Source organism: Corynebacterium sp. HMSC065H09, assembly GCF_001812845.1.
GTDB lineage: Bacteria > Actinomycetota > Actinomycetes > Mycobacteriales > Mycobacteriaceae > Corynebacterium > Corynebacterium jeikeium_D.
In genome coordinates this window covers 1-57671 of sequence record NZ_KV810589.1, presented here as the reverse complement: position 1 = coordinate 57671, position 57671 = coordinate 1, and the positions used below count along the sequence as shown (strand labels likewise).

The window sequence follows — 57671 nt, the reverse complement described above, 5'->3', positions numbered from 1 at the left end:
GGACGTGCATTCTTCCTGTAGCGCTTTCAACCCATATCGGGTCGCCGTAACCAGTATCGTCGCCGAAATGTGGATTGCAACCGAGCTGACTCTGCAAGGAAAATCGCTGGTTGATGGGGATTCCGCGATCGCGAACTGGGTGGAGGTGTATTCCGACCCCGAGTATGTTGACAGTGTTCAGCAGGCTCTCGAGGTCCTTGAAAAGAATATGTCCACGGCCAGCGATGCGGAGCTCAAATCCATCCGCAACATCTTCCGTCGAGCCGCCATTCTTGAGCGCGAGGCCTATGCGCAACCGGGTCGCGGTTGGTAAATGTCATGGGACGGTAGTTTTCAAGCTCACCGGACGTGCCTATTGCATGGCTGTCCGGGGATAGCGGTATTCTAACAAGCATGCCCCCTCCTGCTGAGTCCAGTGATTTCAGACAGTTGGGCACGCCGGAAGCGATTGTGAGCATTCTGCGTGCCCAGCACATAACTTCGCCTACCGCCGTGCAGGTGGCGACTTTGCCAGATGCTTTCGCTGGCAAGGACGTTCTCGCACAGGCCCCCACAGGCTCGGGCAAAACGCTCGCATTCGGCATTCCGCTGGTCGCGTTACTCAATAACGCCTCTCCAGCGCTTCCCGGTTACCCGCGCGCGCTCATTATTTCGCCAACGCGCGAACTCGCAGATCAGATTGCTGATGTCCTCGCTGACATCGGTGCCGCTGCAGGTCTGCGTGTCTTGAGCTTGGTCGGCGGTGACTCCGTGGCCAAGCAGCAGACTCTGCTCGCGGCACCAGTCGATATCGCTGTGGTCACACCGGGTCGCGCACACGATTTGCGCCGCCGCGGTCTCCTCAGCCTTGAGCACGTCCTCGCTGTTGTCGTTGACGAAGCGGACATGCTCGCTGACATGGGCTTTCTGCCCGATGTTCTGGGCCTGGTCCGTGCGTGCCCGAAGTCGGCACAGCGCATGGTTTTTTCCGCCACGATTAACGACGACGCCGCGGGGCTTATTCGCGATCGTCGCGCAAGTAGCACTGAAGTTGCGAAGCACAAGGTCACTGCCTCCCGGTTGACCATGCGCAATATGCGGCATCTGTTACTTCGGGTGGAGGACAACAACGAAGCCGACGAAGTGGTCGCCTGGATTGCCTCCCGCAAGGATCAGTGCGTCATCTTCGCCAACTCTAAGGCGCGTGTCGTGCAGCTGGCTAAGTTTCTACAGTTCTATGACATCAAGTTAGGTTTCCTCCACGGCGATCGCGGCCAGGCAACTCGCCGCGCGGTCCTCAAGGCCTTTGCCGACGGTGAAATCAATGTCCTCGTCACCACGGATGTGGCCGCTCGTGGCATTGATATCGATGCTCTTGACTTGGTTGTGCACGCGGATCCGCCAAGGGATTCCGCGACGTATATTCACCGCTCTGGTCGGACGGCTCGTGCAGGTGCTTCCGGCACGGTAGCGATGATTGTGCGTGACCGCCAGGTTGATCAGGCCCGCGAGCTGCTGGCAGGGGCCGGCGTTGAAGCTGAAGAGCTGCGCGCCGCTCCGGGACTGCCGCGATTTGTCAAGGAACTGGGCGCACGGCGTCCGCGCCGGGCTCGTCAAGATCAGAGCCAATCGGCAGGCGGTGCTGGTGGTGCCGGTTACCGCGGGCGCGGCGGTTCGTCGGCAAGCGGAAAGAATCGTGCTGGCGGTCGCGTACACCGCCCCAAGCGAGGGAAAAAGAAGAAGAGATAATCAGTGGATATTGTTCTCAATATTGTCGCGGTTGTCGGCTTTATCGCGCTAACCGCTGGCACCGGCCTCTTTGTGGCGTTTGAATTCGCGCTGACGGGACTGGAGCGGTCTACGATTGACGCCGACCGCGCCCGTTCAGCGGATGCACCTGCTGAGGCCGTTCACAAGGCGCATAATCGACTGTCCTTCCACCTCTCCGGTGCACAGCTGGGCATTACGTTGACGACACTGGCAACTGGTTTCCTCGCGGAACCGGTGCTGGCGCAGTACTTCACGCCGATGTTGCATTGGATGGGGCTCAGCGAGTCTGCAGCGGGACCGACCGCGCTGATTCTTGCGCTCATTGTGGCCACGATGTTGTCAATGGTCTATGGCGAGTTGGTGCCAAAGAATGTCGCGATTACAGAGCCGTTGGCAGTAGCGCGAGTTACGGCTCGTCCGGTGATGGCGTTTAACTGGGTGTTCCATTACTTCATCCATTCGCTGAATGCCACGGCGAACTGGCTGGTGCGCAAGCTCGGTATTGAACCGGCGGATGAGTTGGCTTCGGCGCGTTCCCCGCAGGAGCTGGAAGCACTGGTACGTAATTCTGCGGAGCAGGGTGCATTGGATGAGTCGAAGGCCGCTGTACTCGAGTCGTCGTTACGCTTTGGCGAAACGACGGCGGAGGACCTAATGACGCCGCGGTCGACGATTACTTCCCTCGATGTCGATGACACGGCGCTGGATCTGCTGGCTGTCGCTATCGAATCGGGGCATTCCCGCTTCCCCATTACTGACGGGGACCTCGATGCCACTGTCGGTGTTGTCCACGTCAAGGACGCATTTGCGGTGCCTGCGGCGAAGCGCTCAACCACCACTATGCGGGAGATTGCACGGCCTGTGCCGACGCTGCCGCAGTCGCTGGACGGCGATGCCGTGCTGGAGGCCGTGCGTTCGGCCGGCTCGCAGATTGCGCTGGTCGCCGATGAGTACGGCGGCATCGCCGGCATTGTCACCATCGAGGATGTCGTCGAGGAAATTCTTGGCGAGGTCTGGGATGAGTACGACGACAAGGAGTCCGAGCAGGAAGTCAAACGCGCGATCGAAGGCTGGAACTGCTCTGGCCTTGTGCGTACCGACGAGCTGCCGACCAAGGTCGGATACTTCGCCCCAGAAGGTAGCTTCGAAACGCTCGGTGGATTGATTATGTTTGCGCTCGGTCGCATCCCGGAGGTCGGTGACGTCGTCCTGCTGCCAGAGACCGAACGCGATTTCATGGACGAGTTCGAATCGGGTATCGCCGGACGCTGGTACGCCCGCATTCTGGCGATGGATGACCGCCGCGTGGATCGTGCCATTTTGATTCCTGTGACCAACGAGCGCGCTAAGGAGATGTTCAACCTATGAGTGACTGGTTTGGAATCCTCCTGACCTTCTTCTTGTTGTTGGTCAACGCATTTTTCGTGGGCGCGGAGTTCTCGCTTATTGCTGCTCGCCGTGACCGTTTGGAGGCGCTGCTGGCTCAGGGAAAGAAGCGCGCTCGCACAGTTATCAATGCTTCTGAACACCTGTCGATGATGCTCGCCGCCGCACAGCTGGGCATCACTATTGCTTCGCTACTGCTGGGTAAGGTCTCTGAGCCGGCGCTGGCACATCTGCTGGAAGCTCCCTTCCAGCAGATGGGTATTCCGGAGTCGCTGCTGCATCCGCTGAGCTTTGCCATCGCATTGATGCTGGTGTCAGTGCTGCACATCATGCTCGGCGAGATGGTCCCGAAGAACATCGCGCTGGCAGGCCCGGAAACGATGGCTATGCTGCTTATTCCGGTTCATATGGTCTTCTACCGCCTGACCAAGCCACTGTTGCTGCTGTTTAACTGGATGGCTCGCCATACGCTGAGGCTGTTCGGCATTGAGCAGCGCGATGAGCTCGACACCACTGTCGATTCGACTGAGTTGGCATCGATGATTGCGGAGTCTCGTCAAGAGGGGCTCCTTGACAGCGAGGAGCACGTCCGCCTTCGTCGCACGCTGGCTTCGGCCACGCGCACCATTGAGGAGGTGCTCATTCCGCACGAGCAGATTCGGCGCCTCCCCACCGCACCGACTGTGGGCGACCTAGAGACGGCGGTCACCGAAACTGGCTTCTCCCGGTTCCCCGTCGCTGCGGCCAACAATGAACCCAACGAGTACCGTGGCTATGTTCACGTCAAGGATGTCCTCGACCGCGTCATGGACCCTGCCTCCGGACCGGAGACAGCCATCCCCGATGACGAGATTCGGCCGATGATCGAGATTCCGATCGATGCCACGCTGGATGAGGGATTGCGCATCATGCGCCGCTACAGCGCCCACATGGCAGTGGCTGTACGCGCTCGCATGCCAAAGCCGCACCTGCGCGCAAGCGCCCCGGCAAGTATCGCCCCGAAGACCGGTGCTTTCTCCGGCGCGGAGCAGATCGGCATCGTGGCTCTGGAGGACCTCATCGAGGAGCAGGTCGGTGTCGTGCGTGACTGGACCCACGAGGTCTCCCCGCGCCGCAGCGGTGCACCAAAGCAGTACCCAATCGTGAACCAGCCCCGCATCCGGCCGGGCACTACGCAGGGACGCCAGCAGTGACATCTACGCCCGATTCGTCTTTCGACTGGCGTGAAGCCAAAGCAAGGCATATCGCCCGCGTCGATGCTCTGACCTGCGATCACCTGTCCCGTCGCAGTCGTGGCCAGCGCCACCCGGTCTGGGACTTCATCTTCGAGTACTACCCCGTCAAGCCCGGTCAACTCCGCCGATGGTCACCGGGCATCGGCGTAGATCTTCCCGGTGCGACAGCCAAGGACATCAGTCACCTGAAGTTTTTTACCCTCGACAGGGATGACGCTACCGACAGTCCTGCTAGCAAGGAGCCCACCGATACCGCCTCGGGGACGGCACGCATGGATGTTTCGGCGTACGTCGATAAGCGCGGTAAGACAGTGGCGTACATCGGCAATTTGTTGCGTTCGACGCGCGCGAACCCAGCACACTTCGACTGCTTTGGCCTGCATGAATGGGCGATGGTGTATCGCCAGCCAGAGCATCGTCACCCGGAGCCCCTGCGGCTTGGTCAGGCGGGTACGGACGAGGTCGTCGAGGCCCACACGGTTCGGTGTACGCATTTCGACGCCTACCGCTTCTTCACGCCCGACGCCGTGCCGCTCAACGAGTTTGCGCCGACGCGCGAGACACAGCCGCACTGTGAGCAGATGGGCTGTCTGCACGCCAACATGGACTTGTATAAATGGGCGACCAAGCTCGGCGAGGCGGTCCCCGGCGACCTGTGGCTGGATACTTTCGAGCTCGCGTGCAGTGCCCGTGAGTTGGATATGCGCGCCGCTCCCTACGATCTGCGGGATTGGGGTTTTGCGCCCATTCGCATCGAAACGCCCGAAGGCAAGGCCGAGTACGTCCGCCGCCAGCGTGAGCTCAGTGCGCGTGCCGATGTTCTGCGCGGCCGTCTTCTCGAAGTGGTAGATGTCGCATTGTCCACGCAGTAAAGTTGGCAGGAGTTACGTGCGCGTTTGTGCTTTACGACGAGGTCTGCTGCGAGTCGACAGTGCCGAGCACACTCAGCATAGAAAGGGCTAGAACGACATGGGACGACACGCCTCGGGTGAGAACAACTATCGAGTGGCTAAGGGGCCTTTTATTGCCGTCTTGGTCGTAATTGTTTTGGTCGCTGCGGTTTTTGCCTGGGTTAATCTGCGCAAGAGCAACGATTCGTCGATTGATGCTGACCGTGCACGGTGTACGAAGGGTGACCTGACGCTGGTGGTGACCGCTGATCCTGCTGCGGTGGGCTCGGCACAGAAACTTGTGCAGGACTATGGCGAGTCGAATCCCGTGGTGAGGGACTTCTGTGTGCGGCCACAGATTACGGTGGCGGGCTCGCAGGAGGTTGTGAACGCCCTGTCTGAGGCTGGCGGTGCTGAAGCTGGTGAGGGAGCTCCGGAGGACCCCGCTGCGGGTGAAGCCGGTACTGGAATTATGACTCCGGGAGTCTGGATTCCCGCCGATATCTCTTTTGTGGACCAGGCGAAGAACTCAGACAAGGTCAAGGTCAACAACCCCAAGACGTGGTTGCCGCCGATTGCCAGCGGCGTGGCCTTCACAACCAATCGTGCTGACCAGCTGAACAACGCCACCTGGGAAGAGCTTGCAGGATTGCGCGTGGCCGCCCCAGGTGGCTCCGATGCGGCACTGTCGGCCGTGATTAGTGCTCGACTTGGCGGTGGCCCGGACGTCGCTCGCGAACGCGCGGGCTTGGGTGAGGTCTACACCTCCAATACTCTGCTGACCATGCTCAGCCAGAACGTCGCTGATTTCGACGGCGTGGCCGCAACCCAGCCCATGCTGCAGATGGCCGGCGAGGGGCTGAAGCTGGTCTCCCCTGCGGACGCACCCCAGTTGCACGCGCCAGTTGTCACCTTTGGCTCCGGCGGCAAAATCGACGAGAACACGGCTCGCGCGGCCGAGGACTTCCGGAACTTCGCAGCAGATCACGGCGCCGACGGCGAAGCTGCTGAGAGCACTTTCAGCCCTGAAGTAGCGGAGAACTTTGGAGTGCTCTCGCAGATTCAGACGGATTCTTTTGCGCTGCCGCCAGCACTGGAGCAGCCGGACGCGCAACAGCCCGCAACTGCGGTGGGTTCGGCGCTCCTGCTCGCTGACACCTCCGAGGGCGTCGATGTTGGGGCGCTGTCTGCGGCACTTTCCGGCGCTATCGATGCGGCACCTGGTGGCCGCTACGGCCTGTGGACATTCGCACCTGAGGTGAACCGTCTCGCGGAACTTCCCGCGCCCGATGACGAGGCCAACAACGGCGCGGACGCCGTAAAGGGGTCGCTGGCCGAACTTCCGGCTGGTGGTGAGGCACAGTTCTGGCCAGCGCTTATCGATGCCTACCAGGCCGCCCGCGACACCTACTCCCCTGACAAGCCGAACCGTCTCGTCGTGCTCACCTCTGGTCGCGATGCCTCGGGCGCCGATGCCGCCGAGTCTGTCGAGAGGATCAAGGAACTCATTAGCCCAGACCGCCCGGTAACGATTGAGGTCATCGTGCTTCCCGACGGCGACAGCTCCAGCCCCGAGCTGCAGGAAGTGGCAAATATGACCACTGGCTCTCTGCGCATTGCGGCCGACTACGGCGATGGCCTGGCCTCTCAGTTGGCTGCGGCTATCGGTACGGAGTAAGTAGCAAAAAACCGCCTCCATCTGGTCCAACCTCGGGAGAGGAAAAACGGAACCAGTTGTGGAAGGCGGTTTTTGTTTAGCTTGTTTCGGCTATTTGAGCGGCGTCCATAGCAGCGACGCCGCTATTCAGCCATACAGTTGGCTGTTAGGAGATGCGACGGCGACGACGCTCAGCCAGCTCGTCGATGCCAGTACCTGGGTTCTCCTGAGTACCGTCGATACGCTCGGACGGGAAGGAGGCGATGGTGCCAGTCAGTTCCTTCATAATGCCCGGGACAGCAATGCCGAACACTCCCTGGCCACCGTTGAGCAGGTCGATGACCTCTTCATTGGAGCGGCACTGGTAGACGGTGCGACCGTCGGAAACCAGCGTGATGGTAGCCAGGTCATCGACGCCGAGGTCGCGCAGGCGATCGACAGCCAGACGGATATTCTGCAGGGAAATACCGGTGTCCAGCAGACCGCGAACAATCTTCAAAACGAGGATGTCGCGGAAGGAGTACAGACGCTGGGTACCCGAGCCCTTAGCGGTACGGATAGAAGGCTCCACCAGCTTGGTGCGTGCCCAGTAGTCCAGCTGGCGGTAAGAAATGCCCGCTACCTGACATGCGATAGGAACGCGGTAGCCAACCTGCTCGTCCGGTCCCATGTCGAACAGGGATTCCTGAACCGCGCGCGGCTCTTGCGAGTCCGACGCACGGAGCTCATTGTCGCCAAAGAGCGAACCGCTGTTGTCGTCGACCATATAAATTCTCCCGAGGTAGTTTCACTGCCGTTATTTATCTTTCGCCAAGGTTAATCGGCTGTCAATACATCACAGGACGACACGCCGAATCTCTAAACCTAAAGTTAAGGTTTAGAGTTTGGAGTCACAGTTTCCCCAGCTCAAGCACGACCCGGGAGCAAAACCGCAGGACGGGATGAAACTATAACTTACGAAAAGTTACCCCTTTTATGGGGTCATTCAGCGACACGCCGGAGGAAATAAGCGTCACAACTACCTCAAAAGTAACCGGTTATTCACTCCAGTCACACGTTTAACGGTCGCCATCGGAAGCTGAATCGGCGCCACCGTCGGCTTCACCATCAGACTTCTTGTCCTCCGCATCACCATGCGGCTCGGCGAAGTAGTCAGCATCAATGCTGTCGAGGAATTCCGCAAACTCCGACACCGATGCCTCGACGGAGTCGGTCTCCGACTCGTCGGCAAGCGAACCGCCATTGGTTGCGACGAGACTCGCCGCTACCGACGTGGCGTCGAGCACATCGCGCGCAACATACAGCGGGACCTCAAGTTCCCTAGCGATAAGGATGAGGTCGGACGGGCGCATATCAATCTCTGCGCCACCTTCGAGCACGAGACTGGCGATGAAAACGCCCTCATGCACGCCCGCAATCTGGCCACGCAGGGCGCTCTGCCCCACCATGTCCAGCGTATCGACGAAGACCTCATGCATGCCCGGGCGACGCTGCGTAGCGCCGGTCTCACGGGCGGAGTACTCCGTCGCCGTCGCCAAATCAATCCAAATCGGGATAATCCGATTGGTCTCCTCGGCATGCAGGAGTAGCACTGGATCGTCCTCAGGAGGATGCGCCATCCAGTCTAGAAACTTGACTTCTACGAGTTTTTCGTCCATAACAGCGATAATTGTAGCGAGCCGCTATTTACGCGGGACTACCGACTACTTCCCCAGGTCCTTGTTGACCTGGCGCTTGACCAAAGTGCCGTGCAGCGTGACCATCAGCGCAGTCATCTCACGGCCCATCTCCACAGCCTTCTGCTTGCCGCTAGTCGCACGCGACTTACTCAGCGGACTAGCAGCGAGCGACACCAAATCTGCCTCACGGGCCGCAGCGGTACGCACAGTTTTGAGGTGGCGGGCATCCAGGCCAAACTCAGCCAGCTTGACCGCCGTCTCAGTGATGAGCAGGTCATCGCCATCGAACATGTTCAGCGTGTCCGGAGTAATCAGGCCGACTCGAACCAGTTCAGTGATGAACTTCTCGCTAGCGCCGGTGCGCTCTGCCAGCTCCGCCTGCGTCAGCGACACCACTGCGGCTTCGCGGAACTGATCCGCCGTCACCAGCGGAGTGACCGATGCCAGCCCGTCGCCGCCAGCGTTGCCCGCATCAATTTCGTCGAGCTGCTCTTTAATAACCTTCAGCGGCAAGTAGTTATCACGCTGAACAGTGAGAATGTAGCGCAGGCGGTCAATGTCCGCCTGGCTGTAGCGACGATAACCCGAGGAGCTACGCGACGGGCACAGCAGCCCCTCCGACTCGAGAAAACGAATCTTGGACAGCGTTACATCAGGGAACTCAACCTTGACTTCCTTCAGCACAGCACCGATGGTCTTCTTCTTGCCCACCGAGCGTGCTTGCTTCGCAGTGCTTTCCGACGACGCCGGCTGCGCAACTGCTGATTTGCGTACTGCTGCCACTGGTCTTTTCCGAGCCTTTACAAAAATAAGGGGTTAATGCCGACAGGCGTCGACATTAACCGATGTCGAATTAGTTACCGATCAGGAAGACGAGGCGGAACTTACCGACCTGAACCTCGTCACCATTAGCCAGAACCGCGGAGTTCTTCGGCTCGCGGTTAACGTAGGTACCGTTCAGCGATCCCACGTCGACGACCTCGTAGGAGTCACCGTTCTTGCGGAACTCTGCGTGACGACGGGAAACAGTCACATCATCGAGGAAGATGTCGCTGTCCGGGTGACGACCAGCGGTGGTGACTGCCTGATCGAGCAGGAAACGCGAACCTGCGTTTGGCCCCCGCTTGACAACCAAGAGTGCCGAGCCCGCCGGAAGTCCTTCAACACCGGAGACCGTGGAGTCCGTGTTAGAGCCGGACTCCATTTCCTTCAGCAAATCTGCACGGAAGACCGAGGTGGTCTCGACCGATGCCTCTGGCTGGCCGCTATTGCTAGTCATATCTTTCCCTCCGGGATAACCTTGGGCGATTTACTCGTTACTTTTTAGATAATAGCGCCCCAACCGCTTTCGTGTTGTTATCTAATCCCAACCATGTTGTGACGCAGCTCACCAGCAGGGTATGTACAACATGATTGATATGCGTAAATACCGACATCTGAGAGCTTTCTCTGTGGGTGTACCTAGGCCGGTCACCTGAGAAATATTTTCAAATTGTTACCAAACCTGTGGTTACGGCTTACCTAAACATCGCTGCAATTGAGCCGACGACCGAGCCGCCACCATTGCTCAATGGGTTGTCGTTGACCATGTACGTCCACGTCGAGCTCGGGCGAGCAAGACCCGTGTCCTCTAGATGTGCGCCTTCGCTGTCGATTTCGACCTCTTGGAAGGTCTGCACCGACTCGGTAACGGCATTGTTCACCAGGCTCTTAAAGGCGCCGATGGCGGCGCGGTGGAACTCATCAATGGGGCTTTCCTTAGCCAGCGCGCGCAGGTGAATCGACTCCCGCAGGTCATCCAGATCCGCCAGGTGGTCTGACCATCCGCGATCCAGGTGGCTCAGCATGATTTCCCGGGCAGCATCCTCGGCGACATCGCGCCCGACTACGGATTCGACTTCCTTGGCCCGCGCCGATGCCAACTTGGACAGTTCTTCCCAGGCTGCATTAGTAGTCAGCAGTTTCTCCCGGCGCTCATCCAGAATCTCGCGCTGGTCACCGATGAGCTTGTTGTACTTCCACGTCGTCGCATGAATCGACAGCATGGTCGCCTCTGTCACTCGCTGTGCGCGGTCGATGAACTGGTATGCCCTCTTATCCCGGACACGGCCATCATCCTCGGGCAGCACGCTCAGCGTCTCGCCAGCAGCGCCCTCGGAAATCACCGGATCATCCAGGGAGACAAAGAACACCGACGAGCCCGGATCGCCTTGGCGCCCGGCGCGGCCACGCAGCTGATTGTCCAGTCGGTCAGTGCGGTGCTTGCCCAGGCCAATAACGCATAGTCCACCGCGTTCGACCACCGCATCTCGGTTGGATTCATCTGCCCCACCGAGGCGGATGTCGGTTCCTCGTCCGGCCATCTGGGTGGACACCGTCACGCGGCCAATATCGCCAGCATTGGCGATGACCTGGGCCTCCAGCTCGTCATTTTTCGCGTTCAGCACCGAGGATTCGATACCACGCAGAACCAGTGCATCGGCCAGGCGTTCCGATTCCGCCACGTCACGGGTGCCTACGAGTATTGGTCGACCAGTGCCGTTGAGTTCCACGACCTCGTCGACAAGCGCGGCGAACGCGTCGTCGGTGGTGGCGTAGATGCGGTCGGGCTCGTCGTCACGAATGCATGGGACGTTGGGTTCGATGACGGAGACGTGAAGTCCGTAGAACTCGCGGAACTGGTCTCCTGCGGAGGTGGCGGTGCCGGTCATGCCGCAGGTGATGTCGTAGCGGCCGACGAGTTGCTGGATGGTCATGGAGTCGAGGATGCGGCCGCCCTCAGAGACTTGCAGGCCCTCCTTGGCCTCTACCGCTGCTTGCAGACCGTCCGGCCAGCGCTGCAGTTCCGCCACGCGTCCCTTCGAGGCGTCGATGAGCTGTACCTTGCCATCGCGCACGATGTAGTCGACATCGCGCTGCAGCAACTCGTGGGCGTGCAGTGCAACGTTGACCTGAACCAGAGTGGTGCCGACATGTTCGGCGTCGTACAGCGAGCCGATGCCAAGCAGCCGTTCGACGCGTGCGGCGCCGGTATCGGTGAGGAAGACGTTGCGACGACCTTCGTCGACGGTGTAGTCGTCGCCGAGCTGCAGGCGGCGCACCACGTCGGTGATCTGACCGGTCGGTGCGGTGCCCGGCTCACTGCCGGCAAGCACAAGCGGGACCAGCGCTTCATCCACCAACACGGAGTCGGCCTCGTCGATGATCGCGACATCAGCGGGCGACTGCACGCGGTCTTCGATGGCCGGCGCGCAGCGGTCGCGCAGAACGTCGAAGCCGAGTTCGTTGACGGCGGCGTAGACGATGTCTGCCGCATATGCTTTACGACGCTCCCCCGGTCCCTCCTGCGGCGAAATAGCCGCCACCGAGAGGCCTAGGAACCCGAACAGAGGTTGCATCCACTGCGCGTCGCGGCCTGCGAGGTAATCGTTGACGGTCACGGAATGCACGCGGTGGCCACGCAGCGCGAACCCTGCTGCAGCCAGGGCGCCGGAGAGGGTCTTGCCCTCACCAGTGGCCATCTGGATAACGTCTCCCTCCATGAGCGCCAGTGCGCCTTGCAGCTGCACATCGAAGGGGCGCATGGACAGGGTGCGCTGGGAGACTTCGCGGAGTGCGGCTAAAAGCTCCGGTGCGTCGGTGGCGTGTTGGCGGGCGAAGTCGGCGAGGTCGGCGTCGGAAAGCGCCTGTACCTGTGGCTCGAGCTCAGCGGCGCGCGCCACCAGCCCTACGCTGCGTTTTTGGTTGCGCCCTTGCTTGCCGCTAAGAGCCTTCCAAAACCAATTAAACCCAGCCATCTTCTACCCTTCCTGCGCGCGTGTGGTTGTCGGCGCGTTCTGACTCACCAGAGTAATCAATCTGGGCCGGCCTTCGGAGTGTCAATCGCCGCCAGCGAATTTGCACCATATGTCTTTAGTCACATCTTGAGTTTGAAACAATGGGTTTAACACTTGATGCGAGAATTTTCGGAAGGACTTGAATCCCCTATGGCAATCGAATTCATCCCCACCGCTGACCTGGTTGACGAGATCGGCCCGGACGTGCGTTCCTGCGATACCCAGATGCGTAACCTCGGCGGTCGCGTGGAGTTCTGCGGCAAGATCTCCACGGTCAAGTGTTTCCAGGACAACGCGCTGCTGAAGAAGGTCCTCTCCGAACCGTCGGAGGGTGGCGTGCTTGTCATCGACGGTGACGCTTCTGTGCACACGGCGCTGGTCGGTGACGTTATTGCGGGGCTCGGCAAGGACAATGGCTGGGCTGGTGTGGTCGTCAACGGCGCGATTCGCGACTCCAAGCTGATTGGCGAGATGGACTTCGGCTGCAAGGCGCTTGGCACCAACCCGCGCAAGTCCACCAAGACCGGCGAGGGCGAGCGCGACGTCGTTGTCTCCTTCGGCGGCATCGACTTCGTTCCGGGCGAGACGCTCTACGCTGACTCCGACGGTATTGTCGTGCGCTAGTAGCATCGCGCGCTAGACGGCAAACAAAAGCCGTAAGCAATAGCCGTAAACAAAACCGCCGCCTCCCGGAATCTTCCAGAAGACGGCGGTTATTTTGTCGGGCTGACCGGATTTGAACCGACGACCCCCTCACCCCCAGTGAGGTGCGCTACCAAACTGCGCTACAGCCCGCGTGCACGAAAGTGCAACGAGCTATAGGTTACATCATTGGAGTTTGAAGGCGAAAATCGCCCCAGATCCCTGCCTTTCCTGCGGCATTACTGCAGGTAGATGGTCACAGGCGTGGATGTCTCCGCCATCTGTCCCTCCGGCGGATCAATCGAGGCGACCTTGCCCATAATCGCGGCCACAGAATTGGTCGGATTGCCCTCGGCGTCGACGACAGTCACGTTCTGGTAGCCGTTGGTACGCAATTCAACCTCAACCGATGCCGGGCTTTTGCCCACCACGCCCTGCGGGATGGTGCCCCAACCGCTGCTGCGCTCACCGGGGCCAGGGATAGCTGGCGGCGACTCGCGAAGTTGGTCGAGCTCCTGCTCAAGGCGCTCACGGGTGTCGTTAATCGTGCCCGACGGGTCCAAGCGATCGGTTGGGCTTGTCGTGGTTTCTTCCGGCGAGGTTGTCGTCGGCGTCGGGCTTGACGACGTCTCCTGAGTCGGCTCCGCCGTATTGTCGTTTTTGTCCTCGGTTCCGGAAGTAAAGGACAAAACCAGGGCTACCAGCGCGACTACGGCCACCATGGCGGCGATGGCCACGATGGCGACAGGCTTGCCCCAGCCCTTCTTGGAGTCATCATTGCCACTGTTGCCACGGTTCTTACCGCGGTTGTTGCCGTTGTTCATGTCACCGTAACCGCCTGCGCCACCTGCGGCGTACTGCTGGGTTGCACCTGCCTGCTGACCCGCCTGGCCATAGCCGCGTTCTTCTTCAGAAAGCGGAGCCCAGTACTGGCCGCTCCCTTGTGCGCCACCGCCTTGCGCCCCGGCACCTGCACCAGCACCGGCGCCGGCACCTCGCGAGTTCTCAAAACGTGTTTCATCGCCACGCTGCAGGAATTGTGTCTCAGAGGAGTCGCCACCGAAGTATTCGGTCGGCTGCTCGCCCGCGAAGTCGGCATCTGGGTTGTATCCACGGTATCCCTCGTCCCGCGGAATGTAGCGAGTCGCGGAGTCATCGCCGTATGCGCTTGAGGAATCGCGTCCGTAGCTGTTGTCTCGGCCATCGTGCTGAGAGCCGTCACGGTTATTGCCGCGCCTGACCATTGTCAGTTCTCCTTATCGCTAATTTCCTAAAACTCCAAAATGCCAACGAAAAGCCCAAAATGCAATTGCCTAAATCACATTTTGGGCTTTTCTCAGCTCGCCACGCGCAACTGGCGGAGCTTCCTAGCGGCGCTTCTTCTTCTCGCGGACACGCACCGCGATGCGCACCGGCGACCCCTCGAAACCGAACTCTTCACGCAGCTTGCGCTCCAGGAAGCGACGGTAGCCATGCTCCAGGAACCCAGTTGTGAACAGCACAATTACCGGCGGGCGCGAGGATGCCTGGGTGGCAAACAGCACGCGCGGCTGGCGGCCACCACGCAGCGGTGGCGGGTTCTGCTGCATGATCGCACGCAACCAAGTGTTCAGGCGACCAGTAGAGATGCGCTTATCCCACGACTCCACGGCCTCCAACATTGCCGGTTCCAGCTTCTGCACAGCGCGACCAGTCTTGGCGGAGATGTTCACCCGACGAGCCCACGGCACGTGTGCTAGCTGCTCTTCAATTTCGCGCTCGAGCAGATCGCGACGGTCCTCATCCATGAGGTCCCACTTGTTGTAGGCGACCACAAGTGCCCGACCGGAGTCGAGGATCATCCGCAGCACGCGCTGATCCTGTTCGGTAATCTGCTCGGAGGCATCGACCAGAAAGATCACGACCTCGGCGTTGTCAATCGTCGAACGGGTACGCAGCGAAGCGTAGAACTCGTGGCCCTTGGCGGTCTTGGTCTTCTTGCGAATACCAGCGGTATCCACGAAACGCCACAGCACCTCGTCCATCTGCACCAGGGAGTCCACCGGGTCAACCGTGGTACCGGCCACGTCGCTGACCACTGCGCGATCTTCACCGGAGAGCTTGTTCAGCAGCGAAGACTTGCCCACATTCGGCTTGCCCACCAGCGCCACACGGCGCGGCCCGGTCGGCAGCGACTTCGCACGCGGCACCTCCGGGAAGGAGGACACCACTTCGTCCATCACGTCGGCATTGCCACGACCGTGGAGGGCCGAGGTTGGGTGCGGCTCGCCGAGCCCGAGGGCCCAGAACTCCGCGACGTCGCCAAGCTGCGAATCCGACTCAAACTTGTTGGCAGCGAGAATAACTGGCTGCTCCGCGCGTTGCAGGCGACGGGCCATGACCTCTTCCGTAGCCGTGATGCCAACGGTGGTGTCGACAACCATGACAATCACATCGGCGGTCTCCATGGCGGTCTCCGCCTGACGAGCAATCGCCGCATGCATACCCTTGGCATCCGGGTCCCAGCCGCCGGTGTCCTGCACCCAGAAGCGACGTCCGCCCCATTCACCCAGGTAGGAGATGCGGTCGCGGGTCACGCCCGGGAAGTCTTCGACAACTGCTTCACGACGGCCAATGAACCTGTTAACCATGGTGGACTTACCAACATTCGGTCGTCCCACAATGGCCACGGTCGGAAGAGCTTCTTCCTCCTCGTCGCTCACGCCAAGCGCTGCGAAGGCGTTTTCCAGTTCTTCCCAGTCGGCATCGTCATCGATCTGGCCGGTTTCGGCGCGCTCGATGGCTTCGGAGATGATCGTCTCGTGGTCAGCGATTGTGCGGTCGATGAACTCGTCTGCGCTGGTGTGGCTGCCTGCGGTGCCCGGCGCGTTTTCGCTCTCCACGTTTGCGACCAGGTGTCCGGCGGTGTCGTCCTCGGAGTCGTCGTAAGAGCCCTCGTAAGATTCCTCGAACTCCTCGTTGTCGACATCGTCCCAGTCCATGGTGGACCCCGGGTAGCCGGCCTCAACGACATCGAGGACGTTTTCCACGACCTCTTCAATATCCATCTCAGAGGTGTCCAGAATGAATGCGTCCTCGGCTGGCTTCAGCGGAGAGGTCGCACGGTTGCTGTCGAGTTCATCGCGGCGGATGACGTCGGCAAGCACGGTGTCGAAGTCAACCTCACGACCAGCAGCGATGTCCTGGTCGTAGCGGCGGCGAGCGCGGACCTCTGCGGAGGCGGTCATGAAGATCTTCGCCGGGACGTCCGGGAGAACGACCGTGCCGATGTCGCGGCCTTCCACCACACAGCGCACAGCCGATGCGGCCAACGAGCGCTGGAGTGCGACCAGGTTGGTGCGCACAGCCGGAATCGCGGAGACCGCCGACACGTTGCGGGTGACCTCCGGGCCGCGAATCTCGCCGGAAACATCCTCGCCGTCGAGAAGGACGGCAGTGGAGTTCGGGTCATCGGAGACTTCCAGTGGCAGGGCGGCCGTCGCCTTGGCCACGGCTTCCTCGTCGGTCGGGTCGATGCCCTGGCGCAGCACCCACAGGGTGGCCACGCGGTACATTGCGCCGGTGTCCAAGTACTTTGCGCCCAGCTCGGTTGCGACCATCCGGGAGACAGTCGACTTGCCAGTGCCGGAAGGGCCGTCGATGGCAACCAACAGCATGTCGTCAGTGTTCTGCTCGCTCATGTGGGCTCCTTCAGCTCCTTGGTTCTCTTCGTTCTTTTTCACTAGTGCCATTTACAGCCCCACCGCGTTGTAGAGGGAGGTCAGCTCAGCGCGGTTGAGTGCGCGGAGAGCGCCCGGGGTCTGCTCGCCCAGCTGGACAGTGTGAATCTTAGTGCGCACCAGGCGCTCGACCGGGAAGCCCGCAGTCTTGAGCATCCGGCGGACGATGTGCTTGCGACCCTCGTGCAGCTCGATGCGGACGATAGAGCGGCCCTGCCAGACGTCGATGATCTGCGCCATGTCCGCCTTAGCGATGCCGTCATCGAGCTCAATGCCCTTTTCCAGCTCGCGCATGACCTTGGCATCGACCTCGCCGACAACGGTGGCCATGTAGGTCTTGGTGACCTCGTAGCTCGGGTGCATCAGACGGTTGGCCAGCTCACCATCGTTGGTGAGCAGCAGCAGACCCTCGGTGGGCGCATCCAGTCGTCCCACGTGGAAGAGTCGCTGACCAGCGCTGATCTTCTCACCGATGATGTCGCCCACACACGGGCGGCCCATGTCATCGTGCATGGTGGACTGCACGCCACGCGGCTTGTTCAGGACGAAGTACTGCATGTCCTCATTGACGATGACGCGGGAACCATCAACGCGGATCACAGACGTGTTCGGGTCCACCCGCACGCCCTGTCGCGTCACAATCTTGCCATCGACCTCGACGCGGCCTTCGTCGATAAGCTTTTCCGCCATACGACGCGACGCCACGCCTGCCTGTGCCAATACCTTCTGCAGGCGCACGCCCTCGCCTGCTTCGCTGTGCACGCGCTTGCCCGAGCCGCGGCGGTTGTCGTCCACATGCTGGTGGCGCGCCGGGCGAGCGTTGGATACGTAGATGTCCTTCGCGTGGACGTTGGAGGTCTCCATCTTCGCGCCGCTGTCGCGACGGCTGCGGTTGCGCTGGGCGTTAGTGGAGCCGCGGTTGGATTGATTCTTACGGTTCTTGTGTGCCGGTGTGCCTTCTCGGCGAGCGGGTTTAGCCACTTGACCTACATCCTTTTCAAGCGTTGGAGAATGTTCTGTTTGTTAGAACGTCAGCGCCAGGCGACGCTGTTCTCTCCCCCGTGGGCCCAAAATTGGCCGGTGGAAGCAGGTTAATAAAGAGAATTACAGAGAAAGCCTCGCGCCTTGTCGTCTAGCCACCTTAGCACGTTTTTCGCAAAACGCCAGCTTAACGACGTCCTGCGCGGCCTCCCCCTACAGCGCACTTAAAGCGCTGCGGCCCACTCTCGCACGCCCGGCAGCCACTGCGTAGCTTTCGACACAAACTCCTGCTGACCCAGCGTGCCCGCTCCCGCCTGCACCGACCCCAGCAGCGGCACCTCGGTGATGCGTGGCAGTTCTTCCAGGTTCGTCTCGATAATCGGGTCGGTCTCCGCCGGCAGCGAACCGCCCACCAGCGCCGTGACATTGACCCCACGGCCCCGCGCCACCTCGACGGTGAGCTCCGCCTCGTTCAGGCAGCCCAGGCCCAACCGCGTCACGACCACCATCTGGCTCCCCGGCAGCAACGCCGCCAGCTCCGGCAGCGCCCAGTCCTCGCCGAGCCTCACTAGCAGCCCGCCCGCGCCCTCCACGAGGACAACGCGGTTCGGCCCGTCGATAAGCTTGATCTTCTCCGCGATCTCCGTGGCGTTCGGCAGGCGCATTCCCGCGCGCTGCGCCGCCGCCAACGGCGCCATCGGCTCGGGGTAACGCTCGAAACCATGCAGGTTATCGATCCCCGTCAGCTCTGCGACAGTGTCCAAATCGCCGCCATTTGGGCCCGGGAAACCGGTCTGAATCGGCTTGACGACGTGCACCTGCCTGCCCTCTTCGCGTAGTGCCGCCGCCAGGGCTGCCGTGCCGATGGTCTTTCCAATATCGGTACCGGTGCCGGTGACAAGGACGATGCTCATGGTGGTTGGTGCTCCTTTTGGTTGCGCTACTTGCGTTCTTCCTCGGCGGCGACGATGGCGGCGATGGCCTCGCAGATACGGTCGACCTCGTCATTGGTGCTGATGTACGGCGGCATGGTGTACACCAATTTGCCGAATGGCCGCAGCCACACCCCGGCATCGACGGCCGCTGCGGTGGCCAGGCCCATGTCCACTGGACGCTGCATCTCCACGACACCGATTGCGCCAAGGACACGCACGTCGGCCACAGCATCGCTGCTGGCTAGGGGCTGGAGCTGGTTGCGAAGTCGGGACTCGATGCGCGGGACATCCTCACGCCACTGCCCCTCTGCAATCAGGTCGAGCTGCGCGCAGGCCACCGCACAGGCCAAGGGGTTTCCCATGAAGGTGGGGCCGTGCATGATACCTCCGCCTGCACCACTGGAAATGGTGCGAGCCACGTCGGCGGTGGTGAGGGTGGCTGCGAAGCTCATAAAGCCGCCGGTCAGCGCCTTGCCGACACACATAATATCCGGCACAATCCCGGCCGCCTGCGTCGTGAACAGGTCACCGGCCCGGCCGAAGCCGGTGGCGATCTCATCCGCGATGAGCAGAATCCCGTGCTTGTCACACAGCTTCCGGAGCCCCACAAGCAGCTCGTGGTCATGGAACCGCATGCCACCAGCGCCTTGGACTACCGGTTCAATGATGATGCCGGCGACGGAGTCGTCGATAAGCGAATCGAAGTGCGCGAGATAGCGTGCGCGTTCCTCCTCGGTTGCGCCGCGGGCGGGTGGTTTGTCGGCGAAGACCTGCGGAGTCCACTGCCCCGTCCACAGCGAATGCATGCCGCCCTCGGGGTCGCAGACGGTCATGGGCGCGCGAGTGTCGCCGTGATAGCCGCCGCGCCAAGTGGCCAGGCGGGTGCGCTCGGGATGGCCTTTGGCCTGCTGGTACTGCAGCGCCATTTTAATCGCCACTTCGACGGAGACCGAACCCGAGTCGGAGTAGAAAATGGCATCGAAGCCGGGGCCTGCGAGCTTTAGGAGCTTCTCCGCCAGTTCGATGGCCGGACGGTGTGTGAGTCCGCCGAACATGACATGCGACATCGTGGTGGCCTGCTTCTTCGCGGCTGCGATCAGCTTCGGGTGCGAGTGGCCGTGGCAAGCGGCCCACCAGCTGCTCATGCCGTCGATGAGGGTGCGGCCGTCGGCGAGGTGGAGGTTGACGCCCTCGGCGGACTCGACCAGCTTGGGCGCGACCGGCGACGGGATGGGGCCGTATGGATGCCAGATGTGGTCGGCGTCGAATTGGGCGAGGTCGGCGATGGCTGGCCGGGTGTGTGGTTGGGTGTGTGGTTGGGCGGGCGGCGGGGTGTGCGGCTGGGCGGTTTCCGAGGCTGTCATGATACTCAGCATAATACCTGTACAGCGCCAGACTTGAACGCCGTTCGGGGTTGGTGGTGGAGCTTCTCGCAAGGATTACAGACAGTCTCAGTGACTTTACGACACCCATGTCACCTCGTGGCAGCTGTGGAGGTGGCATGAGGTGACACTCGTGTCGTGAAGTGGACTTAGGGCCTGTGGAAGCGGGCCGAGAGCGGCAGTGCCGACGCCGCCTAGTACAGCCGCCCCGCCTGGCTCCACACTCGTCGGCGACGCATGGCCAACTCGGCCGCCTTACCTGTGATCGTGATGGGCTGCCGCGCGAAGGCGTAGTTACCGCGATAGCAACTACCACCATTTGCTAGGTGACGCCGGATTTCCGCGGCTGCTTGCCGCAAGGTGGCTACGGCGGAGCCGTCGAAAAGCTGTGACCAGACGATCCGGATGACATTCAACCCGAGGTTCTTCAGGCGCTTTTCGCGCTCCAGCTCCTTTGCGATTGCCACCTGCGTGTCCGCGACTCCACCGTCGGTGTATTTCATACGGCCATCGAACTCGACGATCAGCCCAAGCTCGGGCAGGTAGAAGTCCACGCGTGCGATGAAGCCACGATCATCCCGAAAGGACACCTGCTGAAGCAACGGAGTACGAGAATCGTCGACAGAAGCTAGCCCCGCCTGGACGATTGCTTCTTTAGTGAGCGATTCCCCAATGCTTTCCGACGACGCTGTCGCTTGCCCCAACAATCTCCTGGCCTGTGCATTTCCCGGAGCACGCGGATATGCAGCCAACGTGGCCAACAGCTCCTCGGTGTCGGTGTGGCGCTGGAGGGCGGCGTCGGCAAGCACTAGTGCATTGTGCGGAGTGCGGGAACGGCAGACGTCGATGACGGACTTTGGGACATCGGTGACGAGGCGGCCATCGATTTCTACGATGTCCTCGGGGAGAATCCGGCCGGAGACGCGGATGAGGCGTTTGTGCGGCTGGTACGGGCCATTCGGCGTGCTTCGCGATTGCCCGCGCGTGCGGCCGGAGTTGGCTATCGCGATGGGAGTGTTGTGCGTAAGTAGAGGTAAACCGTGGAGAGCAGCGGCGGCATCGCGGGTGACTACGGTGGTGGTGCCGCGATGGACGAGCGCTTTGATTTCCAGGATGTAACGTTCGGTGCTGTTTAGGGTGAGCCACCTGTCGACCGGCACGTACGCGCCGTGTGCGAGCCACAGGAGGCTGCCGCTTTTGGCTCGCTGGCGGAGATCTCGGTCGGAGTGCTGGCCGATTCGGGAAATTGCGAATGTGCTGGGGCGGGCGCATTCGCGCTGCTGGCCGGTACGGATGATGTCGTCGGCGTCGTAGATCCACTGCGGCATCGGATTGCGCTCCTGAGGTCCATGCATTTGCTGGCTGGCGGGTGGTGGTGTGAGTGTTGGTGAGTGTTTGCGTGTTTGTGAGTGTTTGCGAGTGTTGGTGAGTGCTACGTTCTCATTTTTGGGCTCACACGGAGGCTCAGAAGGCGTCAATTTGGCGTCGACTGTGGATAGTTTGCAGTTTTCGGGAGTTATCCACAGGGCGTGTGGTGGGTGTGTGGTGGGTGTGGTGGGTACAAAGGCTCGCAGTGAGCTGAGGCGAGCAGCAAACCCAGCCCGAAATGCGACTTCACGACACCCATGTCACCTCGTGACAGCTGTGGAGGTGGCATGAGGTGACACGCGTGTCGTGAAGTGGGTTAGCCGATGGAGCGAGCCCCGCAGCCCGCGGCCCAGCTAGCCCCCCCCTGTCCAACCGCCCCAGAACCCCACCTAGTCCAACGGCTCGTCGATCAAGTCGACCTCAGGCAGCAGCGGAGCCAAATCAGGCAGCTGGTCCAGCGAATCAATCCCCAAAAGCTCCAGGAACAGCGTCGTCGTAACGTACAAATGCGCGCCGGTTGCCGGGTCCTCTCCGGATTCCGCAATCAGACCGCGCGCGACCAGCGTGCGCATCACCCCATCGACATTGACACCACGCACACCGGAGACCTGCGCACGCGTGGCCGGCTGTCGGTAAGCCACTACTGCCAGCGTCTCCATAGCTGCACGTGAGAGCTTCGACTGCGAGCCATCCAGCAAGAATCGCTCGACCGCGCTGGCGTGGGCGGGAGCTGTGTAAAACCGCCAGCCCTCATCCGTTTCGCGTAGCTCAATGCCGCTGCGACGTGCACGGTATTCGTACTCGATTTCGCGAAGCACGTCACGGACATCACTTGCGGAAACATCCAGCGCCCGCGCCATATCCTCCGCCGCCACCGGCGTATCGACTACCAGCAGAATCGACTCAACGCCTGCTCGCAACGGGTCAATGGGCGGCAACTGAGCCGAAGAAGCAGACGCGGGCTCCACGGCCTGCTCGGATGGTCCGGAACTGGTTTCGCTCATGCGGGTCAGATTACGCAACCTCCCGCGCCGGGCGCTAATTGGCCGGGCGCTAATCAGCTGTTAGCACCAGCCCGACCAAGCCAAGCCGCAACGCCAGCCCCAACAGCCAGCCCCAGCCACCTACTCCCAGTTCGCCGCCGCCACGACGGCCGGGTCCACGTCCAGCCCGGTCCAGGCCACGTGGATTTCCTCCAGCGCCTCCTCCTGCTCCACACCAATCGCTTTGGCACGGTAGAGCTCCAGCAGCGCCAGGAACCGCCCGACAACCTCCATGGACACGCGGCACTCCGAGGTCAGCTGCGTAAACGTCAACCAGGTCCCCTCGCCGGCCAGCCGCAGCGAGTCCAGAATTTTGCCCGCCTGCTCCGGCACGGACACGGGCACACCGTGGATGTGCCCGACGCCGACTTCCTCCGGCGGCTTCGGCCGCATCACGACGGCCGCAAACTCGGCGAACTCCCCGAGCGACATGCCCAGGCGCACGGGCGGCAGCAGCTCCTCGAACTGCTTGTCCGGCCCCACAGCTCGCGGATAGCGCCGCGGCGCGGTCTTCTGCCACTCCTCGAATTGGTCGGCTACCTTGCCATACGCCTGGTACTGCAGCAGTCGGGCGAACAGCAGGTCGCGTGCTTCTAGCAGTTCGAGGTCTTCTTCGCTGTCGACGTCGCCACGCGGCAGAAGTCGTGCGGTCTTGAGGTCGAGCAGCGTCGCTGCCACGACGAGGAATTCGGTGATTTCGTCGAGGTCGCTGACTGCGTCGAGGCTGCGCGTGTACGAGATGAACTCGTCCGTCACCGCCGCCAGCGCGACTTCGGTGACGTCCATCTTTTTGCTGCTGATGAGCTGCAGCAGCAGGTCGAAGGGCCCGTTGAAGTTCGCGAGCGCGACGCGGAAGCCGGTGATTTCTTCCTGCACGCCCTCGCTTGACGACGGTTCGGGAGTGTAACTATCCGGGGAAGTCACCTATTATTTGCGGCCTTTGCGCTCGATGACCTCGCGGGCCAGGTTGCGGTACTGTGCCGCAGCTGGGGTGTTCGGTGCCCAGGTGGTGATGGGCTCGCCAGCGACGGAGGTTTCCGGGAAGCGGACGGTTCGGGTGATGACCGTGTCGAAGACCTTGTCACCGAAGACCTCGATGAGGCGTTCCATGACTTCCTTGGCGTGGCGCGTGCGGCGGTCGAACATAGTGACCAGGATGCCGGAGACTTCCAGGTTGAAGTTCAGGCGGTCGCGGACTTTGGCCACCGTGTCGGTGAGCAGTGCCAGACCGCGCAGGGAGAAGTACTCTGCCACCATTGGGATGATGACGCCCTCGGAGATAGTCAGCGCATTGACAGTCAACAGGCCCAGCGACGGCTGGCAGTCAATGATGATGAAGTCGTAGTCATTCATCACTGGGCGCAGCGCGCGTCCGAGGGCCTGCTCGCGGCCGACTTCGTTGACAAGCTGAATCTCCGCAGCCGACAGGTCGATGTTGGCCGGAACGAGGTCCAGGCCGGAGACCTTGGTGTGATGAATGGCATCGCGGACATCGGTGGTGTCGTCGACGATGAGGTTGTAGACCGTCAGGTCGAGTTCCTCATGGGGAACACCGAGACCGGCGGATAGTGCGCCTTGCGGGTCCAAGTCAACGAGCAGGACTTTACGGCCGAACTCTGCCAGCGCCGCACCCAGGTTAATAGTCGAGGTGGTCTTACCCACGCCGCCCTTCTGGTTACACATTGCCAGGATGACTGCGGGGCCGTGACTGTTCAGGGGTGCGGGTTCCGGCAGTTCACGTGCCGGACGACCGGTGAGACCGAGTTCAACTCGATCGGCCTCAAACAACCCTTCTTCAGCCACAGTCAATCCCTCTTCCTTGAAGATTTCTCATCAATTCTACTGCGCGATATATTACCGCCACATATTACCGCGAGTATTCAGCCCGTGGGTGAGCCCCCGCCCAGACTCGTCGCATATTCTCCGCGGTAATCATGGTGTAAATCTGGGTCGTCGTCACCGAGGCGTGCCCCAGCAGCTCTTGGACAACGCGCACATCGGCACCGCCCTCAATCAGGTGTGTGCCGAAACTGTGGCGCAGGGTGTGCGGGGAAATCTTCACCTTCAGCCCGGCGCGCTCGCCCAGCTCCGCCAGCGTATTTCCCGCTGACTGCCGAGACAGCCTGCGCCCCAGCGAGTTGATAAACAGCGCCGGCCCAGAGTTTGCCCGCACCCAGCTCGGCCGCCCGCGCGTCAGCCACGCATCCAGCGCCGCCATGGCCGGCGATCCCACGGGCACGATGCGCTCCTTGCCGCCCTTACCGCGCAGCAGCACGAGGTTGGTTTCGCGGTCCACGTCATCGATATCCAGGCCGGTGACCTCGGAAACGCGCGCACCTGTCGAGTACAGAAACTCCACCAGTGCACGGTTGCGCAAATCCGTCACGTCGGCGGTCTCATCGTCGGGGATGGACTCGATAAGCCGGGTGACCTCATCAATGCTGAGTGCCTTCGGATACCGCGAGGGCTGCTTCGGCGGCGACACCCGCTTGGCGACATCCACATCCAACGCGCCCTCACCCACCGCGAACTTATGGAAGCTCCGCACGGCCGACAGCGAACGCGTCACCGAGGTCGGGGCCAGCGCCGGCCTGCCCGCTGACTTATCTCCCCGCGCCAGATACGCCAGGAACTCTGACACATCCTGCTCGGTGACCTGCGCCAATTCCGTGCGGCCGATGCCCCGCAGATAGGTGCGGTACTTCTCCAAGTCGCGCTTATAACTGGCGAGCGTATTCGCCGACAAGCCCTTTTCCACCGCGAGGTAGGTGACGAAGGCGTCGACAAGCGGATCGATCGAACTCATCGGATACGTTTCAGGTCCGCGCCGGCGCCGAGCTGCTCTGTTCGACGCTGAGCCAGAGTCGTCGGTCGAATATCGAACGGCTCCGCGACCGAGCGTGGCGTGGCACCCCTCAGCAGCACCTCCGCCGCCAGCAGAATGCCGGACAGCGCGATGCCGTTGAGGATCTCTCCGCGCAGCGCCATCGCCACCGCATCCTCGGCCGGAATCCACGACGCAGTCATGTCCGCTTCCTCATCGTGGGCTTCCGGCTTATCGACGGCACGGAGCCCCCTGGCCAGATAGATCCGAACCGCTTCCTCTGCGAAGCCGGGTGAGCTGAACATATCGGTAAGCAGGGACCAGGACTCGGCCTCCAGCCCGGCTTCCTCTACTAGCTCACGTTTGGCGGCCTCCAGCGGGTCCTCGTCCGCGACATCGAGAAGCCCGGCCGGCAACTCCACCAGGCGCTTCCCTGCCGCCTGCCGCCACTGATTCAGCAGGTAGAGGCGGTTATCCTCATCTGCGGCAACGACTGCGACAGCGCCGAAGTGCTCCACAATCTCGCGGGCCGACACATTCCCACCCGGCATTCGCACCTGGTCGCGGCGGACCGCGATGATAGGTGCCTCGAGAACAATTTCGGAATCAACAACGTCAAATTGATGCGCCATGAGTTTCACTCTAATAGCTGGGCCGGATTCGGCTGCGCGGCGCCGAGGCTAGTTGCGCTTGAGGGCTGCGGCGATGAGGCCGTCGAAAAGCGGATGGGCGTGGGTGGGGCGTGACTTCAGCTCCGGGTGCGCCTGCGTGGCCACGAGGTATGGGTGCACGTCCGTGGGGTATTCGACGAATTCGACGAGCTTGCCGTCCGGCGAGGTGCCCGAGATGACCAGTCCGGCTTCTGACAGCTGGTTGCGGTAGGCATTGTTGACCTCGTAACGGTGGCGGTGGCGCTCGGTGACATCGGTGGTGCCGTAGAGGCCGGCGACGACGGAGTCTTCGGCGAGCTTCGCCGGGTAGGACCCCAGGCGCATGGATCCGCCCAGGTCAGCCTCACCGGAGACTGCCTGGAGCTGTTCCTCCATCGTGGCGATGACCGGCTCGGCCGCGTTCTCGTCGAACTCGGTGGACGACGCACCTTCAACGCCCGCAGTGCGCGCCGCCTCGATGACGACGCACTGCATGCCCAGGCAGATTCCTAGCAGCGGCGTGCCGGTTTCCTTGGCGTAGCGGATGGTCGCAATCTTGCCTTCGATGCCGCGTCCTCCGAAACCGCCGGGGATGACAATCGCGTCAACGCCGGCCATGTTCTTCTTCAGCCCCTCGGGGGTTTCGCAGTCGTCCGAGGCAACCCAGCGGATGTTCGCCTTCACTCGGTGGGCGAAACCTGCGGCACGCACAGCTTCCGCGACGGACAGGTAGGCGTCCGGCAGGTCAATGTACTTGCCGACGAGCGCCACCGTGACCTCGCCCTTCGGGTTGTGGACGCGTTCGAGCAGGTCGCCCCACACGACCCAATCCATGTCGCGGAACGGCAGGTTCAGGCGGCGAATGATGAAGGTGTCCAGGTGCTCGTCGTAGAGGACCTTCGGGATGTCGTAGATACTCGGCGCATCCGGGCAGGACACCACGCCCTCGCGGTCGATGTCGCACATCAGCGCAATCTTGTTTTTGAGGGAGTCGGGGATGTCGCGGTCGCATCGCAAAACGACGGCATCGGGAACCAGACCAATCGAGCGAAGCTCAGCCACCGAGTGCTGGGTGGGCTTGGTCTTCAGTTCCTTGGAAGGGCCGAGGTACGGAACCAGCGACACGTGCAGGTAGAAGACGTTTTCGCGGCCGACGTCGTGACGCACTTGACGCGCGGCTTCCAGGAAGGGCTGCGATTCGATATCGCCGACGGTGCCGCCGATTTCGGTGATGACCACGTCGGGCTTTTCGCCGTTCGCGTCCGCGTTCCCCATGGCGACGATGCGGGATTTGATCTCGTCGGTGATGTGCGGGATGACCTGGACGGTCTGGCCGAGGAATTCGCCGCGGCGCTCCTTAGCGATGACCGAGGAATAGACCTTGCCGGTGGTGACGTTGCCGCCGGCGGAGAGATTGCGGTCGAGGAAGCGCTCGTAGTGACCGAGGTCCAGGTCGGTTTCGGCGCCGTCTTCGGTGACGAAGACCTCGCCGTGCTGAAAGGGGTTCATGGTGCCCGGATCCACGTTGAGGTAGGGATCGAGCTTCTGCATAGTCACTTTGAGACCACGCGAGGTAAGCAGGCGGCCGAGCGACGCCGCGGTTAAGCCTTTTCCGAGGGAGGAGGCTACGCCTCCTGTAACGATGATGTATTTCGTAACCACGGGACTTCAGAATATCGCTTGCGCGGGGGCGAACGCAAGCGACTTTTCACAATGGCGGAGATTACTTACGCAACTAGGTAAGACTCTCGAAAATCATGGTCGCCTGGATGCATAAACGCGACCACGTCGTTACCCTCGGGGCTATGACTGATCTAACAGATAAGACCATTGCAGTTTTGGCCACTGACGGATTCGAGGACTCCGAGCTGACTAGCCCGACTGAGGCCGTGAAGAATGCCGGTGCGACCGTGCACATTATCTCCACGGAGGAGGGCTCCATTGAGGGCAAGAATGGCACGAAGGTGGACGTCGATAAGCTGACCAGCAGCGTTTCTGCCGATGATTACGATGCTCTGATTCTGCCTGGCGGCACCGTGAATGCGGACCAGATTCGCATCGATAAGGATGCCGTGGCGCTAGTGAAGGGATTCGCCGCAGCTAACAAGCCGATTGGCGTTATTTGCCACGGCGGTTGGATTCTCACCGATGCGGATGTGCTGAAGGGCCGCACTATTACCTCCTACATCAGCGTCAAGACTGACCTGATTAACGCTGGTGCCAACTGGGTCGATGAGGAAGTTGTCGTTGACGGCAACCTGATTTCCTCCCGCACCCCGGCCGACCTTGAGGCTTTCAACAAGGCACTCGTAGAGAACTTCTAAGCCACTCGGCTTTTAGCACCACCAAAGGACGGCTGTTGCCATGAGTTCATATTGGGATAATCCAAAGTCGCTGTGGGATCAGATTCCACAGCACGATCAGGAAGAGCACCCTGCCGCGCCAGAGCAGGAGCCCTCCGTGCCTGAGCAACCTTCCGCGCCGCAGCAGCCTCCCACACCGGAGCAGCTTCCGCCGCAGCAAGGGCGCCACCAGGGATTGCTCTCACACAACAGCATCGTTATCCAGCAGATTCGAAACTTCATGGCGGATGATTTCGACATCCTGGATACCGAGGGCCACTGCATCGGAAAGATCGAAACTACGGGCAGCACTCTGAGCCGAATGTTTATGGGCTCTCGTCGCCTGACAGTGTCCGAACCGGACGGCACTCCGGTATTCGTTATCACCGACCCGACCGATTTCACCCTTGATCGTTACGAGGTCTATTACCCCGACCCGCATGCGACTGATACCGAAGGCAAGCAGCAAGGTGGAGCAGAGTCATCGCGCCTTCTGGCCACTATTCAGCAGAAGTTTGCGTTCTTTAAGCGGCGGCTGGAGATTTCCATCCCCGGTTTTGCCAATTGCGAGGTCGACGGCGACGTCTGGCATTACGACGCCACTTTTATGATCAACGACGTCAGAGTCGCACAGATGTCACGCAAGTGGTCGGGGTTTGCGAATCTCCTATCCGGCAATGAACGCTATGTGCTGCAGCTCAAGGATGATTTGCCACCACAATTGCGCGCGGCGATCATTGGTGCCGCCATTGCCCTGGATTTGATGGCGAAAAAGGCGCAATCCGACTAGCTATTATCGCTGTCGACTCGCGCCTTTTATCAAGAGCTACTGCTCACGACTATCGCTACCGCGCCCCTGCAGCCTGAGCGATGCGTCCGTCAATTTCCGTGATTCCGTCAGAGACGGCATTGACGTGTTCTGGGCGCACATTGGCATTGTCGTTGATGCCGCCTTCAAAAACGGCGGTTACCGGCACGCACGGAACCTCAACACTACGTCCGAGCGCATTCACTACCAGCGCGATTGCTCGCGGCGAGAAGGTCAGACCAATATGGCCCGACAGGTCCGCAGAGCAACCATCCTGTAGGAGGATGTTATTGGAAGTCGGTGCGTTCCACTGGCTTGCAGCCATTGGCGTGACGGCTTCATCAACCTGAGTCGAGATTGCAACGTAGTTGACGCCCGGCTGCTCCAGGCCGCCCTCATTCATCTTGGCCATGAACTGGCCGTGCTGCATCAGATCCACCAGGCTGGGGCTGACAATGTACCCCGCAGCCTTGTCACCGGCATTGTCGAACTGGTTGAGCTGTTCCAAGCCGTAGGAAGCGCCGAGCAGGGTTGTGCCATGCAGCACGCCCGCCAGGGAAACGACGGTGCCAATCCCCCGGCCCTGCTCCTGCTTGGCGTAGGCGGCAGCCAAGGCGCCACCGGCAGAGTGTCCAACAATATCGACGGCGGTTGCACCAGTTTCCGCCTTGAGAGTGTCAATCTTCGCAGTCAGCTCAGCCAAAGCGGTATCCAGCGGGGTCATGTTACGCATGGTTGGAATAGAGCCCAGCACCGAAAACTCGTCAGGGCCTAGCTTGCCAACGTTAAATGCGTACAGGCACTTCCCCATTGCCTTTAGCTCCGGTGCCATGCGGGCATAGGTCTGGTACGAGTTCGAGTTCATACCGTGGATCATGACCACAGGATTCTCACCAGGTGCAGGAACACACTGCACATTTGTGCCCTCTGGACTAATGTTTTCCGTCATCCCCTGGTTGACCATGACAGTGGGGAAATCATTTGCCTTTGGACCCCACTCGCCCATTTCGGTCCAGGACAGGACCTGATCATTACCAGTTGCCGAAGCCGGTGCGGCAGCCGCGATGGGAGTCGCCGCCAGAGCGACACCAGCCGCAGCCAACAGTGCTGTGGCTGACCGTGCCAGTTTTGCAAATGCTCGTTGAGTGCCCATGATTACTCCTTGCCTAGAACAGTGAATAGTAAAACGTTTCCAATAAGAACTACGGCATGGGCAAGAGCAAAAAACAGGCTATAAATCGCAATCGTACTCTGAAAGGCGACCAATGAAAGCCCCTAAATAAGGTTAATAGAATGTGAACTAAATATAACTATAATGCTATTCACTTACAGGCCTGCAAGCTTTTAAAGTGATATCGACCACAGCGCGAAACGAGGCGAGCCCCCCTCGCAGCACCACAGGAGCATCGCTGATACTGACATCGCCATTAAGGATAAGCGCCTGCTCCACGAATATTTCAAACAACCAGTGATGCGGACGCTTGATATCGTCAGCGAGGAAACTGAGTCACCAATAGCTGAACTTAGAGAACGCTTTCTCACCTGCCCGTACAGTAAGGTATTTCACATGCACAAACGACACATTTTCGCCCTCGCACTGACTATTCCAGCGCTGTGCCTTTCGGCGTGCTCCAACGGAGAACCGGAAAAAGCATCGGAGCCGACTACCGTTACAAAAACTGTCACCAGCCCAGAAAGCAGCACAGAATCGACTGCACAATCCACCACCAAGACCTCTAACCCGTCGACACCCCCGACCCAGACAACGGAAAGCCCCGGGGCCACTGGTTACACCGGCGCTCCTACTGGTGAGCCGACAGCTATAAACAAAACAATTTCGCATTGCGCGAAATCCTCGCAGGGTCTTTACGAGCAGGGCACCACCTGGTTTACCGACGGCACCTCCGGTTGGACACAGTATTGCGCCAACAATTTCTATGACGGTCCTTCCACGAACACTGCCCCGGAGCCTCAGAACAACGAGCCATCCCCGTGGGTTCAAGGCCAAATCGACTGGGCTGATTGCCTGAACTCTGGCCATTCCGAGGAAGAGTGCCGCGCGATGTTGAATTAAGAAGCCGCTGTCGCCTTCGCCGAAAAGCACTCGCAGCGGCAGCTACGCCAATTCAATTCAAAGCCACCACCGCCCCCAAAGAAATCCCACAATCCCCTACCGCACGCCCTCCCCAGCCTGCAGCGAAATCGGCGACGCATTGCCCCGCGCCGTCGTCACCGAGAAATTCGCCTTACTTGCCAGGTAGCGGTCATCAGAGGCCTCAATCGGCACTCCGTCCAGCGTGAATGCACGGCGTCGCACACGCAGCAAAGGCGCGCTGACCTGGATCTTCAGCAGTGTAGCATCTTCTTCATTGGCTGGAACTGCGTCAATCGTGCGCGTCGCAAAAGCCTCTAACCCTCCAACCGCTCCAGAACCAGTGCAGCGACTTCATCAATTTTCTCTGCATAGCCAGTACGCTGGTTCAGCTGAGTTCCCCGCACGCCATCGGTTGCTTGCAGGTCTGCAATGGGTGAATGACTATCCTGTGCGGTCGCCGGCATGGAGTACATGTGCGGCACATGCCCAATCAGGTACTGGTCACACGAATGCCCGAGGCTATCGCCAATCCGCTTTGCTTCGTCGTCAAACTTGCCGCGGAAGCGTTCAAAGGCTCCGACAAGCTGTTCTTTACCGTTCGAGCGTCGCTTCACGTATTCCAGCGTTGTGTAGCCAAGGTACTGAAGCCCACGTCCGTCATGCCCGAGCAACCGAAGCTTTCGAGTTTTCTTCGAAATATCTGGCGAGTAGTTCCTCCACTGAGCAAGATTGCCCTCAGAAATTTCGCTGTATTCAGTGACCCAGTCGTTGAACCACTTGGCGAGGTTTCCAAAGGCGTGGAAGCTGAACAAGTCGGTTGACGTAGGAGTGACGAAGGCATCGCAGCCCAAAAGCACGGTGCGATTGAAAGGGCCTAACGACGGTCCCACATCGTAGAAGATGTAGTCGTATCGATCTTCATCTTCCATCGCCACAGCCAACTGCCCGGCCCAGTGGATTCGACGAAAGTCACCGGTCTTCTTGGCTAGCGATGACTGCCATGCGTCACTCATGACATCTTCAATGTTGGAAAGTGCCGGGTGTCCTGGCAGGACATCGACTCCGAACCGCTCCGAGCGCACTGGCCGGATATCGGGCTCGATATCGGTCTCGCCTTCTCGTAGCGGGATGAACAGCGAGTAGACGGTATTAGCCAACGAATCGCGCTCGGCCTGCTCATCATTCTTACTGCTCAGGTAGATTTCCTCGTGCTGTTCTTCAGTCAGCATGAGCTGTGTGGCATTACACTGCGGGTCGCAATCCACATAGAGCACTCGTTTACCCTGACGAGCGAAATAATGGGCGACATTGGTGGAAAGAGTGGTCTTCCCCACTCCTCCCTTGTTGTTGAAGAAACTGAGTGTCCGCATCGGGCTTCCTATTTACGTAAAAACAGTCTCCCGATTGTATAAGACCTGAAGCCCACTCAAGTAACCCCGCAACGACAGGTCACACCCGGCTGTGAGACGCCCTACTCATCCTCTTCGAAAAAGTCGTCATCCAGTTCGTAAAGGGTAATCTCATGTGCTTTTTGGACCGCCACACCATGGTCAAGCATGAGCGCGGAAAGTTTCACGCCATCAATCAGAACGATTGTTCCGTGCCGATAGTTAGCTGCAGCTTCTACTGCCCCGTTGGTAAAGCGGGAAGTTGTGATGAATACACCTTTATTCGCACCGCGAGAATCTAGCGCACCAATGAAGTTTCTTATTTCTCCATTCCCAACGGAATTTGAGTCAGCATAGCGCTTGGCCTGCACATAAACTTTGCCAAGCCCAAGGGCATCTTCACGAATCACTCCATCGACGCCGCCATCATTGGAACGTCCCAGATGCTGCTTCTGCCCGTGGACACCGCCGTATCCCATTGCCCACAGCAGTTCAATAACTGCGCGTTCAAAAAAATCCGGGGTCGAGTCCTGCAGGCGCTGCCGTAGATCGGTGGAAACCTTCGCGTTCCAGTCAGCTTGCGCATCCTCCACCATCTCTAATGGCGATTTTGTCGGGCTAGCCGACGCCTCTTGCCATTCAGCTAGAGTCCCTTCGTTGCGCACGCCTGAGGATGCCGGCAAGTCAGCTGCTGCATTGCCGAAGCTCTTACGCTCCCGAATTTCACTCTGATACTGCTGCCACTTGGGCCACTCCAGCATGTCCTGTTCGGTGTACTCGGTGAGATTTCTTGAATCTACCTGACGGCCGTTATCCGAGATCACATATTGCCCACGCTTGGGCCGGAGCACCAACCCCGCCTGAGCGAATGATGAACACGCCCATGCAATTCGATTTCTATATCTCGGCTGCCCGGATGGGACGGTTTCTTCCATAACCTCAGGCGCCAGGCACATGTGCCTAGCCACATCGTCCCCAAGCTCCGTCAGCCGACGTTCTCTTCCATCGGCTAATACTCGTAGTACGGCGGGGCGAAATTGGTCGATAGTCGGGGTGTTGTCACGTGCCATAGAAGGATTATAAATGCCTAATACCGGCTCGAAATCCATATATCGTTTTTGACTCTGATTTGAAGTCTCCTAGACGAAATACAGCTTTTTAGTTTCCAGCATCCAACCCATATACAATCCGCGCAATCTCCATGTCCACGCCGTGAAATCGTCCTCGGTTTCCGTGATGTCGATCTGTCGGACGCTGTCGCCGGGGACCACGAGGGGTGACCTGGCGCCCCTTGCCCAGCAAGAACCGCAAGAGCCGTTCTCGGATGGGCACGTTTTTGGTTGCCACGCCACCTGGGTCTTCCGGGATGTCCTTGGCGAAATGGAGCTTGAGCCGGTGCTGGATCATCTCCGTCACCTGCTTTCCTTAGGTTGGGGACCGGCCGCTTCGGCTGGTCCTTTCACCCCACTGCCGAGCCGGGCTCGACTGTTAAGCCGCGATTCCTCGACCACCTCGTCACTGCCGTCTTCACTTCGCGGAACAGCTGCGAGACCCGTGCTCGCGTTACTCCCAGATGCCGAGCGACGTCGGCTTGGCTCATGCCCTGCTGGATCATGAGGTCGGTGACAAGCCGATGCAGGTCACTTAGCTGGGCGATTGCGGCATACATGGCCAACAGGTCAGCCGCATGACTGCGAGCCTCCTCGGAGGCAATGAGCGCATCTTCCGGTGTGACCTCCGAGGTGACGGGGTCACGGTCGATCTCGAGCATCTGATCCAACGACCAAGGGTGGGTCGACGGCAGTCGGCACTCGCGACGCTCTCCACAGCCAGCGCCGCACGTACACTCCTTTCTGCCCTTGCCTCAATCACCGCGATGGAACCGATGATTTACCGCTTCTTCAGCGCGCCACAGCTCATCGAGGATCTGCTGCGCATCACGGGGTTCGATGTCCTCGACTGGCTTCTGCGGCTGCCGGGCTCGTTCGTGGCGATCGGTCTCGACCATGACGGCTACATCCTCAGGGTTTAAGAAGTAGGTTTCGGTCTCCGCTTTGTTGCCGCCACAGTTGGCTTCGTGCTTGAAATGGATAGTTAGTGAGGGACGCTGATTGTGTGGGCGCTGCCCTGCCTTGCGATTTCGCATTGGCGTTCTTCTGTCGGATTGAGATCCGCAGGAGTCCGCCGAGCCGAAGAAACGACAAGACGGGCAGGTTCACGCGCCTCAAGCTGAGGTGTTGCGTGATCCATGCCCGTCTAGCGGTTCTGCGGATCGAACTTGTGTGATTGGTGTTCAGTTATGTGTTGGTGTGTTTACGCTCCGGTGATGGCCTGTGTTCATGGCATTCGTGGAAATGACCGACCTCGTCAAACCACAACCGCGACCAGCAGCTCTTGTGGACTATCTCGATGTGTTTGCGAATGTGGTCGACTCGGCAAATCGTTTTGCCTGCCACGTTTTTGACTGTTTCCAATGCCCTCCTTTCATTTACTTGTTCGCTAATCTGCGTACATCGTGGGCAAAAGAGCCTCGAGCTCTTCGCTATTGTTCCTATGCGGCGAGCCCGCCGTTTTTGATCCGAACGCTGGTTGCAAACAGCGAAGTCTCAAAGGTATCGGCAAGTTCGTTAATGACAGCCTTCTTCTGCCACTCGGCAAGATCGCACCAGATGCCAGGAACCAGTCGCTGGTAAGCATCCGAGAAAGGGGTTCGCGGCATGAGGAGCGCCGCTCCGAGATAGTTTGTCTGAAACTCTGCGCGGTCAACCGTGCCGGTGCGCACGTTCTCGAAGGTTGCGATAAAGGGTCGATAGCTGCTCTGAGATGAGTATTTCATCAGCGAATCTCGATAGTAGATGTTTTGGTGCAAGATCAGGTGTGCGCATTCGTGGGCGATAGTGAATCGGGCGCGACTCTCCAGAGAATCCCGTAGCGCCTCATGATCGATAACGATTGTCTCCGCTGGGAATACGATGTCAGCTTTGGCCCCACCTTCGCGAACGATCGATTTCTTGAGGTCCTGGAACACCGACATTCCGAGGATACTTCCATCCAAGGCGAGTTCTTGGTAGTCAATATTGGCGTCGAGCTGAAACTCGGCAAAATGCTCAATATCGAGCGGTATTGCTTCGCGCAGGTGAGCGCCATCGTGGTACTTTGGCAAGCAGTCTTTCCGCCTTCGTTTCAAGCTTTTTCTTGCTGAGGTAGGGTGGCTGGATGGTCACTAGTTTGAATCCCCGCCTTCAATAATGTTGATGATGTTCTCCCACTGCCTGTCGCTGAGATCCCGCTCTTTGGCGCGGCGAAGGGCAACGCGAGCAAGATCGGTTTCCATGATGTAGCCGGACAGATCTGCGGAAACTTGGTTCTCGCGAGCCAATGCGGCGAGGTCAAACATTTGCTCGCTCTCAGCCCTGCTCAGCTTCAGAGCAGTTGCAATCCTCTCCAGCTTGCCATCGGGTGCGGCGCTACGGCCTTTCTCAATATCACTGAGATAAGGCGCAGTCACGCCAATCATGTCAGCGAAGCGTCTCATGGTGTACTCATGCTGTTTGCGACGTTCGGCGACGAATCTCCCGAACTCAAATTGGTCGCTCATGTATCTTCCTAGCGTATTCGCTACCATGCGAACACGCGAATCGAGCGGGCTGCAGGAGGTCTTCTTGGGCGCGTCGTGCGGTCCTTCAGGCTGTCCGGGCAGCTACTCCTTGCGGTTGAGACGATCGTGAATCAGGGGCAAGAGCACGCGGTCAATATCTGCTTTAAACTGTGGGTCGGAGAGGTACTTGATTGCAAAATCCTGGTTCTGGTTCATGCGTTCGAGCACGATGTCTTTGATGCGCTCGTCGTAAACGATGGCGAACATGTCCAGCGAGTTGCGGGCACGTGACTGAACCTCAGGGTCGTCAACCATGTCCTCGGTCAGCTGCTCAATGACTTTGTCCATGTGGGTGAACTCGGTGCCCCAACGGTCGTTGAGCTTGGAGAGGATGTTTGACAAAGTTTCCCTCTCGTCCTCGCTGGCCCCACCCGTATCGGGATTGTTCGACAGTTCGCCTTCCTCATCAGCGAGGTCGATCGAACCTTCGTACACCTGCTGGAGACGGTAGTACTGCAAGGCGACCTCGTCCTCAAGGCTCGGCGCGGGGTCACCGTCGATGTGGAGCTTTCGCACCAGGAGCCTGGCGTATGCGGCAAAGCGGTGGAGGCGCTCGTCGTCGTAGCGGATGATATGTGTCAGGAAGTCATAGTTGCGGGTGAACTTGTTCATCCTTGCCCGCACTTCCAGTTTGTCTTCTTCGTCAAGCTCGTTGAACCGGCCTACCGCCGGGTCAAGGTAGGCGTTGAGCTTGCTGAAGTCGAGATTCGTTTGCTTCTTCTGCTCGGTGAAGAACACCTTGGCAAAACCCTCGATTTCCTTGTCTGTCCACAAATGGTATGAGGCAAGGAAGTGGTACAGGTCGTAAACGATGTTGGGGTCGGTTTCTTCCGTGATGCCTGTCGAGATGTAGTAGTCCTGGAAGGATTTTTGAATGTCCTCTGCGGAATTGACGAAGTCGAGCACGAAGGTGTCGGTCTTTCCCGGGTGCATACGGTTGATTCGTGACAGCGTCTGCACGGCTTTCACTCCGTGGAGTTTCTTATCCACGTACATGGTGTGCAGAAGGGGCTGGTCAAAGCCTGTCTGGTATTTCTCGGCAACCAGCAGCAGCTGGTACTCGCCGGCGGCAAACCGCTCGGGTAGCTCCGCTTCTGGGATCTGGTTGAGCTGTTCTTCGGTGTACTCGGCACCCTCGTCTTCGACCGTTCCAGAGAATGCCACGAGCACTCCAAGGTCGGTGTAGCCTTTCTGCGCAATATAGTCGCGGAAGGCGAAGTAGTAGCGTACCGCGTGCAGGCGAGAGCCGGTGACGAGCATTGCCTTGGCGTTCCCGCCGATCTTGTGGGCAACGTTGGTGAGGAAGTGCTCGATGATGATCTCCGCTTTTTGCCGCAGGTTATACGGGTGCAGGCTCAGATACTTGCCCAGGGCCTTGTTCGCCTGTTTGGTGGAGTACTCGGGGTCATCAGCCGTGGTCTTCCCAACCCGGTAATACGTTTGGTACGTGGTGTAGTTCTTCAGCACGTCGAGAATGAAGCCCTCTTCGATGGCCTGACGCATTGAGTACACGTGGTAAGGGCGTGGAGTAGCATCCGGTACCGGAGTGCCGAAAATCTCTAGTGTCTTCTGTTTCGGCGTCGCAGTGAACGCGAAGAACGACAGGTTCTGCTGGCGTCCCTGTGTGCGCAGCTCCTCGGCGATCTGCTCATCAATCTCGAGCTGTTCCGCTTCTACCTGGGCTTCGGCGGCCGCGTAGCGTTCAAGCAGGTCCTCCTCGGACTCCTTGCCAGCAGTGGCGGTGTCTGCGAGCACTTGCTTGAGCTTCTCCGACGCCTCGCCTGTCTGTGACGAGTGAGCCTCATCAACGATTACGGCGAAGCGCTTACCAGTCGTCGCCACATTGCTCACGTCGACAAAGGGGAACTTCTGCAACGTGGAGATAATGATCTTCGCACCATCGGCGAGCGCCTCTGTTAGTTGGCGCGCGTTCTTGTCTACCCTCACCACCACGCCAGCGGTGTGGTCCATCGCGTAAATCGTATCCTGCAGCTGTTTATCCAGCACGCGCCTGTCTGTGATCACAATGATCGAATCAAAGACTGCGCGCTGCTGGTCATCGTGCAGGTTCGACAGGTGGTGGGCGAGCCACGCAATAGTGTTCGACTTGCCTGACCCGGCCGAGTGCTGCACCAGATAGTTCTTTCCTGCACCGTGGATTTTGGCGTCGGCCACGAGCGCACGCACGGCGTCAAGCTGGTGGTAGCGCGGGAAGATCAACTTGTCTTTGCGCCGGTCGCTCTCGTGCGGAATGAACTGGACGAACCGATGGAGAATATCCAGCAGGGAATCCTTCGCCAAGACCTCCTCCCACAGATAGGAAGTCTTGTACTTACCTGGTACTGGCGGATTCCCAGCACCATTTTCAAAGCCACGGTTAAACGGCAAAAACACCGTATCCATCCCTGCCAGCTTGGTAGTCATCCACACCTCGTCAGTATCAACAGCGAAGTGCACCAACGCGCGGCGGTTCAGCCCGAACAATACCTCAGAGGCGGGCCGAGAACGCTTGTACTGGTCAACAGCATCCCTATAGGTCTGGCCGGTGAGCTGATTCTTCAACTCCATCGTCACCACCGGGATACCGTTGACAAACAACACGGTGTCAACGGAGTTGGAATTCTTCGTCGAGTAGTACAGCTGACGGACCACTGTCATTCGGTTCGCCCAGTACTTCTCTGCCAGCAGCTCGTTGAGGTCAGAACCGGGGGCGAAGAAAACGAGCTTGAAGCGCGCACCAAGATCTTCCACTCCGCGACGCAGCACCTCCACGACGCCGCGCTTGTCGAGCTCGCGAGCAACGCGCTTGCAGAACTTCTCCCCAGCCCTCGCGCCATGAATGCGCTCTAGGCGCTCCCACTGCTGAGGTTGGGTCTCGCGCACAAAATCGAGCAGATCCTGCGGGTACAGGCCGAGCTGCTTATCAAAACCGGCCGATGGCCTTGATTCGTAGAGGTCGAACTCGGAAGGGCCGACGTGAGTCAACCAATACTCGATCTCATCTTCAAACCTGCGCTCCGACGTATCCATCACGCCACCTCTCCCACACGTACCTTGCCCGTCACGGCATCATTAATAATTTGCTTGCGATATTTGCCCAAAAGCTCAATTTGCTTACGGATGCCGGACACTGTGGAATCAATCTCCGACATCTTGCCGTCAAGATAGTCGGCAATGAGACGTTGCTCTACGTGCGGAGGAACAGGGATTGGCAAAGAAAGAAACCGTGAGAATGTTATGGTTTTCCGAAGCGAGCGATAAAAAAGCTTCCAGAGCTTGCGATCATCGAACGCGTGAAGCCAGTAACTAACAAACCGTTCGTCCCCGTTTACCACACGAAACACATCATAGGCTCCGGTAATCATCCCCTCGACCGACGAAAGCCCCACCGTACGCGGAGTTTCATCCATATCAAAAAGACACATGACAATATCGCCAGCAATTACTTCTTGATAGTCTTCGAACGAGGCAGGAAACTTTCCTTTTCCAGATTCAACATCCCTAACAGTCACGCCTGGCTTACCCATTGACAGCAGCTGGTATTCACCCCAACGATTACCCACCGGGCGAACCCAACGCCGCATTACTCTTTTTTGAGCTTCTAATGACCAGTGTTCCGGAATTCTGCCAATCCATTCGATGCCGCTGTCCTTCATTGGCACATCCGGATTGAGGCCGCGAGTCACCGTACGCGCAATCAACTCCCGCCGATACCGTTCGAGCAACTCAACCTGGCGCACAAGCTTCTCCACAAGCGCGTCAATCTCAGAGGTTTTTGATTCTATGAATTTGGCTATGATGCGCTGTTCTTCAATTGCCGGGTGTGGCAACGGAAAGTTCAGAAACGTTTGTGCAGGAAGCCTCCAACGTCCCATGTTGGAGACACCCTGGCCATACTTGTAATACACGCGACGTGTGTAGAGGCTCTGGAATACGTACGAATAGAACGGGCCGTGAACGCAACTAGGTTCAATTGGGGCAAAGACACGATAATCAGGGCTGGTAAGCCCGTCGTATTGCGATTGGTCTACCCAACCAGTCAGAAGGTCCATTGAGTTCATGGCAAAGTCGCCAACGAATACCTCTTGGTATCCGTCATAGGTCCCAGCCATCTGGCCTTCGTTTTCAGATATATTCTTCGGTCGGATTCCCTGCTGAGTGATGGATAGAATAGTCTGCTCTTTATGGGGAACCTGTCGTTTCAAAATCCTGAACAATTGTTTGGTTTTGACCGCATCCCATTCTGCGGGCAGATCGCCGATCCATTCGTCGAGTTGGCCTTGCATCACTTCACCTGCTCGCTGAACAGTTTCGCGATGTCCGTTTGGACGCTGGCGGAGAGAGCTTGAATCTCGGTGAGGGTTTCGACAGGGTCGCCGAGCTCTTCATACTTGTAGAAGTAACGAGTAAACGGGATCTCGTATCCGATCTTGGTTTTGTCGTGGTCTATCCATGCGTCGGGGGCATAGGGGATCACTTCGCGCTGGAAGTATGCCTCGATATCCTCTCGGAGCAGGATCTGCTCGGTATCGCGCATGTCCGGGTCTGGCTCAGGGTTACCTTTCGCATCGACGCAGATGTCCGCGGAGGGGTTCTTTGTGCCAAGCTCGGCAACAATCTTGCGTAGCAGTGCGATGCCGATTTTCTCACCGCGTTCTTTGATGCCTTTACGGAGGAGGTCAGTGAACTCGTCCCGGTTGAGGTACATGTGCTCAGCATCGAGGGACTCAAGGGTGGCGATGATCGCTGCCTGTACTCGCTTGCCTGCCTCGATTTCTTCGGTGCGTGCTGGCTCGGTTCGTTTTCTCGATGTGGCTAGGTCAGTAAAAGGCTTGGCGTCCTTGAGTGCTTCGAGCGTCTCCGGGGTGGCTTGGAAACTCAACCGTAGTGGACGCTCCACGACAACTTCTTGGTAAGCAAAGTCCTCGGTGTCAAAGATCTTCGACACCTCAGTTTCCCGAAAGCCTCCATAGATGCGAGTGATATCGGCGATGTGCTCGGGCGTGAGTTCCTTGCGCTTTTCACCCAGGGGTTTGCGCATTCGCTGAAAGTAACTGGTCGCGTCGATCAGTTGCACCTTGTGCTTGCGGCGACGTTCCTTCTTATTTGAAAGAACCCAGATGTAGGTGAGGATGCCGGTGTTGTAGAACATCTGATCGGGTAGCGCGATGATCGCTTCCAACCAGTCATTTTCAAGGATCCAGCGGCGGATCTCAGATTCGCCCTGCCCGGCTCTGCCTGTGAAGAGGGGCGAGCCATTGAATACGATGCCAATCCGTGTGCCAGGAGCATTCACGAAGTCCTGTGGATCGTAGGGCTTCATCTTCGAGATCATGTGCTGCAAGAAAAGAAACGAGCCGTCTGAAACACGAGGCGTTCCAGCGCCGAAGCGACCCTGGTACCCCTTTCGTTCAGCTTCTTCATGAATCGGGCCAGCGTACTTCTTCCAATTCACACCAAAAGGTGGATTGCACAGCATGTAGTCAAAGCGGAGGCCCGCCGTCTGGTCATTGGTCAGCGAGTTACCAAAGTAGATGCGTTCCTGGCGTTCGCCCTTGATCATGATGTCCGACTTCGCCACCGCATACGTCTGCGGGTTGAGCTCTTGTCCGTAAACCTCGAGGCGGGCAGTGTCATTCAGATCCTCAACATGCTGCGCAGCGATCGAGAGCATTCCACCGGTGCCGACCCCGGGGTCATACAGCGACGCCATAGCACCGTCTGCACAAAGCCGGTTAATGTCTTCTTCTGGATTGAAGAGAAGATTGACCATCAAGCTAATGACTTCGCGCGGGGTAAAGTGTTCACCAGCGGTTTCATTCGACAGTTCGGAGAACCGGCGGATGAGCTCTTCGAAGATGTAGCCCATCTGGTCGTTACTGACTACGTCAGGATGAAGGTTAACCTTTGAGGACGTGAACTCGCTGAGCACCTGATAGAGCAGGCCTGCTTTGTCGAGGCGTTCGATGACGTTGTAGAAGCTGTACGCCTCCATCACTTCACGCGCGGCAGGCGCGAACGCTTGCACGTAGTAACTCAAGTTCTGCTCAAGATTGTCCGGGTCATCTAACAAGGTCTTGAGCGTGAAGTTCGACGTATTCCACAACGGGTAGCCCGTAGCCTTGGCGTACTGCAGCTCCTTGATCTTGCTTGGAACTGAGGTTGCCTTGATGTTCAGGACTGCTTGCTTCGTATCCACGAGAACGGAATCGAGGCGGGTCAGCACAGTGAAAGGTAACACGACATCGCCGTACTCGTGTTCCTTATAGTCGCCACGCAGAATCTCGGCGATGTTCCAAATCAAAGCAACGTGGCTCGTAAGTCTGTCAGTGCTCACTCGGGTCAATTCCTTCACTCATCAGTCGCTCGTAGCGTTCGTTCGAGATCACCACGGCAATCGGTTTTCCGTAGCGCAGAACGTAAGCAGGCTCGTCCTTGTCGGCCACCTCCTTAATCAGGCGCGATGCCTGACCACGCGAAAGATCACCGATGTTAATGTGACGCATCGGAACCTTGCGCTTCTTGATCGCCATGAGTCTCCCTGTCGTTCATACGAGCCGATTTTAGTGTCCCACACAAGCTGGGTTCATGGACGGAAAACGCGGCATCTTTACATGTAAATTCCCACAAATAGTTACATGTAAATATGAACGGGAATGTTTATAAGATAACCGCGGCTATTTCTCCGGTTATCGGGTGAGCATCTTTCTTCCTCCAAGAGCCCCAACAACCCCAACCTGCCCCGCAGCGTCAGACACAGCGTCCACACGTTTCACAGCAGGGTCGGCGCCCCAGCGGTCATCAGGCAGAGCACTGACACCTTCGCGGCCAAAGCCATCGGTCCCCACCACTACGTGACCAGCCACGTCATCACCGGCACCAAACCCCTCAGCCAGCGCCACCGCCAGATCCGCAACCAAGCCAGCGCCAAACTCCGAGTCCTCGCCCTTATCAATCGCAGCGCGCGAGACAGTGCCGTGATTACCAACAATCACAATGCCAGCGGCCGGACGCAGAGTCCCTTCGTCATACTCGACAAAACCGCCGCCCTTCAGAGCCTCCAACAGTAGCTTTCGGTCCGCAGCAGAAGCCCGCTCTCCCCCATCTTTATCCAGCTCCAACACCGGAGCCAATGCCTGGCCAGCCTGGCGACCCGGCTCGCGGCGCTCCGGGTCCAGCTGCACATCGGCCGGCAGCGAGGTAGCAACCGTGTCCTTCAACTCATCCGCACCAGCGGAAGAGAGGAACTTATCGGTCAGTTTCAGCACGCCCGCATCGGGAGCGCCAGCAGCGCGCAGGGTCTCGGAAACCCGTGCAAGCTGCTCATCCGTGGCATCCGGCGTGGCGACAACAAGGACCGGTACATCCTTCAAAGAGTCCTTGACAATCTCCCCGACGATGGGCTCGATTATGCGATTGGCTTCATCGGCACGTGCTTGCTGTGCATCGGCACGTGCGACAGCCTCATCGCGCTCAGAGGCGGCACCGGTACCGAAATCAATGCCAGCACCAGCGGGGTTCAGCACATAAGAACCCAGCGCAGCACCTGCCGCAACACCGAGGGCAGCACCTGTCACACCGGCTGTAAACTTCCCGCTCCTGCGCTTCTTCGCCATCGCCTGTCCCTTTTCCTTTCGCCGACGCCTCAACCGGCTCTGACAGCCGAAACTTTAGGCGCTCATAGTGCTCGAATACCGCTAAAACTACTTAAACAGCCCCTGGAACCACAGTGCAATGGAGTTCCAAGTATCAATCAGATTCTCGCTGACAGAACCATCACCGGAGGTACCAGCGATAGCGAAGATCACCGCGACGGCCACAAAGATAGCCAGGATTGCCCAGGCCACACCGAAACCACGGCTATTGACTTGGTAGAGGTCGGCGACCATGCGACCGTCGACAAGCTTCTCCCCGACCTTCAAACGCGACAGCAACGCCGACGGCACACCACTTTGGTTCTCAGCGTGGTAGATGCTGTCGATGTTCTGCGGGGCGCCGACGGAGACGACCATGTCGGCCTCGTGATGCGCGGCGAATACCAGCGCCAGGTCAGTGGCGGAATCGGACAGCGCCGGGAAGGTCATGGCACCAATGCCGAGGTCCTGGATGCGCTCCAGGCCCACCGCGTGACCGTCCGGGTCGGCAGGCAGAATCACGCAACCAGCGGACCGCAGTGCCTCGGAGTTGATGTTCTCCGGATCGCCGATGATGTAGTCCGGCTCGTACTTCAGGTCGAAGAGCGTGTCGGCGCCTGCATCGACGCCAATCAGCAGCGGTTCGTACTCGCGGATGAAATTCTTCAGATCTTCCAGTGTCTTGCGGTGTCCCTCACCGGGGCTGACCACAACGACCTTGCGGCCGTGCAGTGGCTCTGTCTCGTCCGGAATGCCCAAGCCATCGATGTAGAGCGGAGACTCGGTCTTGGCGAACTCCACCAAGTTGCCGGAGAGCGCCTCCAGGCGGTCGACCATACTGGTGCGCCCCTCATCGAAGGCGCGCTCGAGCTCGTCCTGGTCGACCTCGTCGCCCTGCCCAATCAGGCGGTCACCGTGGTAGAGCTTGCCGTCGTCAAGCCTGCCGTTCTTGCCGTCCTTGAGCTTCTCAAAGACCTCGTCGCCGACGTTCTGCACCATCGCAATGTCGGCGTCGCGCATCATCTGCGGGCCGTAATTCGGCACAAAACCCGTGGTAAACGCGCCGGTGTTCACCACTGCGGCGACCTTGGCATCAATCAACTGCTGTGCCAGTGGACGCGAGATATCCGGCGCATCGATCACCACGATGTCACCTTCGCCCATGCGCTTCAGCGCACGATCCAGGCGGGAACCATCCCGCACAGTCCCCGAAATGCCAGGAAGATCTTTTTCGTTCCGAGAGAACAGACTCATGGCACTTAGTGAAACATAAGTGCAGCTACTTGGCCGCGAAGGCGCGCCGAGCTTGATCCAGAAGATCTTGCGCGTGCGCACGTCCGGAGTCCGAATCGTCCAAGCCCGCCATCATCCGCGCGAGCTCGTCAATCCGCTCCTCGTCGCCCAGGCTCGTCACCTTCGACGACACCGCACCCGAACGCGCATCCTTGCTGACCACCAAGTGGGTATCCGCAAACGCCGCCACCTGAGGCAAGTGCGTGACGACGATCACCTGGTTGTTCACCGCCAACTGCTTCAGGCGCTTGCCAATTTCCACAGCCGCGCGCCCACCAACACCGGCATCGACCTCATCGAAAACCATTGTGTGCCCGGCCTGTCCTTCGGCGAGGACAACTTCCAATGCCAGCATGATGCGAGAGAGCTCACCGCCGGATGCGGATGAGGCCAGCGGGCGTGGCTCGGCACCTTCGTGGGCTCGGAGCTTGAACTCGATGTTGTCCACGCCAGCGGGGCCAAAGGTGTCGGCCTTCGTGATCTCCACTACCAGCGAGGTGTGCGGCATGGACAGGCCCTTGAGTTCCTTGGTCACGGACTCTTCCAGGTGCTTCGCGGCCTTTGCGCGGGCCCTGGAGAGCTTCCGCGCGGTGGTGCCGAGCTTCTTCTCCGCGGTTTTGATCTCCGCGGTGAGCTTGTCCAGCGCTTCGCCGGAGACATCCAGCGTGGCGAGCTTGCGCTCTGCCTTGTCCCGCCAAGCCAGGACACCGGCGATGTCCGGGGCGTACTTACGGGTGAGATTCTTGATCTCCACCTGGCGCTGCATGAGCTTGTCCAGGGACTCGGTTTCCTCCGGCAGGCCGGAGAGAAACGCACCGAGACCAGCAGAGATCTCGGAGAGCTGGCTGGTCAGCTCATTGAGCTGGTTGGAAAACTCGGTGAGTTCCTCGTCATCTGCGGCGGCGAGCTCGTTTGCTGCGGCACCGAGGAGTTCAGCGGCACCGGAGTCCTCGGTGGCAGCATCCATACCGGTAGTGCTCACGGCAGCGGCACCGTCAATGGCGGCAAGCGCCACGGCCGCCGCGTCGCGGAGACCGTCCAGGTCCTGCATGCGGCGGATCTGGGAGGCGAGGTCCTGGTCCTCATCCGGCTCGGGTGAGACTGCGTCGATTTCTTCGATCGCGAAGCTGAGCTGGTCGGCACGCATGGCCAGCTCACGGCGCTTGGAGGTCTTCTCTTCCAGTTCTTTGGCCAGGGAGCGCCAGTGTGCGCGCTGCTGACGGTAAGTTTCCAGCGTTGGCGCGATGGTGTCGGCATCCATGCGGTCGATGGCCGCGCGCTGCTCATCGGCGCTTTGCAAGCGCAGCTGATCGTTCTGGCCATGAATGGCGATGAGGCGCGTGGAGACATCCGCCAGTGCCGCAGCCGACGCACCGCGACCGCCAACCCACGCCCGGGAGCGCCCCTTCGCGGAGACCTGACGAGCAAGCAGGTACTCGTCATTCTCATCGCGTTCGCCGCCGAGTTCAGAAACCACAGCATCGATGGTCGCTGACTCTTCCTCCGAGAGGTGCTCGGTGGACACGCGACCTTCCACCAACGCCTTGTCTGCGCCGGTGCGCACGCGGCCGGCGTCGGCACGCGCGCCACAGAGCAACTTGAGACTGGTGACCACCATGGTCTTACCCGCACCGGTTTCACCTGTCAGTACGGTCAGGCCTGGGCTGAATTCAAGCGTCGCGTCCGGGATAACGCCGAGGTCGCGGATGGAAATCTCAGTCAGCATGGCGCCTGCAATCAGTCCTTCCCTTGAAGTGTGGGGTCTCGTTTGCCGTGTTTAGGGGCTATTGGGCTTCGGCGGGGCCGCGCCACCCGGACGTCGGCAAGCGGAACTTGTGCACCAGACGATCGGCGAACGGCTGATCGTCCAGACGCACCCAGCGCACCGGTTGCGCGCCGCGCTCGATTTCGATGCGGCTGCCCGGCGGCATGGTGATGTTGCGGAAGCCGTCGAGCCCCGCGACCGCCTCGGCGGTGTCGTGGTTGGTCTCAATGGCAATGGTCGAATGCGGGGAGATCACCAGCGGGCGAGAGAACAACGCGTGGGCGTTGTTGGGCACGACCAGCATGGCGTCGAGCTCTGGCCAGAGTACGGGGCCTCCTGCGGAAAAGGCGTACGCGGTGGAGCCGGTCGGCGTGGAAATCAGTACACCATCGCAGCCGTAGGAACTCACCGGACGGCCATCGACTTCCAAGATGACATCCAGCACGCCACGGCGGTTGACGTTTTCGATACTGACTTCGTTCAGCGCCCAGCCAGAGCCAATGACGCGGCCGGTGGTGTCACGGACGGTGGCGCGGATGGTCATGCGGTCTTCGATGCGCCAGGAACGCTTGATGACGCGGCTAATCGCCTCGGTCATGGACTCCTGCTCCCACTCAGCGAGGAAGCCCACGTGCCCCATGTTGATGCCGAGCACCGGCAGGTCAGCCGAGTGCGCAATGTCTGCGGCACGCAGAAAGGTGCCGTCGCCGCCGAGGACGAGGACGAGTTCGCATCCCGACGCCGCCTGCGGAGAATGCCAGTAGCGCGGGTACTTGCCGAGCGTTGGGTGCGCGGCCAGCGCCTCCGGGTTCTTACCGGCCAGCACGCGGATGTCGATACCCGCGGCCTCAAGCAGCTCGGCCGCCTCGGCGGCCATTTCCAGGTTGGCGCTACGGCCGGTGTGCGGAACCAGCAGAATCTCGCGCTTGCCGGCGCTGGTCTTGGGCTTGCTTTCCCGTGAGTGAGTCTTCGCGCTAGTCATTGTGCGGCCCCTCCTCAACAGCCTTGGCGATGGCCGCAGCCATAGCCTCATCACCAATATCGCTGGCGCCGCCGTCTTTCACCAGCCACAGGAAGAACTCCACGTTGCCGCTCGGACCCGGCAGCGGGCTGGCCACGGCTGCGCGGAAGGACAGCCCCAGAGTGCGGGCGTACTCGGCGACTTCCTGGACAACTTCCTGACGCAGTGCATCGCTGCGCACGACTCCACCGGAGCCAAGGCGCTCCTTACCCACCTCGAACTGCGGCTTGACCATCGGCAGCAGGTCAGCGCCCTCGTCGAGGCAGGAGACAATCGCTGGCAGCACCAGCTTCAAAGAAATAAAGGACAGGTCGCCGACCATGACATCGGCTGTGCCGCCGAGAATCTCGGGGGTCAGCGTGCGGACATTAGTTCGGTCGAGCACAACCACCCGCGGGTCATCCTGCAAGCGCCAAATCAGCTGACCGTAGCCGACATCGACGGCGTAGACGGTGTCGACATCGCGGCGCAGGCACACATCGGTGAAACCCCCCGTGGAGGCACCGGCATCCAGCACTTTCCGGCCCTTCAAGTCCAGCCCTTGCGGTTCGAAAGCTTCCAGCGCGCCGAGCAGCTTGTGTGCTCCGCGCGACGCCCAGTTCTCGTCTTCTTCCAGACCACTGACGCGAATGGACACGTCCCCTGTCACCGCAGTCGCCGGCTTAGAGGCGACAAAACCACCGACCTCTACTCGGCCGGCTTTAATCATGTCCACTGCCGCTTCACGGGAGCGAGCAATCTTCCTTCGCACCAACTCCGCATCGAGCCTGCGCTTAGGAGCTTTCTTTGCCACCGCGTTCACTTTCCTTCCCTGCGTGACGAGCCCAGGGCCTCATACAAAATCTCATGCGCCCGCTCAAACTGCGCGACTCTCTCCTGCGGCGTCGGGGCAGGTGCTGACAGTGCGGCCGCCACCTGCTCGCGGACGTCCTCCGGAGTTACCTCACGCGCGCCGGGCATCGCCGCCGGGCTAGGCGCAGGGCTCGGTACAGATGCAGGGCCGGGTTTCGGCCCCGGCACAGGACCAGCGCCCTGCCCCGGCTTCGGTGCAACCTCACTCATCGGCTATCACTTCCGCCAGGCAGCCAGCGCCGCCTCAGCAGCCGGGCCCTCCGCGCGGACCTGCGCGACCTCGACTGCGCCAGCACGACCAGCCTCAGAGTTCCACACCACATCTACGACCGTCAGCAGAGCCGCCACCGCGGCCTCCGCCGGGTTCACCAACCGAAGATCTTCCATGTCACCGCCAGAAAGAACGATGACACCGGCCTCCGCGTCGTCGTAACGCGCGGTGAAACCAGCCTGCGGAGCCGGACGTGCCTGATCCAGCTCACGATTCAGCGCAGTCATGTCAGCACCGATGAGCGTCGGGCGGTGCTCAGGCGGCGCCGCAACGACATCCATATGCGTGGAAACGCCTGTGACCACCATAAACGTGTCCATCTTTGCCGCATTTCCGCCCGCGATGTCGGTGTCGAGGCGATCCCCAATCGCCAGCGGATTCTTCGCGCCCACACGCTCCGCCGCCTTAATAAACATCGGCGGCTTCGGCTTACCCGCCGACAGCGGCGCCACGCCCGTGGTCGTAGAAATCGCCGCAGCGACCGAACCATTACCAACCAGGAAACCGCGCTCCGACGGCAGCGTCGTATCCAAATTCGACACCAGGAAGCGCGCACCTCGCGACACCGCCAGCGCCGCCTCCGACATCTGCTTCCACGTCATCTCACGGTTGAGCCCCTGGAACACCGCCGCAGGGTTGTCATCAGCGGAATCCACGAGGTTGTACCCCGCCTCACGAGCCAACTGCTTAAACGACTCCGCACCCAACACAAAAACGTTCGAGCCCGGCTCAATGACCTCCGCCGCCATCTCAATGGCCGCCTGCGCCGACGTCATCACATCGTCCGCGTGAACGTCATAGCCCAGCCCATTGAGCTGATCCGCCACCGTCTGCGGCGCGCGCGAGGCATTGTTGGTAATAAACACCATCGGCAGCGCCGCCTCAGTCAGCCCCTCCAGCGCGTTCGGAATCGCCGCGCCACCCTCGTAAATCGTGCCATCCAGATCCAGCAGAGCGGCATCATAGGAAGAAGCGACAGAAGCCATGGGGGTTCATTTCTCCTTTTACGAAATAGGAACGCTTTACGACGAATTGTAGATGCGCAGCCCGATTGCGCCAGCGGTGCGTTAGCGGTGGCTGATGTTGCGAGCCGGCAGCTGGGCTGATTACTTGCTCAGCTCTTCGATGCGCTCACGAGCATCGAGCATCTGGTCCACATCGATCTTGGCGCAGCGGGTAAACCACACCTTGGCATCATCTTTACGACCGGCCTCCACCAGCGCATCAGCGTAGGCGTAGAACAGACGAGCTGCTTCGAAGTCCTCGCGGTCCGGGTTCAGATCCTGGGTCTCCAGCTCAACCAGAGCCTCATCGATCTGGCCCATATCTCGGCGAGCACCGGCGGCGACGATAGCCAGCTCAGTCTTGGACTCGTTGTCCAGCTGCTTGGCTTCCTCGGAGCGAGCCAGCTCGATGGCCTTCTCTGGGCGGCCGAGGCCGCGCTCACAGTCCGCCATGACCGCGAGCATGCCCGGGCCACCGGAGATGCGGCGAGCCGCACGCAGCTCCGCCAAAGCTTCCTTCCACTCACCTGCGTGGTAAGCGGCAACACCAGCGGTCTCACGAACGACACCGACGCGACCAGCGCGGTCCTTCGCTGCGCGGGCGTGCTCCAGGGCACGCTGCGGGTCTTCAGCCATCAGGATTGCGGACATAATCATGTGACGAGCAACCTTGTCGGCGTTGTCCTTAGCCAGGCTCTTCAGATCCTGGCGCACGCTCGGGTCGAGCTCGTCTGCGCGAATGTCATCTGGCAGCTTCGGCTCGTTCTTACGGGCCTCAATGCGCTCCTCGCGGAAGCCTGGGCGCTGCGGACCGGTGCGGTGCGTACGCTTCTCATCCTGGAAGCGGCCACCACGGTTGGAGCGACGTGGCTTGCCACCACGACGGTCGAAGTTGCGACCTCCCTGGCCACCGCGCCCGCCCGGGCCGCGACGATCATTGCGGTCACCACGGTCGTTCCGGTCAAAGCTGCGCTCGCCACGATCGTTGCGCTCATTACGATCATTGCGGTCGTAACCGCGGCCACCGCGACCACCACGGTCATCGCGGTTGTAACCACGACCGCCACGGCCTCGACCACCTGGGCCACCACCCTGTCCACGACGATCGTTGCGGTTGCGCCCGTTAAAGCCGCCCTCGCCACGACCATGGGAACGGTTAGACCCGCGGTTTCCGCGATTTCCTCGGCCTTCGCCGGAACGAGGACCTTCGTGCTCAGCCATGAAGTCGGAGCTCCTTATAAGTAATGAGTAAAAGAATTTATGTGTTTTCAGGCTACCAGTAACCCCGGATTGCCTGGTGGTCTACCTAAAAGACCAAACTTTCATACTACCGCTAAGACCTGCCCACATTCCAGCCCAGCAAACGTGCGGAACCTGTGGCCTTCCCCACTGCTTGGGACAAATCCCAGACAGCCAGGCCAACCCAGTCGTCAGTGGTGAACTGCGCGGTGGCGGTGGTTCCCTCGATGCGGAGCTCATGTTCGGCATCCGAAAGCCCGTCTGGCACGGCGAGGTTGGCGCCCAGGGCGTCGTTAAGCAATGCCTTGAGTGCGCGGGCATTACCCTGCTCAGCGCGATGTGCGGCGCGGCGGAAAATGGTGAGCGCTTCCTTGGCGGCGTCCTCGGGTGTCACGGTGGTGTCGACGGCGAGGTCAAAGAGGCCTTCCTGCTCGAAGGTTGCGGCCTTGGGCGTCTTGGGCTCGGAACTAGGCGCGGCGGGCGCGGTTTTTGTCGGCGCCGCATTCGTCTGCGCGCGACTACCCGCGCCAGCGAACCCTGGCCCCTCGGGTACGGCGGTGCCCTTCTGATACGCAGTGGCGGCGGCGCGGGCGCGCTGATCAGCGGCCTCGTTCATGTCGTGGCCGGAGTGCCCCTTAACCCACTCGAGGTGAATATTACGGCCGACGAGCAGCTGGTCGATGTCCTGCAAAATGTCGACGTTGAGGACAGGTTTACCGTCGCGCTTCTTCCAGCCCTTGCGCTTCCATCCCGGCATCCACTTAGTGACGGAGTTAATCACATACTGCGAATCACACAGTACGAAAAGCGGCTCGTCGGGAATGTGCGCGGTGGCGCGGAGCAGCTCGGCAAGAGCGGTGAGCTCGCCGCGGTTATTGGTTCCCTCTTTCCATCCGCCGGCGGCCCAGCAGCTGTCGTCGATATACCAGCACCACCCGGCAGGTCCGGGGTTGTGCAGAGCGGAACCGTCAACGGCAGCAGTAATAGTCATGAGGCTAGATTGTATCGGCTGCGTGGGACCGGCCAGGAATTGCCTTAAGAGCCGTAGCAGGCGACCGGTCCGTGCGGACCCTCGACGATGTCAATCTGGGTATTGAAGATTGGGCTCAGAACCTCCGAACGCATCAGCTCTGCGGTTGGGCCGTGCTCGACAATCTGGCCATCCTTGACCGCACAGATGTAATCGGCGTAGCGAGCCGCGAAATTGATGTCATGCAACACCACCACCATGGTGCGCCCCAACTCGCGCACTGCAGTGCGCAGGTACGACATGATGTCGACCGAATGAGAAATATCCAGGTTGTTCAACGGCTCGTCGAGAAGCACGTAATCCGTCTCCTGGCAGAGCACCATTGCGACATACGCGCGCTGACGCTGCCCACCGGAGAGCTCGTCGAGGTAGCGGCCCTGGAGCGCCTCAAGATTGAGGAACTCGATGTACTGGGAGATGATGCGCTCGTCCTCAGCGGTCAGGCGCCCCTGGCTGTACGGGAAGCGGCCGAAACTGACCAGCTGGCGCACGGTGAGACGCGTGACGAAGTGGTTGTCCTGGCGCAGAATCGACAGCACCTTCGCCAGATCCTTCGACTTGGTCTTGCCCACGTTGTATGGACCGACGTTGATGTCACCGGAATCGACGGCAAGGAGGCGGCCAATCATAGTCAAGAGCGTGGACTTGCCCGCGCCGTTCGGACCGATTAGAGCCGTGATCGCGTTGGTTGGAATTTCCAGGTCAACGGGGCCAATTGACACCTCGCTGGTATAGCTCTTGCTTACACTGTCGAGGAGAATCATAGCCGTCCCTTCTTCAAAACGACATAGAGGAAGATCGAACCGCCAACCAGCTCGATGATGATGGACACCACGCCCTGGGCATAGAAAACGTGATTAAGGATGAAATACGCACTGGCCAGCGTGACGTAGCCGATTAGCGCCGCCATCGGCAGCACAAAACGATGGTCATAGGTATCCGCAGCCTGGTACGCAATGGTCGCGACCAGGAAGCCGAGGAATGTCATCGGGCCGACCATAGCCGTCGATACTGCCATCAGCACGGACACCGCAACCAGCACGGTGATGGACCGAACCTGGTAATTCACGCCCAGATTCGTCGCGACTTCACGCCCCAACGACATGACATTGAGGGCCCGCGAATGCAGCGCAATCACCACGATTGCCGCGATCACCAGCGGGATCGCCACCGGGAAAAACTCCGGGTCCGCGTTGTTGACAGAGCCGAACAGCCGCGCCGTCAGCAGGTCAAAATCCGAAGGCGTCAGCATGCGCTGCATAAATGTCGATACCGAGCCCAGCCCGCCACCGATAACAATGCCCACCAGCAGCATGCTGTGCATATCCGCGCCCTGCCCAGTCAACAGCCACGCATACAGCACCAGCGACAGCCCCACCATCAGCACGAGCTGCAGCACAAACGCCCCAACCGAGCCGGCATTCATCAGACCCGTCGCCCCGAAGAAGTACACCGCAGCGGTACTGATAGCCACGTACAGCGCTTCAAACCCCATAATCGACGGCGTAATAATTCGGTTATTCGCAATCGACTGGAACGCCACTGTCGCGACGGCATGGCAGCAGGCAACCACGATCATGGCAATTACGGCATCAAGACGCCGGCGCGCAATCAGCCAAAAACCATCCGTACCGAACGGCAACGGGTTGTCCCACGCAAGCAGGCCCGCCGTAAACAACACCGCCAGGCCCGCCAGCGCAGCAATGATAATCCAGTACCTGCGCGCCGCGGCGGCCGTGCTAAACGACGTCGTTTGCGGCCCGGCCTGGTCGGCCACCGTGTGAGTTGAACTGAGATTAAGCACGACGCCGCTCCACAATCAGATAGACGAAGATGGCAGCACCCAGGATGCCGAGAATCACCGATACCGGAATCTCGAACGGGGCGATAATGACGCGGCCAATCAGGTCCGCAATCGTCACAATGGCAATGCCCACCAGGCATACCCAGGGAAGATTGGAGCGCAGATCATCGCCACGGAACATGGAGACGATATTCGGGACGATGAGCCCCAGGAATGGGAGGTTGCCCACCACGACGGTGACCAAACCTGTTGCGATTGCAATCAGCCCCGTTCCCAGGAACACGATTCGCTTGTAGTTCAGACCGACGTTGGTGGCAATGTCCTCACCAAGCCCCGCAACCGTTAACCGATCGCTGAATACGAAGACGATTGCAACCACGATGACGACCAGCCACAGGAATTCGTACTGCCCTTTATAAATGGCAGTAAAAGAGCCTGCGAACCACACGCCTAGCGACTGCAGCATGTCCGTCTGTAACGCAAAGAAAGTCGAAATCGAACTGACTACCGCACCCAACATGATGCCCACGATGGGCACAACCAGACTTGACTTCAAAGCGACACGGCGCAAGAACAGGAAGAACACTGCCGTGCCGATGAAAGCGAAGATGATTGCCCCGCCCATCCGGCCAAGCATCGAGGCCGAAGGAAAGAAATACATCACGAAAATCAGGCCGAGACCAGCCCACTCCGTGGTTCCCGTGGTGGTGGGTTCGACAAACTTGTTGCGCGTAAGTAGCTGCATGACCAAGCCACACATCGCCATCGCGGCACCCGAGAGCACCAGTGCAATGGTGCGCGGAATACGCGTAGTGGCGAACATCTCCCAGCCGTCGTCGGCGCCCAGGATGTCGTATTGGCCTACAAACAGCGACATAGCCACCAGGACTGCCACAAAGGCAATCCCGATGGCTAGCCGGGAATCCAGTAACTTCTGCATAGAGTTGGTGAGGTACTCCTGTGACTGGTCAGGGAACTATTAGGCCTGCTCGAAGGCGTCGGCAAGCCCGTTCAGAATCTCCGTGTACGTGATGATGGACTCGTTGGTGTAAGTGTCCTCTGGGGCGTAGTAGATCTTGCCCTCCTTGACTGCCTTCACGTTCTTCAGCGGAGCGGCTTCCTCGACCACAGACTGTGCCGAACGGTACTCATCGGTACCGCGGACAGAGGTGCCAGCATCGCGGTCAAGCACCATGATGAAGTCCGGGTTTGCCTCAGCGATGGACTCGGCGGAAATCTCATCACCCTGGTGGTCATCGCTGGCCTTGTCGACCTCCAGCGCCGGCTTCATGCCAATCAGGTCGAACAGCGGGCCGAAGGTACGACCAACAGTCGGAGCAATGTAACCGAGGGTGCCGCCCGACGAGTTCAGCGCCATGACCTTCACGTCCGGGTTGTAAGCCTTGCGAGCGCGCTCCAGAGCCTTGTCAAAGTCTGCGATGAGCTGATCGGCTTCCTTCTCCTTACCGAAGATGGTGCCCAGGCCCTTAGCGTGGCGCTTGAGCTCCTCGTCCAGCGGCTTGCCCTCGCGCGGCTCAAACTCCACAATCGCGGAGTTCGGAGCGAGCTTCTTCAGGTCATCGTAGTACTTGCCGAAACGCTGACCGTTCACAATCAGGTCCGGGTCAGCAGCAGCAACAATTTCGAGATTCGGCTCGCGGTGATTGCCGATGTCCTGAACGTCAGGATTGTCCTTGTAGTCGGAAACCGTGAACGGGATAATCGGTTTAGGAGCTGCAGCCAGCTTAATACCCCACTGATCGAGCATCTCGAAGGAACGGTTATCCGTGGCCACAACAGAGTCAATCTCGGCAGGTACGGTCTGCTCACCATGATTATCAGTAACGGTAATAGTAGACTCGTTGCCTGCAGCTGCAGACTTATCCTCGTTACCGGCATCAGTAGAACAAGCACCAAGAACAAGTCCAAGGCTCGCAACAGATGCAACTACGATATTGCGAATACGGCCGGAGTTAGAACGCGCCACTTAAAGGCATCCCTTCGGTCACAGTAGGATTGTTAAACAAACGCCACTTAGACGCCGTTACCCAATCACTTACTTAGGTAATCATTACCTGTGAAACATTAGCTTAGGGTTCCCTATTTAACAAGTAAATACGTTATGAAATTACGCAATATTTAGGGCATATTTCGAACTTGGCTTAGCGTTGGCTAATTTGCACTGGTAGCGGGCATTTTCCGAGTAGTGCAGCCAGGTACCCCCGTTACGTTCTTACCGCGTTCCAAAGGACCTTATTGCGCCGGCGGGGCTATGCGAGAAAGAGCTTTTCTTATAAGTTGCCGAAAACCTGAAGCACACTAACCTCATTACCCGTGAATACAACTAACCTGGGCCGCGCGAACCATCGCGCTCAAGCCGCTGGCCTAACCGCGGTCCTACTTCTACCACTCGGCACTATGACCCCAGCGCCCGCATCGGCCAGCCCTGACACCTCGCTGTTTAATGCAGTCACAACAGGGATTAGTGCGACCGAGACACAGGCCGCCGGACAGTCTGCTACCACCACGGCGCCTACCAGATCTCAAACCCCTATCGAGTCCGGCTCACTCTCCTCACTCAGCAACTTCCGCGATGTAGCGGGAAGTAGCGCCAACCCAATCATGACCGAGGACGGTCGCCGTATCCGCCAAGGCCTCGCATACAGGTCAAATGCTTTACGAGAGCCAAGCGACGAAGATCTTGCCCGCATGATTGAGGCAGGTGTGACACACGTCGTGGATTTGCGAAACATTAAAGAGCGCAACGAATCCCCAGACGTCTTGCCCGACGGCGTGACTTACCAAGTAGCGGACATCATCGGTGTTCGCAATGGCTTGGGCTTTGTGAAGAATCCTGTCGTAACTACTGGCGAGCAGCTCTACGGCCACGCGCCCGAGTTCTACGAAGCGGCGGGAGACAGCATCAAAGCGCGTGATGCAGAGATTTTCGACGATGAAGTGAAATACTTCGGCCAACTGCTCGGCTATGAATTGATGATTACCGGAGAAGCACCGCGAACCGCTTGGAAGGATCTTCTCCAAGCACTCGCATATGAAGACGGCGCCGTCGTTTTCCACTGCAGTGCTGGCAAAGACCGAACCGGCCTCGGTGCCGCGTTCCTCTTGGCCATCTTGGGAGTTAGTTACGAAGCAATCGAGCAGGATTTCCTTGCCAGCAACGCTTACCTCAATCGTGAAGACGCGGTAGACAAAAAGTGGCTCAAGATGTCGTGGGACGCTATCGAAGAGAACTACGGTACTTTCGACAACTTCGTCCGACAAGGCATCGGGCTTTCCGACGCCGACATCAACCAATTGCGCCAGAAGTATCTGGTATAGCGCCACGCCTTACCACAACAACCGTCGTTGAATGTTGTTTACTCGTGGGTAACAAAAAGTGGGCCGCAGCACCCAACCCCACACGGGAACTGGCTACCACGACCCACAAACAAGATTATTATGCCGGCGGCGACCTACTCTCCCACACCCTC

Annotated in this window: 54 protein-coding genes and 1 tRNA gene (1 of these 55 running past the window's edge); 11 read left to right on the top strand and 44 right to left on the bottom strand. The window is 59.6% G+C overall.

Annotation, left to right across the window (positions count from 1 at the left end):
• The 6 genes from HMPREF2878_RS06255 to HMPREF2878_RS06230 all read left to right on the top strand — a co-directional run.
• A protein-coding gene (locus tag HMPREF2878_RS06255) for a bifunctional hydroxymethylpyrimidine kinase/phosphomethylpyrimidine kinase (protein WP_049193543.1) crosses the window boundary here: on the top strand, positions 1-313 show its 3' portion. The gene continues 1301 nt to the left of window position 1, outside the view; 313 of the gene's 1614 nt are visible here — the last part of the coding sequence; the start codon falls outside the window, past its left edge; it ends in the stop codon at positions 311-313.
• A gap of 80 nt (positions 314-393) precedes the next feature.
• Positions 394-1728 carry a DEAD/DEAH box helicase gene (locus tag HMPREF2878_RS06250; protein WP_222864994.1) on the top strand — a complete coding sequence of 445 codons (1335 nt, stop codon included), beginning with the start codon at positions 394-396 and terminating at the stop codon, positions 1726-1728.
• A gap of 3 nt (positions 1729-1731) precedes the next feature.
• Positions 1732-3117, top strand: a complete 1386-nt coding sequence (locus HMPREF2878_RS06245; protein WP_016422831.1) for a hemolysin family protein — start codon at positions 1732-1734, stop codon at positions 3115-3117.
• Positions 3114-4328 (top strand): hemolysin family protein, encoded by a 1215-nt coding sequence (locus HMPREF2878_RS06240; RefSeq protein WP_070653041.1) that lies wholly within the window; start codon positions 3114-3116, stop codon positions 4326-4328. Before HMPREF2878_RS06245 ends, HMPREF2878_RS06240 begins: the two co-directional genes overlap by 4 nt.
• Positions 4325-5242, top strand: coding sequence for a 3-methyladenine DNA glycosylase (locus HMPREF2878_RS06235; RefSeq protein ID WP_070653039.1), 918 nt, complete (start codon positions 4325-4327; stop codon positions 5240-5242). The genes HMPREF2878_RS06240 and HMPREF2878_RS06235 overlap by 4 nt, the downstream gene beginning before the upstream one ends.
• Before the next feature lie 97 nt (positions 5243-5339).
• On the top strand, positions 5340-6938 hold the full coding sequence (locus tag HMPREF2878_RS06230; protein WP_070653037.1) for a vWA domain-containing protein: 1599 nt from the start codon (positions 5340-5342) through the stop codon (positions 6936-6938).
• 145 nt (positions 6939-7083) lie between these two features.
• Here the strand turns inward: HMPREF2878_RS06230 and HMPREF2878_RS06225 are convergent, their stop codons facing one another.
• The 5 genes from HMPREF2878_RS06225 to secA2 form a co-directional block, all read right to left on the bottom strand.
• A complete protein-coding gene (locus HMPREF2878_RS06225; RefSeq protein WP_172620271.1) occupies positions 7084-7587 on the bottom strand; it encodes a MerR family transcriptional regulator in 504 nt (167 codons plus the stop codon).
• A 388-nt stretch (positions 7588-7975) separates the two neighbouring features.
• On the bottom strand, positions 7976-8575 hold the full coding sequence (locus HMPREF2878_RS06220) for a bifunctional nuclease family protein (RefSeq protein ID WP_070653035.1): 600 nt from the start codon (positions 8573-8575) through the stop codon (positions 7976-7978).
• 45 nt (positions 8576-8620) lie between these two features.
• Positions 8621-9379: a transcriptional regulator FtsR gene (locus HMPREF2878_RS06215; RefSeq protein WP_070653033.1), complete on the bottom strand. Its 759-nt coding sequence runs from the start codon at positions 9377-9379 to the stop codon at positions 8621-8623.
• A gap of 70 nt (positions 9380-9449) precedes the next feature.
• Positions 9450-9875: an oxoglutarate dehydrogenase inhibitor Odhl gene (odhI, locus tag HMPREF2878_RS06210; RefSeq protein WP_016422837.1), complete on the bottom strand. Its 426-nt coding sequence runs from the start codon at positions 9873-9875 to the stop codon at positions 9450-9452.
• Between the two features lie 238 nt (positions 9876-10113).
• Positions 10114-12393 carry an accessory Sec system translocase SecA2 gene (secA2, locus tag HMPREF2878_RS06205; protein WP_070653031.1) on the bottom strand — a complete coding sequence of 760 codons (2280 nt, stop codon included), beginning with the start codon at positions 12391-12393 and terminating at the stop codon, positions 10114-10116.
• Between the two features lie 189 nt (positions 12394-12582).
• Between secA2 and rraA the strand changes: the two genes are divergently transcribed.
• Positions 12583-13056, top strand: coding sequence for a ribonuclease E activity regulator RraA (gene rraA, locus HMPREF2878_RS06200; protein WP_016422839.1), 474 nt, complete (start codon positions 12583-12585; stop codon positions 13054-13056).
• Positions 13057-13153: 97 nt separating this feature from the next.
• On the opposite strand, the gene HMPREF2878_RS06195 is transcribed toward rraA, so the two are convergent.
• The 13 genes from HMPREF2878_RS06195 to HMPREF2878_RS06135 form a co-directional block, all read right to left on the bottom strand.
• Positions 13154-13227 (bottom strand) — tRNA-Pro (locus HMPREF2878_RS06195).
• 86 nt (positions 13228-13313) lie between these two features.
• The gene (locus HMPREF2878_RS06190) at positions 13314-14318 is read right to left on the bottom strand and encodes a PASTA domain-containing protein (protein WP_070653029.1); all 1005 of its coding nucleotides are present in this window, start codon (positions 14316-14318) and stop codon (positions 13314-13316) included.
• A 123-nt stretch (positions 14319-14441) separates the two neighbouring features.
• Positions 14442-16754 (bottom strand): bifunctional cytidylate kinase/GTPase Der, encoded by a 2313-nt coding sequence (gene der / locus HMPREF2878_RS06185; protein WP_070653027.1) that lies wholly within the window; start codon positions 16752-16754, stop codon positions 14442-14444.
• A gap of 51 nt (positions 16755-16805) precedes the next feature.
• Positions 16806-17657: a pseudouridine synthase gene (locus HMPREF2878_RS06180; RefSeq protein ID WP_049193586.1), complete on the bottom strand. Its 852-nt coding sequence runs from the start codon at positions 17655-17657 to the stop codon at positions 16806-16808.
• A gap of 341 nt (positions 17658-17998) precedes the next feature.
• Complete coding sequence (gene bioD, locus HMPREF2878_RS06175; protein WP_070653025.1) at positions 17999-18688, bottom strand: dethiobiotin synthase; 690 nt, start codon at positions 18686-18688, stop codon at positions 17999-18001.
• Positions 18689-18714: 26 nt separating this feature from the next.
• A complete protein-coding gene (locus tag HMPREF2878_RS06170; protein WP_246821927.1) occupies positions 18715-20073 on the bottom strand; it encodes an adenosylmethionine--8-amino-7-oxononanoate transaminase in 1359 nt (452 codons plus the stop codon).
• A gap of 212 nt (positions 20074-20285) precedes the next feature.
• On the bottom strand, positions 20286-21419 hold the full coding sequence (locus HMPREF2878_RS06165) for a PDDEXK family nuclease (protein ID WP_070653023.1): 1134 nt from the start codon (positions 21417-21419) through the stop codon (positions 20286-20288).
• Between the two features lie 429 nt (positions 21420-21848).
• Positions 21849-22463: an SMC-Scp complex subunit ScpB gene (scpB, locus tag HMPREF2878_RS06160; protein WP_049170455.1), complete on the bottom strand. Its 615-nt coding sequence runs from the start codon at positions 22461-22463 to the stop codon at positions 21849-21851.
• Between the two features lie 120 nt (positions 22464-22583).
• Entirely contained in the window at positions 22584-23426 is an 843-nt protein-coding gene (locus HMPREF2878_RS06155) for a segregation and condensation protein A (protein ID WP_187271199.1), read from the bottom strand.
• Positions 23427-23429: 3 nt separating this feature from the next.
• Positions 23430-24305 carry a ParA family protein gene (locus HMPREF2878_RS06150; RefSeq protein ID WP_049189940.1) on the bottom strand — a complete coding sequence of 292 codons (876 nt, stop codon included), beginning with the start codon at positions 24303-24305 and terminating at the stop codon, positions 23430-23432.
• Between the two features lie 64 nt (positions 24306-24369).
• On the bottom strand, positions 24370-25308 hold the full coding sequence (locus HMPREF2878_RS06145; RefSeq protein WP_070653021.1) for a site-specific tyrosine recombinase XerD: 939 nt from the start codon (positions 25306-25308) through the stop codon (positions 24370-24372).
• Positions 25305-25958: an NUDIX domain-containing protein gene (locus HMPREF2878_RS06140; protein WP_070653019.1), complete on the bottom strand. Its 654-nt coding sequence runs from the start codon at positions 25956-25958 to the stop codon at positions 25305-25307. The genes HMPREF2878_RS06145 and HMPREF2878_RS06140 overlap by 4 nt, the downstream gene beginning before the upstream one ends.
• Before the next feature lie 48 nt (positions 25959-26006).
• Positions 26007-27638 carry a CTP synthase gene (locus HMPREF2878_RS06135; protein WP_070653017.1) on the bottom strand — a complete coding sequence of 544 codons (1632 nt, stop codon included), beginning with the start codon at positions 27636-27638 and terminating at the stop codon, positions 26007-26009.
• Between the two features lie 143 nt (positions 27639-27781).
• Between HMPREF2878_RS06135 and HMPREF2878_RS06130 the strand changes: the two genes are divergently transcribed.
• Both HMPREF2878_RS06130 and HMPREF2878_RS06125 read left to right on the top strand, forming a co-directional pair.
• On the top strand, positions 27782-28300 hold the full coding sequence (locus tag HMPREF2878_RS06130) for a type 1 glutamine amidotransferase domain-containing protein (protein ID WP_070653125.1): 519 nt from the start codon (positions 27782-27784) through the stop codon (positions 28298-28300).
• A 40-nt stretch (positions 28301-28340) separates the two neighbouring features.
• Positions 28341-29108, top strand: coding sequence for an LURP-one-related/scramblase family protein (locus tag HMPREF2878_RS06125; RefSeq protein ID WP_070653015.1), 768 nt, complete (start codon positions 28341-28343; stop codon positions 29106-29108).
• 55 nt (positions 29109-29163) lie between these two features.
• On the opposite strand, the gene HMPREF2878_RS06120 is transcribed toward HMPREF2878_RS06125, so the two are convergent.
• A complete protein-coding gene (locus tag HMPREF2878_RS06120) occupies positions 29164-30279 on the bottom strand; it encodes a lipase family alpha/beta hydrolase (protein ID WP_070653013.1) in 1116 nt (371 codons plus the stop codon).
• 414 nt (positions 30280-30693) lie between these two features.
• Between HMPREF2878_RS06120 and HMPREF2878_RS06115 the strand changes: the two genes are divergently transcribed.
• On the top strand, positions 30694-31200 hold the full coding sequence (locus tag HMPREF2878_RS06115) for a hypothetical protein (RefSeq protein WP_069359500.1): 507 nt from the start codon (positions 30694-30696) through the stop codon (positions 31198-31200).
• Positions 31201-31296: 96 nt separating this feature from the next.
• Here the strand turns inward: HMPREF2878_RS06115 and HMPREF2878_RS11010 are convergent, their stop codons facing one another.
• From HMPREF2878_RS11010 to HMPREF2878_RS06000, 25 genes are all read right to left on the bottom strand, one after another.
• Positions 31297-31515 carry a UTRA domain-containing protein gene (locus HMPREF2878_RS11010; RefSeq protein WP_083229256.1) on the bottom strand — a complete coding sequence of 73 codons (219 nt, stop codon included), beginning with the start codon at positions 31513-31515 and terminating at the stop codon, positions 31297-31299.
• Between the two features lie 20 nt (positions 31516-31535).
• Positions 31536-32591 carry a ParA family protein gene (locus tag HMPREF2878_RS06110; protein WP_069359499.1) on the bottom strand — a complete coding sequence of 352 codons (1056 nt, stop codon included), beginning with the start codon at positions 32589-32591 and terminating at the stop codon, positions 31536-31538.
• A 101-nt stretch (positions 32592-32692) separates the two neighbouring features.
• Positions 32693-33718: a restriction endonuclease gene (locus tag HMPREF2878_RS06105; protein WP_210387014.1), complete on the bottom strand. Its 1026-nt coding sequence runs from the start codon at positions 33716-33718 to the stop codon at positions 32693-32695.
• A gap of 49 nt (positions 33719-33767) precedes the next feature.
• Positions 33768-34025 carry a hypothetical protein gene (locus HMPREF2878_RS06100; protein ID WP_069359498.1) on the bottom strand — a complete coding sequence of 86 codons (258 nt, stop codon included), beginning with the start codon at positions 34023-34025 and terminating at the stop codon, positions 33768-33770.
• Positions 34026-34068: 43 nt separating this feature from the next.
• A complete protein-coding gene (locus HMPREF2878_RS11005) occupies positions 34069-34380 on the bottom strand; it encodes a helix-turn-helix domain-containing protein (protein WP_083229255.1) in 312 nt (103 codons plus the stop codon).
• 93 nt (positions 34381-34473) lie between these two features.
• Positions 34474-34617 (bottom strand): hypothetical protein, encoded by a 144-nt coding sequence (locus HMPREF2878_RS11270; protein ID WP_168165345.1) that lies wholly within the window; start codon positions 34615-34617, stop codon positions 34474-34476.
• A gap of 543 nt (positions 34618-35160) precedes the next feature.
• Positions 35161-35772, bottom strand: a complete 612-nt coding sequence (locus HMPREF2878_RS06090) for an ImmA/IrrE family metallo-endopeptidase (RefSeq protein ID WP_246821925.1) — start codon at positions 35770-35772, stop codon at positions 35161-35163.
• Positions 35773-35832: 60 nt separating this feature from the next.
• Positions 35833-36207, bottom strand: a complete 375-nt coding sequence (locus tag HMPREF2878_RS06085; protein ID WP_069359497.1) for a helix-turn-helix domain-containing protein — start codon at positions 36205-36207, stop codon at positions 35833-35835.
• Positions 36208-36309: 102 nt separating this feature from the next.
• Positions 36310-39297, bottom strand: coding sequence for a type I restriction endonuclease subunit R (locus HMPREF2878_RS06080; protein ID WP_176719123.1), 2988 nt, complete (start codon positions 39295-39297; stop codon positions 36310-36312).
• A complete protein-coding gene (locus tag HMPREF2878_RS06075; protein ID WP_069359495.1) occupies positions 39297-40553 on the bottom strand; it encodes a restriction endonuclease subunit S in 1257 nt (418 codons plus the stop codon). Before HMPREF2878_RS06075 ends, HMPREF2878_RS06080 begins: the two co-directional genes overlap by 1 nt.
• Positions 40553-42604, bottom strand: a complete 2052-nt coding sequence (locus tag HMPREF2878_RS06070) for a type I restriction-modification system subunit M (RefSeq protein WP_069359494.1) — start codon at positions 42602-42604, stop codon at positions 40553-40555. Before HMPREF2878_RS06070 ends, HMPREF2878_RS06075 begins: the two co-directional genes overlap by 1 nt.
• Complete coding sequence (locus HMPREF2878_RS06065) at positions 42594-42800, bottom strand: type II toxin-antitoxin system Phd/YefM family antitoxin (protein WP_069359493.1); 207 nt, start codon at positions 42798-42800, stop codon at positions 42594-42596. Before HMPREF2878_RS06065 ends, HMPREF2878_RS06070 begins: the two co-directional genes overlap by 11 nt.
• 156 nt (positions 42801-42956) lie before the next feature.
• Positions 42957-43883: a copper transporter gene (locus tag HMPREF2878_RS06060; RefSeq protein WP_070653010.1), complete on the bottom strand. Its 927-nt coding sequence runs from the start codon at positions 43881-43883 to the stop codon at positions 42957-42959.
• Positions 43884-43970: 87 nt separating this feature from the next.
• The gene (steA, locus tag HMPREF2878_RS06055; RefSeq protein ID WP_070653008.1) at positions 43971-45155 is read right to left on the bottom strand and encodes a putative cytokinetic ring protein SteA; all 1185 of its coding nucleotides are present in this window, start codon (positions 45153-45155) and stop codon (positions 43971-43973) included.
• Positions 45156-45180: 25 nt separating this feature from the next.
• Positions 45181-46920, bottom strand: coding sequence for a DNA repair protein RecN (gene recN, locus HMPREF2878_RS06050; protein ID WP_070653006.1), 1740 nt, complete (start codon positions 46918-46920; stop codon positions 45181-45183).
• 58 nt (positions 46921-46978) lie between these two features.
• Entirely contained in the window at positions 46979-47941 is a 963-nt protein-coding gene (locus HMPREF2878_RS06045) for an NAD kinase (RefSeq protein WP_070653004.1), read from the bottom strand.
• The gene (locus HMPREF2878_RS06040; RefSeq protein WP_070601574.1) at positions 47934-48773 is read right to left on the bottom strand and encodes a TlyA family RNA methyltransferase; all 840 of its coding nucleotides are present in this window, start codon (positions 48771-48773) and stop codon (positions 47934-47936) included. The genes HMPREF2878_RS06045 and HMPREF2878_RS06040 overlap by 8 nt, the downstream gene beginning before the upstream one ends.
• Positions 48774-48778: 5 nt before the next feature.
• Complete coding sequence (locus tag HMPREF2878_RS06035; protein WP_070604331.1) at positions 48779-49042, bottom strand: hypothetical protein; 264 nt, start codon at positions 49040-49042, stop codon at positions 48779-48781.
• A 6-nt stretch (positions 49043-49048) separates the two neighbouring features.
• A complete protein-coding gene (locus HMPREF2878_RS06030; protein ID WP_049193446.1) occupies positions 49049-50089 on the bottom strand; it encodes an HAD-IIA family hydrolase in 1041 nt (346 codons plus the stop codon).
• Between the two features lie 120 nt (positions 50090-50209).
• Positions 50210-51328: a tetratricopeptide repeat protein gene (locus HMPREF2878_RS06025; RefSeq protein ID WP_070653003.1), complete on the bottom strand. Its 1119-nt coding sequence runs from the start codon at positions 51326-51328 to the stop codon at positions 50210-50212.
• A gap of 112 nt (positions 51329-51440) precedes the next feature.
• Positions 51441-52337 (bottom strand): RNase H family protein, encoded by an 897-nt coding sequence (locus HMPREF2878_RS06020; protein ID WP_070437369.1) that lies wholly within the window; start codon positions 52335-52337, stop codon positions 51441-51443.
• Between the two features lie 44 nt (positions 52338-52381).
• Positions 52382-53140, bottom strand: coding sequence for an iron ABC transporter ATP-binding protein (locus HMPREF2878_RS06015; RefSeq protein WP_070437367.1), 759 nt, complete (start codon positions 53138-53140; stop codon positions 52382-52384).
• The gene (locus HMPREF2878_RS06010; protein ID WP_053087318.1) at positions 53137-54180 is read right to left on the bottom strand and encodes an iron chelate uptake ABC transporter family permease subunit; all 1044 of its coding nucleotides are present in this window, start codon (positions 54178-54180) and stop codon (positions 53137-53139) included. The genes HMPREF2878_RS06015 and HMPREF2878_RS06010 overlap by 4 nt, the downstream gene beginning before the upstream one ends.
• Complete coding sequence (locus HMPREF2878_RS06005) at positions 54173-55120, bottom strand: ABC transporter permease (RefSeq protein WP_049171656.1); 948 nt, start codon at positions 55118-55120, stop codon at positions 54173-54175. The genes HMPREF2878_RS06010 and HMPREF2878_RS06005 overlap by 8 nt, the downstream gene beginning before the upstream one ends.
• A gap of 39 nt (positions 55121-55159) precedes the next feature.
• Entirely contained in the window at positions 55160-56167 is a 1008-nt protein-coding gene (locus HMPREF2878_RS06000) for a siderophore ABC transporter substrate-binding protein (RefSeq protein ID WP_070653001.1), read from the bottom strand.
• A 347-nt stretch (positions 56168-56514) separates the two neighbouring features.
• On the opposite strand from HMPREF2878_RS06000, the gene HMPREF2878_RS05995 reads away from it, so the two are divergent.
• A complete protein-coding gene (locus HMPREF2878_RS05995; protein WP_083310826.1) occupies positions 56515-57519 on the top strand; it encodes a tyrosine-protein phosphatase in 1005 nt (334 codons plus the stop codon).
• Positions 57520-57671: the final 152 nt, after the last annotated feature.

Excerpts from the sequence above, each read along its gene's own strand:
- HMPREF2878_RS06250 (WP_222864994.1), top strand. The coding sequence starts at position 394 with ATGCCCCCTCCTGCTGAGTCCAGTGATTTCAGACAGTTGGGCACGCCG.
- HMPREF2878_RS06240 (WP_070653041.1), top strand. The coding sequence starts at position 3,114 with ATGAGTGACTGGTTTGGAATCCTCCTGACCTTCTTCTTGTTGTTGGTC.
- HMPREF2878_RS06230 (WP_070653037.1), top strand. The coding sequence starts at position 5,340 with ATGGGACGACACGCCTCGGGTGAGAACAACTATCGAGTGGCTAAGGGG.
- HMPREF2878_RS06225 (WP_172620271.1), bottom strand. The coding sequence starts at position 7,587 with ATGGGACCGGACGAGCAGGTTGGCTACCGCGTTCCTATCGCATGTCAG.
- HMPREF2878_RS06220 (WP_070653035.1), bottom strand. The coding sequence starts at position 8,575 with ATGGACGAAAAACTCGTAGAAGTCAAGTTTCTAGACTGGATGGCGCAT.
- odhI (WP_016422837.1), bottom strand. The coding sequence starts at position 9,875 with ATGACTAGCAATAGCGGCCAGCCAGAGGCATCGGTCGAGACCACCTCG.
- secA2 (WP_070653031.1), bottom strand. The coding sequence starts at position 12,393 with ATGGCTGGGTTTAATTGGTTTTGGAAGGCTCTTAGCGGCAAGCAAGGG.
- rraA (WP_016422839.1), top strand. The coding sequence starts at position 12,583 with ATGGCAATCGAATTCATCCCCACCGCTGACCTGGTTGACGAGATCGGC.
- HMPREF2878_RS06190 (WP_070653029.1), bottom strand. The coding sequence starts at position 14,318 with ATGGTCAGGCGCGGCAATAACCGTGACGGCTCTCAGCACGATGGCCGA.
- der (WP_070653027.1), bottom strand. The coding sequence starts at position 16,754 with ATGAGCGAGCAGAACACTGACGACATGCTGTTGGTTGCCATCGACGGC.
- HMPREF2878_RS06180 (WP_049193586.1), bottom strand. The coding sequence starts at position 17,657 with ATGGAGACCTCCAACGTCCACGCGAAGGACATCTACGTATCCAACGCT.
- bioD (WP_070653025.1), bottom strand. The coding sequence starts at position 18,688 with ATGAGCATCGTCCTTGTCACCGGCACCGGTACCGATATTGGAAAGACC.
- HMPREF2878_RS06170 (WP_246821927.1), bottom strand. The coding sequence starts at position 20,073 with ATGACAGCCTCGGAAACCGCCCAGCCGCACACCCCGCCGCCCGCCCAA.
- HMPREF2878_RS06165 (WP_070653023.1), bottom strand. The coding sequence starts at position 21,419 with ATGCCGCAGTGGATCTACGACGCCGACGACATCATCCGTACCGGCCAG.
- scpB (WP_049170455.1), bottom strand. The coding sequence starts at position 22,463 with ATGAGCGAAACCAGTTCCGGACCATCCGAGCAGGCCGTGGAGCCCGCG.
- HMPREF2878_RS06145 (WP_070653021.1), bottom strand. The coding sequence starts at position 25,308 with ATGAGTTCGATCGATCCGCTTGTCGACGCCTTCGTCACCTACCTCGCG.
- HMPREF2878_RS06140 (WP_070653019.1), bottom strand. The coding sequence starts at position 25,958 with ATGGCGCATCAATTTGACGTTGTTGATTCCGAAATTGTTCTCGAGGCA.
- HMPREF2878_RS06130 (WP_070653125.1), top strand. The coding sequence starts at position 27,782 with ATGACTGATCTAACAGATAAGACCATTGCAGTTTTGGCCACTGACGGA.
- HMPREF2878_RS06125 (WP_070653015.1), top strand. The coding sequence starts at position 28,341 with ATGAGTTCATATTGGGATAATCCAAAGTCGCTGTGGGATCAGATTCCA.
- HMPREF2878_RS06120 (WP_070653013.1), bottom strand. The coding sequence starts at position 30,279 with ATGGGCACTCAACGAGCATTTGCAAAACTGGCACGGTCAGCCACAGCA.
- HMPREF2878_RS06115 (WP_069359500.1), top strand. The coding sequence starts at position 30,694 with ATGCACAAACGACACATTTTCGCCCTCGCACTGACTATTCCAGCGCTG.
- HMPREF2878_RS06110 (WP_069359499.1), bottom strand. The coding sequence starts at position 32,591 with ATGCGGACACTCAGTTTCTTCAACAACAAGGGAGGAGTGGGGAAGACC.
- HMPREF2878_RS06105 (WP_210387014.1), bottom strand. The coding sequence starts at position 33,718 with ATGGATTTCGAGCCGGTATTAGGCATTTATAATCCTTCTATGGCACGT.
- HMPREF2878_RS11005 (WP_083229255.1), bottom strand. The coding sequence starts at position 34,380 with ATGCTCGAGATCGACCGTGACCCCGTCACCTCGGAGGTCACACCGGAA.
- HMPREF2878_RS11270 (WP_168165345.1), bottom strand. The coding sequence starts at position 34,617 with ATGGTCGAGACCGATCGCCACGAACGAGCCCGGCAGCCGCAGAAGCCA.
- HMPREF2878_RS06085 (WP_069359497.1), bottom strand. The coding sequence starts at position 36,207 with ATGAGCGACCAATTTGAGTTCGGGAGATTCGTCGCCGAACGTCGCAAA.
- HMPREF2878_RS06080 (WP_176719123.1), bottom strand. The coding sequence starts at position 39,297 with ATGGATACGTCGGAGCGCAGGTTTGAAGATGAGATCGAGTATTGGTTG.
- HMPREF2878_RS06075 (WP_069359495.1), bottom strand. The coding sequence starts at position 40,553 with ATGCAAGGCCAACTCGACGAATGGATCGGCGATCTGCCCGCAGAATGG.
- HMPREF2878_RS06065 (WP_069359493.1), bottom strand. The coding sequence starts at position 42,800 with ATGGCGATCAAGAAGCGCAAGGTTCCGATGCGTCACATTAACATCGGT.
- HMPREF2878_RS06060 (WP_070653010.1), bottom strand. The coding sequence starts at position 43,883 with ATGGCGAAGAAGCGCAGGAGCGGGAAGTTTACAGCCGGTGTGACAGGT.
- steA (WP_070653008.1), bottom strand. The coding sequence starts at position 45,155 with ATGAGTCTGTTCTCTCGGAACGAAAAAGATCTTCCTGGCATTTCGGGG.
- recN (WP_070653006.1), bottom strand. The coding sequence starts at position 46,920 with ATGCTGACTGAGATTTCCATCCGCGACCTCGGCGTTATCCCGGACGCG.
- HMPREF2878_RS06045 (WP_070653004.1), bottom strand. The coding sequence starts at position 47,941 with ATGACTAGCGCGAAGACTCACTCACGGGAAAGCAAGCCCAAGACCAGC.
- HMPREF2878_RS06035 (WP_070604331.1), bottom strand. The coding sequence starts at position 49,042 with ATGAGTGAGGTTGCACCGAAGCCGGGGCAGGGCGCTGGTCCTGTGCCG.
- HMPREF2878_RS06030 (WP_049193446.1), bottom strand. The coding sequence starts at position 50,089 with ATGGCTTCTGTCGCTTCTTCCTATGATGCCGCTCTGCTGGATCTGGAT.
- HMPREF2878_RS06025 (WP_070653003.1), bottom strand. The coding sequence starts at position 51,328 with ATGGCTGAGCACGAAGGTCCTCGTTCCGGCGAAGGCCGAGGAAATCGC.
- HMPREF2878_RS06020 (WP_070437369.1), bottom strand. The coding sequence starts at position 52,337 with ATGACTATTACTGCTGCCGTTGACGGTTCCGCTCTGCACAACCCCGGA.
- HMPREF2878_RS06015 (WP_070437367.1), bottom strand. The coding sequence starts at position 53,140 with ATGATTCTCCTCGACAGTGTAAGCAAGAGCTATACCAGCGAGGTGTCA.
- HMPREF2878_RS06005 (WP_049171656.1), bottom strand. The coding sequence starts at position 55,120 with ATGCAGAAGTTACTGGATTCCCGGCTAGCCATCGGGATTGCCTTTGTG.